The organism is Paracidovorax oryzae ATCC 19882, from assembly GCF_000687165.1.
GTDB lineage: Bacteria > Pseudomonadota > Gammaproteobacteria > Burkholderiales > Burkholderiaceae_C > Paracidovorax > Paracidovorax oryzae.
This window is the reverse complement of sequence record NZ_JMKU01000011.1, coordinates 170,376-212,027: the sequence shown is the minus strand read 5'-3', so window position 1 is coordinate 212,027 and position 41,652 is coordinate 170,376. Positions and strand designations below refer to the sequence as shown.

Below are 41,652 nucleotides of genomic sequence, written 5' to 3'. Positions count from 1 at the left end.
TCCTGGCGCAGCACCACCCCGTTCTTCGAGTACGACAGCACTCCGCCCGCGTAGCTCAGGCCCAGCACGTCACCGGCCGCCACCGCCCCCACGTTCGCCACCAGCACGCCGCGGTGGTAGAGTTCCACCGCACTGCCCGTGCCGCCCGTCACGTGGATCGCCCAGTCGATCGACGAGGCCGTGTTGTCCGCCGCCGGGTCCGTGGTCAGACCCACCATGTATCGCTGGTCCGTCTGCGCCCCCACCGTAAAGCGTACGCTCGCACCACCCGCGTAGCCCACCGTGCTGCGCACGGACGCGTCCCACTGGCTGGCCGTGCCTGTCTTGGCCGCCGTGCCGCTGGCCAGCGTCGCTCCCGAGGCCACCGCGCTGGGCCGCTCGTTCATGCGCGCCGTCAGCGTCACCGCATCGCCCGCGGCCACGCTCGTGCTGGACGCACTCAGGCCCACGGGGTTCGTCACCGCCACCGCCGTCGCCGCCGAATTCGCGGCCACGTTGTTCACGTCGCCGCTGTAGACCGCCGTGATCTGCGCCGTGCCCACCGTCGCCAGCGCGCTGGTCATGAGTTGCGCGGCCCCGTTGACCACGTTCGCCGTGCCCAGCACTTCCCGGCCATTGAAGAATGTCACCGTGCCCGTCGGCACCGCCGATGCGTTCAGCGGCACTTCCTGGCCCGCTGCGTTCCTGAACTTCAGCGCGTTGATCGAACCACCCGTGCCATGGAACGAGGTGTCCAGGTACAGCGGCTGCGTGATGCTGGCTGCCTCCTGGCGCAGCACCGCACCGTTCTTGCGGTAGCTCACCATGCCGTTCGCGTAGTCCACGCTCAGCACGTCGCCCGTCGTGTAGGTGCCGAGCGAGCCGACGTTTACACCGTTCTGGTACGCATACATCGCTCCGTCGTAGGTGATGTAGAGCGCCCAGTCCATGCTCAGGTAGTGGCTGTTCGTGGCTGGGTCCGTGTTCAGCCCCACCATGATGGCCTTGTTGGTCTGCCCGGCCTTGAAGCTCACGCTGGCTCCGCCCGTCAGCCCCACCGTGCTGCGGATGGAGGATTCCCAGTCAGCGACGGCACTGGTCTTGGTGACCGTGCCATCGGACGTCACCGCCAGTCCGTTGGCGATGGCGGTGGCCGTGCTGTTCACGCTGGCCGTGAGCACCAGCGGCGCCCCGGCCACCACCGTGCCGCTGGAGGCCTTGACCTCCACCGCCTCGGCCACCTGGATGGATGCCGCCGCCGAGGTCGCACCCGCCCGGTTCGCATCGCCCGCGTACACCGCCGTGATCGCATGGGCGCCGCTTTGCACCAGCGCCCGGGTCGTCAGGCTCGCCACTCCGTTCACAGCGCTCGCGCTGCCCAGGAAGACCGATCCGTCGAAGAAGTTCACCTGCCCCGTGCCACTGCCCACGTTCGCCGACAGCACCACCGCATTGCCCGACGCGATCTTCGGCGAGGACACCGACACGTCCACACCGGAGGAAATCGACACGGCCAGCGCAGGCGAGACGGCGCCGATGGCGTCGCCCGTGTAGACGGCCGTGATGTTCGCCGTGCCCGGATTGCGCAGCGCGCTGGTCGTCAGGACTGCCGCGCCATTGGCGATCGTGGCCGAGCCCAGAAAGACCGTGCCGTTGAAGAAGTCCACGCGTCCGGCCGGCGCTGCGCCGCCTGCGGCGGGTGCGATGGTGGCGGTGAAGGTCAGGGCGGCCCCAGCCATTCCCTGCGCTGCGGAGGCCGAGAGCGCTACGCTGGCCGGTGCGGGCAGGATGCGCAGCTCCTGGGCGGCCGACGTGGCGGCCGCGTTGCGTGCGTCACCCGCATATTGCACGGTAATGCTGTTCGTGCCCGCATCCAGCGTGCGGATGTCCAGCGACGCACGCCCCTGGGACAGCACGGCCGTGCCGAGCGCGACGCCATTCGCATAGAACGTCACGCTGCCCGTGGGCGGCATGGCGGCTTCGCTGCCGGACAGCGTGGCGGTCACCGCCACGGGCGCGCCGCGCACAGCCTGCGAAGACGACAGGGACAGGGCCATGACCGGTGCCGCGGGCGCGACCATGATGCGCACGGGTTGCGGACTGGCGATCGCGGCGTTGTTGGCGTCTCCGGAATACAGCGCCTGTACATCGAGGCTGCCGGCTTCCTGCGCAATGAACGACACAGTGGCCTTGCCATCGGCCACGGAGGCGGAGCCGAGGATCTTGCCACCGCTGACGAAGACGACCGACCCCGTGGGACGGTCGCCGGCAACGGTGGCGTTCAAGGTGACCACGCCACCCCTGGCCACATTGGATGCGGAAGCGGACAGGGCGAGCGTTCTGGCGCCGCCGCTGGGCGTCGCGATGTCCGGCCCGTTGGCCAGTGCCAGCACCGAGGCCGTGGCGGACGTGCTGCCGGCATCGGCGGTATCGCCGCTGTAGACGGCGCGGTAGCCATGGCTGCCCGCACCCACGCCTGTGACACCGAAGCTGGCCTGGCCATTGGCGAGCGCAACGCTGCCCAGGCGGGTATCGCCATCGAAGAACGTGACCGTTCCTCCCAGGGCTGCCGCAGGGTCCGCCACCGCCGCGATGCGCGCGGTGAGGGTCAGTCCGCCTCCGGTGGCGACCTGGACGTGCGAGGTCGCCAGCACCGCCGTGGTGGCGGCAGGGGGCAGGACGGTTTGCGCGAAGGTGGCTGAGCTGCTGCCGGCCACCGAGTCATCCCCCTGGTAGACGGCCGTGATCGCATGCAAACCGACGGGCAGTGCGGAGGTGTTCAGGACGGCAAGGCCCTGGCCGTCCAGCGTGGCGGTGCCCAGCAGTTCGCTGCCGCGGTAGAACGCCACCGATCCGGTCGGCTGGGCCTGTCCGCCGGGCACGGACACGCGCGCGCGGACGGCAAGCGATGTGCCTGCCGTGGAGGGCGTGGCGCTGCTGTCCAGCGCGATCTCGCTGCCGCGGCCCACCTTGACGGTTGCCGTGGAAGCCGTCACGGCCTGCGCGTTCGCCGCGTCGCCCGAGTACACAGCGGAAATCGCATGGTTCCCCAGGTCCTGCGTGCTCCAGGCCAGGGTCGCGGTGGCCCCCCCCCCGGTGGCCTGGATGACAGCGCTGCCGATCACGGTGGCGCCGTCGAAGAATGTCACGGTTCCGCCGGGAGACGTACCGGCGATGGTCGCTTTCAAGACCGATGCACGGCCAGCGGCCAGCGTGGCGGGCAGCGGGTCGAGAGTCAGTCTGGCCGCCTGGAGCACCGTGGCAGAAGCCGTCGCCGAGGTAGCAGCAGCGTGGGTGGCGTCGCCTTCGTAACGGGCGGTGAATGCATAGGTGCCCACGGCGAGGGTGCCCAGCGTCAGCCGTGCAACGCCGTTGCTGATCTGTGCCGTCCCCAGCACGGTGTTTCCACTGTAGAAGGTGACGGTACCTGCGGGCTGGCTTCCTGAGACAGCCGCTTCCAGCGTCAACGCCGATCCCGCGGGAACGCTCGCCGCGGAAGTCCGCATGGCGATGGCCGTGGCGGCCAGACCGGCGCTGTCCATGCGCACCAGCCCCGCGCCCCCCACCAGAAAGGCCGAGCCATCGCCCAGCATCGCCGTATCGATGGGCGTGGCCAGCCGGGTGACGGCCACCACGCGCGAGGCCGCGTCGTACTCCGTCTGCGTCACCGCACCGCCCGCATCCACCTGCCAGGCCAGCCGCTGCGCGCTGTCGTACAGCCGCCAGCTGCTGCGGTCGCCCGTCGACGCCAGCGCGCGGATCGCCTCCAGCTTCGGCGCTTCGGACAGCCCCGCCAGGCGGGTCGCGTACTCGATCGTCTGCGTGAGCTGGTCGTTGGCGTTGTAGCGGTATTCCCTGGCCGCCCCCGTGCCGTCCACGTCCGCCACCTTGCGGCCCGCTGCGTCGTACACCACCCACTGGCGGACGCCCGTCGCGTCCTGCGTCATCACCAGCCGCCCGGCCGTGTCGTAGGCGTAGCGCGTGATGCCCAGCGTCGTGCCCGCGCTGCTCTGCAGCACGCTCGTGAGCCGGCCCGCCGCGTCGTAGTTCGAGACCGTGCTCAGCCCGTTGGCCAGCGTCACCGTGGTGGTGGTGTCGCCGTAGCTCGTGATCGTGGTGTTCGCACTCGTGCCGTCGGACGACGGGGCGCTCGCCACGATCACCCGGCCCAGGCCGTCATAGACATATTGCGTGATGCTATCCGTGCGCGGCTGCACGGTCTTGAGCAGCTCGCCCGCCTGGCTGTAGACGTACTGCGTCACCGCCGGGTCGCTGCCCGCGCCGGACGCATCCAGCGTGCCGTAGGCGATGCTCTGCGCCAGCTGCCCGCGGAAGTCGTAGCGCAGGTCCGTGCGCTGGCCGCCGCGCAGGTCCTGCCCGGCCGCCCAGGCGGCCATCTGCGCTTCCGTGGGCACGCTGGTGGAGCCCAGGGAGGCAAGGTCGTAGGCCGCCGCCGCGTAGGCGAGCGTGGTCTCGCGCTGGCCCAGGCTGTTGTAGCGGTATTCGGTGACCCGCCCTTCGGCGCTGACCACGAAGCGCAGCTGGCCGCGCTCCTGGGCACTGTAGATGTAGCGCGTGGTGCTGTCGGGTGGGGTGCTGGGCGAAGTGCTGCCGCCGAACACGGGGGTGGTGGCCGCGTTGTTGTTGCCATCGCCTGCGCGCAGGGTCTCGGTCAGGAGCTGGTTGCGGTCGTCGTAGGTGCGCACCACGGTGTTGCCCAGCGGGTCCACCTTGAGTGTCTGGTTGCCGTGGGCGTCGTACTGCATCGCGATGCTGCGGCCCAGCGCATCGGTCATCGCCGTGACGTTGCCCTTGTCGTCGTAGCGGTAGTAGAGCTGCGAGAGCCCGGCCGGCTTCGCCTCGGTGATGCCCGCCTGCAAGCGCAGCAGCTGGCCCTTGTCGTCGTAGGCGTAGCGGCTCGCCACGTTGAGCGGGTCGGTCACCGTGGTGGTGCGCGCGGCGGTGTCGTAGGCGTAGCGCGTGGTCAGGCCCAGCGCGTCCTGCACGCTCGCCACGCGGTAGTCGCCATCGACCAGCACGTAGCCGATCGCCAGGCGCGTGCCGTCCGATTGCGCCACGGTGGCCACCCGGCGGCTGTCGCCGTCGTACGTGTAGGTGGTCTGGTACACCTTGCCGTCGGTGATGTCGTTGTCGCCCGGGGTCAGGTCCACCGTGACCGATGAGAGCCGGTTGAGCGCGTCATACGCGTAGTGCACGCGCGTGCTGGTAGTGGTGCCGTCCTTCGCCACCACGCGGACCTGCGACAGGTTGCGGCCGGCGTAGTCGTACCAGGTGGTCTCCCCGGACGCATCGACCACGTGGGACAGCAGGCCGTCGGCGCTGTACTGGTAGCGGGTGGTGTTGCCGTGCGCGTCCGAGCGCGAGAGCAGCCGGTGGTCGCCGCTGCCCTCGTAGCGCTCCTGCGCGCCGCTGTCGCCATCGGTCCAGACGTATTGCCCGGCCGCGTCGTCCCAGCGCAGGCTGTCGTAGGCGCCCGCACCGTCGGTGCCCACGTACAGTCCCTGGGCCGCATCGAAGGCGTAGTCCGATCGTGCGCCGTCGGCCGCCGTGCGCGTGAGCACGCTGCCCGCCGCATTGCGCGTGCCCGACAGGCGTAGCGGCTGGTTGTAGATGCCGATGGACCAGTTGTCCGCGTTGTCGTCGTCCAGCAGGCCCTGGCTGTTGTACGTGCGCAGCACGTCCATGCCCAGCCCCTGGCTGGCCACGAAGTCGTCGCGCCGCTGCAGCACCAGGTTGCCGTTGGCCAGGTTCACGTACGCCTGCTCGCCCCCGCGGCCCTGCGCCGCGTTGCCGAACACCCCCCGCTGCCCCAGTGTGGCGAGCGAGCCCGTGCCGAGACCCAATCCGTTTGCGCTGACGTTGGCGACCATATCTGCCCTGTATCCGTGTATTGGCTGTGGTTGTCCGCCACCGGCGCTGAGCCGTTCCCTCCCCGGGCCGAGCTGCCGATGGCGAATGCTTTCAGGCAATACATCCGGCGATTTCCGGATTTGTTGAGCAGGAGGCCCTATAACCCACTGGGATAAAGTGGCAATACCACCTCGCACTCAACAATTCGCCCACGGTGTGGATATATGGTTGGCACGGCTATGCTGTGCGACCGATTTTTTTCCTGTTCCATGCTTCCCCTGGAAGCCGCCACCATGTCCAACTCTTCCGCCCCGATGACTCCCGCGCTGGAGCGCGCCCTGGCCGCCAGCGCCGCCGGCCACGTGCAGGAGGCCGTCGCGCTCTTCCGGCAGGCGGCCCGCGAACAGCCTGATTCCGCCGTGCCGCATTTCCTGATGGGGGCCGAATACGCGACCGAGGGCCGGGTGGACGAGGCGGAGCAGTGTTTCAGCCAGGCGGTGCTGCTCGCGCCCCAATGGCCGATTCCCCGCTACCAGCTGGGACTGCTGCAGTTCAGCGCCGGGCGCGCCTCCACCGCCCTGCTCACCTGGCAACCGCTGCTGGCGCTGGGCGACGACAGCCCGCTGCCCCACTGGATACGCGGGTTCGCGGCCCTGGCCGGGGATGATTTCGCCCACGCGCGCGCGGCTTTCGAGGCCGGCCTGGAGCGCAATACCGAGCACCCGCCCATGTCCGCCGACATCCGCCTGGTGCTGGCGCGCATGGATGCGCTGGGGCAAGGGTCCGCTGCCCCTGTGCCGGACTCCGGCGACGCTGCGGCGGCCGACGAGGAAGCCACGCACGTGCTGCTGTCCAACTACCAGCAACAGGGGCCCGTGCATTGACCCGCATCGATCCGACGGTCCAGTGGAGCGCCCTGCTCCGCGCCCGGCTGGAGCAGATGGGACGGCCGCGGCCGGACGGCTCGCCCGCCTCGGCAAAGGCAGCAGAGCCGGAACGCGGAGCGCGAGAGCCGGGAGCCGGCGCCGCCTCTGCCAATTCGCGGTTGCGGGCGATCCGGCACGACGATCCGGAACGGCGGCGCAAGGCGTTCCGCATCTTCATGGAAGCCACGCTGCGGGACGAGTTCGGCCGCCTGCTGCAGGACCCGGCCGATTTCGACGGACTGGTGGAGCAGGTGACCGCGCAGATGTACGCGGACCCGGATCTGCGCAGCGCCTGCGATGCGGCCGCCGATGCCTTGCTGGAGGCATCGGCCCAGACCTAGACCAGACCTAGACCAGGCCTAGACGCGGCTCAGCGCCTGGCGCGCAGCGCGCGCATCACCACGTCCAGCATGCCGGCACCGCCGGGCGCAGCCTGGCTGCCGAGCAGGCGCTCCGCGAGGCGCGCGAAGTGGTCCGGTGAGGCTTCTCCGCGCAGGATGGCCTCGGCGAAGCGGCCGGACAGGTTGCTGCCGCCCAGCCGGGCGGCCCTTTCGATATGCTCCCGGGCAGCGGCTTCGTCCTGCCGGAGGGCGAGGACCACCGCCAGGCCCCCATGGCTTTCCCCGAAGTTGCGGTCCAGGGCCAGGGCCTGCTCGAAACTCGCCAGGGCGCCGTCGAGGTCGCGCTGCACCAGTTGCGCCCAGCCCAGGCCGTGCCAGGTTCCAATATGGCCTGGCATGGCGGACAGGGCAGCGTGGAACTGCTGCACCGCGCCCGCCGCGTCGCCGGCCAGCATCTGCGCGAAGGCCAGCGCGGAGCGCGCTCGGCCATCGCCGGGCTGCCGCTCCAGGGCGGCCTGCGCATAGGCGCCGGCCGTGGCGGCGTCCGCCTCGCCCAGCGCCAGGGACGCACGGGTGACCAGCGCCTCGGTCGTGACCGCTTCGGCCCCGGCGGCCAGGGCCCGCTCCGCCCACCGGGCGGCGTCGGCCACCTGCTCGGCATCGAGCGCCGCCAGTCCGGCGATGCCGGCCGCAGCCGGTGCCAGGGCGCCGCCCTGCTCGCGCGAGGCCGCCCAGCGCACCGCGCGCTCCATGTTGCCCGCGCGGTGCAATGCCCTCAGCCACAAGGCATCCATTGCGGTCGGCGTGGCCGCCCCCTTCCCTTCAAGGAGTGCATCCATGCGCGGAGCCAGGCGTTCCACGCATTCCGCGTACCGGCCTTCCTGGAAATCGACGAAGGCGAGGTTGTGCAGCACGGCATCGGCGAAGGCCGGCGGGGTGCCCGGCAGTGCCTGCATGCCGGCCAGGCTGCGGCGCGCGCTGTCCATGTCGCCCCGGGCCAGCGCTGCCTCCGACTCCCGCAGCAGCCAGGCCAGCGACTCCGGCCAGAGGGCGCGTGCATGGCGCAGGTGGAATTCCGCGCGGTCCCAGGCCCCGCACAGCAAGGCCGCGGAGAACGCCTCCGCCAGCAGGGATTCATTGGCGGGGTCATCGCGCAGGTAGGTTTCCAGGCGGTCCAGCCGCGCGAGCTGGGGGGATGCGTCGGGTGAAAGGCAAGAAGAAGTCATGGAATCAGTGCTCGGAAAATCCGCGAAAAAGGGACGACGCGCCAGGCCGGGAAGACCGGCTACCAGGCCACATCGCAGGGCGGCGCCTGGGCCAGCGCGTCGCGCAGGCGTGCCAGGCCCCGGCGGTGCAGTTGCGATATGCGGCTGCGCGATACGTCCAGCAGGCATGCCACCTCGTCGAAGGGCATGCCCTGCAGATAGTGGCAGCGGATCACGCGCCGCTCCTGCTCGGGCAGGCGCTGGACGAGATCGCGCAGCAGGACCTGCCAGTGCTGCTGCTCGCGCTTGCGGAAGTAGATTACCTCGGGCGACAGGTCCTGGGGCGCGCCCTCGGGCTCGCCGCTTCCGATCATTCCCGTGCCTTCGAGCAGCACGCCCAGCGCCAGGCCGATGCCGATCTCGGCCAGGCAAGCCAGCAGTTCCTGCGCGGAACGCCCTGCCCCGGCGGGGCTGGCGGGCTCCGGGGCGCCTTCCGGCGCCATGCCTGCCGATACCGCGGCGGCTTCCAGCCGGTCGCGCTCCAGGCGCTTGCGCAGGGCGGCCTGCTGGCCGGTTTCCGTGAACCGCTCGAGCCCGCTCAGGATCGCGCCGCGGATGCGGTGGGTGGCATAGGTGCGGAAGTGGGCGCCCTGTCCAGGGTCGTAGCGGTCCACGGCTTCCATGAGACCGATGCAGGCCAGCTGCTGGTAGTCGGCGAATTCCACGCCATCGTGGTAGCGCGACTTGAAGCTGACGGCCGCGAGCATGCGCGCGTACGGCAGGTAGTGCTCGATCAGCGCGGCCCTGCCCGCCCCGTCGCCCTGCTCCCGCCAGCGCAGCCACAGCGCCGCCTCGCCCTCGGGCGATAGCGGGGCAGCGGATGCGGCCTGGGAGTCGGCGCAGGACTGCATGGCCGCGGCTGCCTCAATGGAAGCTGCCGACCAGGGCCTTGAGCAGCAGGCTCCAGCCGTCGATCAGGATGAACATGAGGATCTTGACCGGCAGCGCGATCGTCGTCGGCGGCATCATCATCATGCCCAGCGCCATCAGCACGCTGGAGACGATCAGGTCGATGAGCAGGAACGGCAGGAAGACCACGAAGCCGATCTGGAAGGCGGCCCGCAGCTCCGAGAGCATGAAGGCCGGAATCAGCTGCACGTTGCTGATGTCGTCCATGGACTGCGGCGGCGGCGCCTTGGACAGCTCCACCATCAGCGCGAGGTCCTGCTCGCGGGTCTGGCGCACCATGAAATCGCGCAGCGGCGCGATGCCCTTGTTCAGGCCCTGCTCCATGCCCAGCTTGCCCGACATGAACGGCTGCAGCGCTTCGCGGTTCACCTGCTCCAGCACGGGCGACATGGTGAAGAGCGTGAGGAACAGCGCCAGGCCGATCAGCACGGTATTGGGCGGCGTCTCGTTCATGCCGATCGCATGCCGGAGCATGGACAGCACCACGATGATGCGCAGGAAGCTGGTGATGCACACGAGCAGCGCTGGCAGCACGGCCAGCACGGTGAGACCGATCACGATGCGCACGGCCTGCGAGGTGTCCGATCCGCCCAGCCATGACGCCGCCGCCGGGGCCTGCTGGGCCGCCGCGGCGCCACAGGCCCCGAGCAGCAGGGCCACGGCGCCCCCGGCGCACAGCGCGCGGCGCATGCGGCCCCGGATGCCGGCAAAGGAAGAAGCTTGCAGGCGGCTCAAGATCGCACCTCCGCCGCCGGCGGATCCGGGTGGCCGGGCTCGGCCGTCCCGGGCGCGGGCGACTCCGACAGCACGGAGATCGATTGCGGCGCGCAGCCGACCAGCAGACGGCGCCCCTGCCACTGCACCTCGTGCAGGCTGTGCTGGGGCGTGAGGCGCGTGCTCGAGACCAGTTCCACGGCCCGTCCGGAGCGCTGCTGCACGCGGGCCATCCAGCGGCCCAGCGATCCACGGGGCGCGGGCACCCGTGGCGTTCCGTTCCGCGCCCGGTGCTTGCGCCATGCGACCACGCTCAGCGCGATCAGGAAGACGAACAGCCCCATCCAGGCCAGTTCGGCCGCGGGGACCGGCGCGCCCGCCCCTTCGGGCTCCCGGCGCAGCGGGATCGATTCCGGCAATGCCATGGCGTCAGGCGGCGGAGGGCTGCAGGCTGAGGGGCGCGGGCAGTTCGGTGAGCTTCACGGCGAACCGGTCGCCCACGGCGACCAGCAACCCCCGTGCCACCACCTGCCCTTCCAGCACGAGATCCACGGCCTGGTCCACGCCGCGGTCCAGCACCAGGACCTGCTGCGCCTGGGCCGCGAGCAGATCGCCGACCGTCACGGTGGCCGATCCGACGCAGACCTGCAGCGTGGTCCGGACCTGGTGCAAGGGCTGGAAGCTGGGGAGCAGCGGCTCCGTAGCCGCGGTGGCTGCGGGTTCGGTAAGCGGTGGAAGCGCGATGGGCTGCACCTGCGGCGCGGTGCTGGACGGGGCCGGGGTGGGCACGGTGCCCGGGGTCGAGGAAGGTTGCGGCATACGGAAGGGCGGAAAAAGCGGAAAACGGTTCAGGAGGCGTCGGGATGGAGTTCGACCGCCAGACGGCCGTCGGACTGGCCGAGCCAGGCCGCGCACAGTGGCTGCGGGGTTTCGAGGCCGGAGGCCGCCAGCCGGGCAGCGGCGGGCGACGCCAGCGGGTGGTCGAGCGCGATCACGTCGCCCAAGGCCAGCGACTGCAACTGCCCGAGGCTCAGGGTGAGCGGCTGCAGGTGGATGTGCATCGCCACAGGGTGGCCGCGGAGGGCCTGGTCGAGCGGTGCCAGCGCGGAGCGCGGCGTGGCAGGCTCCTGCCCGGTGCGTGCCGCGCCGCCGGAGGACGGAGGTTCGTGCCGGCCCAGCAGGGCCTCCACGCAGTCGCCGTCCAGGCGCCAGGCCCAGGGTTTGCCGCCCCAGGGAAACAGCAAGGCCAGTGCGCCGGACCATGCGGCCGGTGCCTCGGCGGCCTCCCGGGCCTCCCGGGACTCGCGTGCCTCGGGGGCCAGCCCCTCCAGCGCGGACTGCAGGGCGGACCAGGCCTGGGCAGCGATGTCCGCGGCCATGTCCGGCCCATCGGTCGCGCTGGACGCCGCGGCATCGCCGAACAGCCACCCGCGCAGCGCCTGAGCAGCGGCGGCGCGGCCCAGCGCATCCGGGGCCATGCCGGCTTCCACGACCTGCACCGGCGCTTCCACCAATCCCCAGTCGCGGCACCATGCGCCATAGGCGCCCTGGCAGGCATCGCGCACCACCGCCTGCCGGGCGGCGCTCCAGGCGCGCAGCGGCCTGGCCTGCATGCGCGCAGCCTCCGGCGACAGCCACTCCCCGGCCTGCGGCGGCCGATCCGTCCTGGCACCCATGGCTTAGCGGCTCTTCATGGAGAAAAGCTCCTGCAGCATCTCGTTGGCGGTGGAGATGACCTGGGAGCTGGCCTGGTAGCCGCGCTGCATGATGACGAGGTCGCTGAACTCCTGCGACAGATCGACGTTCGAGATTTCGATGTAGCCGGAGCGCACTGAACCGAAGGCGCCGCCGGCCACGCCCGTGTGCCAGGCGCTGCCGTCGAGTGCTTCGAATTGGTTGTCTCCGGCGGCACCCACGGCATCGCTGGTGTCGAAGCGGCCCAGCGACAGGCGCGCGCCCTTGGCGGTCTGCCCGTTGGCATAGGTCAGGACCAGGGTTCCGGTGGCATCGAAGGATGCCGAGCTCAGCTCGGCCGGCGCGAAGCCGTCCTGCGAGGCGAACGCGAGGGTGGACAGCGTGCCCGACGCGAAGGAGGTGACGTCCGCGCTGAAGTCGAGCGTCAGCGGCACGGCGGACTGCCCCGCCGGCGTGTACGTGAACGACAGCTTGGACGTGGCCGCAGTGGGCTTGCCGTCCTGGAAGACCAGCTGGCTGGTGCCGACCAGCGTGCTGCCGTCCATCAGCTCGACCTTCCAGCTGCCCGGGGTGGTGCTGTTGGTGTTGGTCAGCTTGACGCTCAGCAGGTGCTCGCCGCCCGCAGCGTCATAGACGCGCACGCCGCTCACAGTCTGGTCGGTGCCGGAGCTCGACAGGTTGCCGGTGAACTTGGCCACCGCGGTCGCCTTGCCGGCGGAGGTCTTCAGATTGGCGATGCTGATTTCCGAAGGGGCGCCATCGGCGCCGACGCCCATCACCTTGGCGCCGGTGCCCTGGGTGACGAGCGTGCCGTCGCGGTTGAACTGGAACTGCCCCGCGCGGGTGTAGCGGATGCTGCCGTCGGCGCCCTTGAGCATGAACATGCCCTGGCCGTCGATGGCGAGGTCCAGGCCGTTGCCCGTCTGCCGCAGTTCCCCGGACTTGAAGGACATCGAGGTGCCCATGGTGCTCACGCCGTAGCCCATCTGGCCGAACTGTCGCCCGGCGTAGCCGCCGCCGGCATAGAAGGCATCCGAGAAGCGCAGCGAAGAGCTCTTGAACCCGGGGGTGTTGAGGTTGGTGGTGTTGTTGGCGATCACCCGCAGCCCGCGCGAGAAGCTGGAGAGGCCCGTCATGCCGACGTAGATGGACTCGATCATGGAAACTCCTTGGATTCCTGGGAGAAAGCGGGTGCTCAGCGCACGGCCAGGATCTGGCTCAGGCTGATGTCCTGCAGGGTGGAGCCGGCGCTGGTGCGCAGCGTGATCAGCGGCGACTCGCCCGACAGCGACAGCGACACCACGGTGCCCGTCAGCGTGCCACTGGTGGAGCTCACGTCCACGGTGCGCCCGATCAGCCCGACCGACTGCAGCGCCGCCTGGTTGCCGATCAGCGTGGCGATCTTGCTGTTGAGCTGCTGCGTCTGCTCCAGGCTCGTGAACTGGGCCATCTGGGCCATGAACTGCTGGTTGTCCATCGGCTTCATGGGGTCCTGGTAGGTGAGCTGGGTCAGCAGGATCTTCATGAAGTCCTCCTGGCCCAGCGCGTTGGCGCGCAGGCTGGGTGTCGTGCTGCTGATGCCGTTGATGCTCATGGGTTGCCCTCCTGGAAAATGGAAGAAGAAAAAACGTTGCGCGCACGCGGCGCGATGCGCTGCGCGGCGGTGGAAAACACATCGGTGAAGCGGGACGGGCCGGCGGCCTGCCGCGAGGCCGGCGCGAAGGCGTCGAACACCACGCGGCCATTGCAGACCACGCGCACCAGCCGCTGCCCCTGCTCGCGCAAGGCGCGCTCCAGCGAAGGAACGACGGCGGCGGCCTGGAAGCCGACCTGGTCCGCGGTGCCGTCCATCCCGAGCCAGAGCTGGGCGCCCGCATCGGACCATTGGGCATGCACCCGCATGCCGGTGGAACGCTGCGCTTCGGCAGGCAGGGCCCGTGCGGCACCCGGTGCGGTACGACCACTGCGCTCCGTCTGGCCTTCGCCAGGCTCCGTGGGTGCGGACGTTGAGGCAGTCGCCAGAGCCAACAGCGACGGAACCTCCAAAGAACGCATGCCGTCCGGCCGCCAGGCAGGCCCCCCCGCGCGCTCCACGATGGCTGAAGCCTCGTCCACGGCGCCGCTGCCGATGGCCGCCGTGGCCTGGTCAACCGCAGCGATACCCGCGGATGCCGCAGCGCCGCGGCCCGCGAACGCACTGGCCAGGGGCATCGGCGCGGATGCGCCGGCCGGGGCCGGATGCGGCCATGCGTCACCGCCGGCCCCCGTGGCAGGCACCGCACGCATGCCGTCGCTCCCGCCCCGGTCCGGCACGCCCGCGGCACCGTCGCCGGAATGCATCGGTCCGGCGACACCACCTGCAGCCGCGGAAGGGCTGGTGGATGCGGTGCCTGGTGCGCCCGCCCCGGGGCGCGACGCAGCCGCCCTGGCGGGCGAGACCGGCACGCCACCCTGGTCCGCCGAGGGCGCCGGCATCGGCCGGTACGCGGCGGGCAGCCCACCTCCCGCGCGCACGGCAGATGGCATCGCGGTGGGCAGGCCCTGGGCCGGCCGGGCCGCCGCGCCGGAGGGCTGCAGCACGGCCGCCGGGTTGAAAGGCTGGAACCATCCGGCCAGCTGGGCACGCTCCATCTCGCGCAGCCACGCCTGGCGCAGGGACGGCGAAAGCCCCGGTGGTTCGCGACCTTCAGCCGCATCCCGCGCACTGCGGGCGCCCGGCCCCGCCAGCAGGCCCGCCATGGCCGTGTCGATGCCGCTCATTCCATCACCTCCGGCGCGTGGGCGGACGATGCGGCGCGCAGCGCCATCCGCCCGATCCAGTCGCGGTCCGCTTCCGCGGCCGCCAGGCGTACCGCTTCCAGCGCGTAATCGCGCACGGCATCCGCACGGTGCTCCTGCAGTCCGTCGATCGTGCGCTGCTGCGCGATGCACTCGGCCTTCAGCGCCACCCGCCGTGCGTGCAGCGCTTCGAGTTCGCGAGCATGGTCCGCGATGCGGCGACGCGCATCCGCCAGATAGGCGAGCCCGCGCTGGTGCAGGCGGGGGTCCAGCCGCGCCTGCGTCCATTGCTGCATCTGCTGCGCCTGGGCATCGAACTGTGCCTGCAGCGCGCGGCCCTGCTCCACCGCCGTGGCAATGTCCTGCAGCAACCGGGCCAGCCGGGCTTCCAGGCGCTCGAGCTGCCACTCCTGCTTGCGCAGGTAGGGCTCCAGCGGATAGGTGAAGCCGCGCAGGTCCACGGAGGCCGGCGCGGGGGCCGCGGTCCGCGTCATCGCTGGCCTCCCCTGGCCGCGGCGCCCAGCGAGTAGCTGAACTTGTGCGGCATGTTCTGCGCGGCCGCTGCGGGCGCTTTCGCCGGGGGCGCGGAAGGCGCGGGAGCGGCAGCGGGATGGGCAGCCGGCGGCCGGTCGGGCCACAGCAGCGCGCGCAGGGCCCGCAGGCCCTCGGCACGGGGCACGCCGCCTTCCTGCTGGCACAGCCAGGCCTGCAGCCCGGGAGCGAGCGCCAGGGCCTGGTCCAGCGCGGGATTCGCGCCCTTTTCGTAGGCGCCGATGTCCACCAGCTGGCGGTTGCGGTGCAGCAGCGCCAGATGGCGCATTGCGTCGGAGACGAGCTCCCGCTCCTCCGCGGTGGTCAGGTCCGGCAGCAGCCGGCTCGCGCTGCGCAGCACATCGATGGCGGGGTAGCGCCCTTCATGCGCGATGTCGCGCGACAGCACGACGTGCCCATCCAGGATGGAGCGCAGGCTGTCGGCGATGGGTTCGTTCATGTCGTCGCCCTCGACAAGGACGGTGAGCAGCGCCGTGATGGCCCCGCCCGAAGGGGCTGTCCCGCAGCGTTCGCACAGTTGGGGCAGTTCCGCGAACACGGACGGCGTATAGCCGCGGGCAGTGGGCGGTTCGCCGGCCGCCAGTCCCACCTCGCGCCGGGCCATGGCCAGGCGGGTGACCGAATCCATGGTGAGCAGCACCTGCTGCCCCGCGTCGCGGAAGTACTCCGCGATGGTCACGGCGGCATGCGCCGCACGGATCCGCGCCAGCGCAGGCTGGTCGGAGGTCGCGACGACGACGACCGAGCGCTTCAGCCCTTCGCCCAGCTGCTTGTCGATGAATTCCTTCACCTCCCGGCCGCGCTCGCCGATGAGCGCGATCACGTTGACATCGGCACTGACATGCCGGGCGATCATGCCCAGCAACGTGCTCTTGCCCACGCCGCTGCCCGCGAAGATGCCCACGCGCTGCCCCTGGCCCAGCGTCAGCAGCCCATCGAGGGAACGCACGCCCGTCTGCAGCACCCGGTGGATGCGGGGGCGCTGCAGGGGATTGAGCGGCCTGGCATGCAAGGGGCGCATCACCGGCGCGACCGGGTCGGGCAGGCCGTCGAGCGCGTGCCCGAAACCATCGATCACGCGGCCCAGCAGGCCCGGGCCCACGCCGAAATCCGAACGGCGGCCGAGCGCGACCACTTCCGCCCCCGCGGCCACGCCCTGCAGGCTGCCATAGGGCATCAGCGTGAGGCGGTCGCCGCTCAGGCCGACCACCTCGGCCAGCACGCCGCCCCCGGAATGCCGGTCATCCGCGGCGCCGGAACGCGGGTGGATACGGCACAACTCGCCCACGGTCGCATCCGGTCCCTGGGATTCGATGGCCAGCCCCTGCATATGGCGCACCCAGCCGATGCGCCGCGTCAATTCGGCATCGCGCACGGCATCCCGATAGGACGCCAATCCGGCCAGCGGGGTGGGCAACCGGGCGTTCATGCTGCTTCCCCGCCTACGGAACCACCGGCGCCGGCGGCCTGCTGCCGTCGTCCGGCCCGCGCCTCGGCCAGGCGTGCCGCCAGGGCCTGCAACTGCCGCTCCAGCCGGGCGTCCAGCGCGCCTTCTGCCGAGCGCAGCAGGCAGCCGCCCATGCGGACCTCCGGGTCGGCCACCCAGCGCACACGCTCGCGACCGGCGTCGAATCCCCGCGACGCCAGCACTTCCAGCGTGGCGGCGTCCTCCTTGAGGATCGCCGCATCGTCGGGGTGCAGGTGCACGCTCAGCGGATGCCGCCCATGCCACGCCTCCAGAGACCGGGCCAGCATTTCCCGCGCGCCGTCGCGGGTGACGGCACGGTCTCCGGCGATGCGGCAGACGGCTTCGAAGATGACGTCCAGCATGTCGTCTTCCGCTCCCTGGAGGAAGCGCGTCCATTCCTGCGCGAGCTGTCCGGCCAGCTGCTCCAGGCGTTCGGTGCGCCTCGCAACCTCCTGCGCGGCGGACTGGCGCTGCTGAGCCTCGCCGTGCTTCTGTGCCTGCTCCGAGGCGCGCACCTGCTCCATCGCCTCGCGCACCTGTTCGGCCACCACATCGCGTGCCAGCACCTCTGCCCGCGCCTGGATGTCTTCGTCCACCATGCGTCGGCCCTCGGCCAGGCCTTGCGCGTGCCCTGCGCGCCGGCCCTCTTCCTTCCATTGGGCCTGCATGCGGGCAAGGTCCTGGGCCGGGATTTCGGCGGCGGGAGCGGCGTCCGGGGCGCCGGCGGAAGGCATAGCTGCACGGTCCGGACCTGCAGCCAGCCCATGGGACGCGGTACGGCTCGGAACGGATACGGCCGCTTCGGCCAGGGCCGCCGGCGGCAGCATGGCCGCGGGCACAGCCACCGCCTGCCCGGCTCCCGCGCCACGGGGCCTGCCCACGGCAACGGCCTGCCCGCGCCACGCGGCGGAGCGCAGGATCTTCACGTCGTCGCTCATGCCGCGCCCTCCTTGCGACGCCAGGGCCAACGCCAGCTGCCGAACCGGCGGGGCGCCCGGTTTCCGACAGCCCGGCCATCGCCCTGCCCGGCACCGGCCGCCGTCACCGCAGGCGCCTCGCAGCAGCGCCGCATGCCGCCCAGCATGGCGGATGCCAGGGCCGGTGCGGCGGAGGGCCCGCTGGAAACGGTGCCGAGCAGGTCCATCACGCGCCGGCGCTGGAGGGCGGGCAACTGCTCAAGCAGCGCGGCGCGCCAGGGCCAGGGACGCAGGCACAGGGCCTGCGCCACCATCAGGGGAGGCTGGGCGCGCCAGGCACGCGCGAGCAGCGCGATGCCGGGGGCGCCGAGCGCCATCAGCGGGTCGGCCTCCGGCCGGGAGGATGCTGCCTCACCGGGTGGCAGCGTCCCGGCGGCGATCGAGTCGGGCGCGGCTGCCCCCAGTTCGTCCAGCCCGGACGGATCGGGCGGGATCCCGAGCGCCTGCAGCTCAGAGAGCAATACCTGCAGCGCATCGCGCTGCGAAGGTTCCATGCGTTCCAGCACCCAGGCACGGTCCGCGGGCGCCATGGCATGCAGCACCAGCGCGGCGCGGCGCGCCTGCGCCGCCGGGGACGAGGGCGCGGACGGCTCCGCCAGCCCCGGGAAATGCAGGTTCATGCGCCGTGCCCTCCTGCAGCCCCGGGTGCCGGCGCGGTGTCGCCCGCACGCATCCAGGCCTGCACCTTGCGCAGGGCCGCCTCGCGCTCGGCCTCGCTCAGACGACGGCCTGGCGCGCTGGAAGCCGGAGCGCGGCGGCGCGTGGCAACCAGCCCCGCGCCCGCCAACAGCAACAGCAGCCCGGTGCCGGCAGCGGCCCACCACAACTCCAGGCCGGCGCGGGAAACGGCTGCGCCCTGCCCCGCTGCATCGGCCTGCCCGGCGGCCTCCGTCTCGATGTCCTGCAGCGCACCGGGCGCCTGGCCGGAAGCTTCGGGCGCGCCGGCACCCGCGGCGACTCCGCCGTCCGCGGCCGCGGACGGCACCAGTGCCTGCAGGGACTGCACCACGACCAGGTCACCCCGGTCCGGGTTCGCGCCCACCGCGGCCGCCAGCAGCCGGCGCAGCTTGTCTTCCTGTGCGGCGTCCAGCGCCTGGCGGACCACTGCCACCACCTGGATACGGCGAACAGCGCCCGCCTGGCTCACCACCTGCTCCACCCGGCGGCCGACCTGGTAGTCCACCTCCCGCTGGGTGCTCGCCCCCGCGCCGCTCCCGGCGCGCGCGGCATCGAGCGGCGCCTGGCCGCCGTCGCGCACGGATTCGCGCTCCTTCACGATCACGCCCCGGCTGTCGGCCGTGCGCGAGGGGGCGGGAATCACATCTTCCGTGGTGATGCGCACCTGGTCCATGTTCAGCGTGACATCCACGCTGGCCATGGCCTGGCCCGGGCCGAACGCGCGGTCCAGCACCGCCGCGGCCTTGCGGGCCAACTGCGCCTCGGTGTCCTTCTTGAGTTCCAGGCGGCCGGATCCACCCGCCATGCCCGCGGCGGCATCTGCGCCCTCATCGGCAGGGCGGCTGAGCGCCACGCCCTGCCGGTCCACCACCGTCACGTCCTGGGCGGTCATGCCCGGCGTCGCGGCGGCGACCAGCCGCTGTATGCCGCTGACCTGTTCGGGGCGCAGCACCCGGCCCTCGCGCAGCGTCACCGTGATCGCGGCCTTCGGGCGGGCGTGGGCCTGCTTGAACAGCCCCTGCTCCGGCAGGGCCAGGTGCACACGCACGTCGCGGATCTCGGACAGCGACAGGATGGTGCGCGTGAGCTCGCCCTGCAGCGCGCGCTGGTAGTTGATCTTCTGGGCGAACTCGGTCATCCCGAAGTCGGTGTTGTTGAACAGTTCGAACCCCACCGCTCCATGCAGCGGCATGTCCTGGCCCATCAGCTTGATGCGCGTGGAATGCACCTGCGGCCGGTCCACCAGGATCGATCCATTCGCCTCGTCGAAGCGGTAGGGGATCTTGAGCTTGTCCAGCTCGGCGCTCATGGCCGCCGCATCCTGTGGCTTCAGGTCCGAGAAAAGGACCTGGTAGTCGGGCCGCATCAGCCACCATGCCAGGGCGGCGGTCAGCAGGACGATGGCGATGGCGCCGGCCACCAGACCGGCGCGCGCGGAGCGGCCCAGGCCCTCCCAGAAAGCGTTCATGGTGCGGAGTTCCCGATGCGTTGCTCGATGTGGCGGGTTGCGGATCGCAGGTTCACAGCTGCATCCTCATCACGTCCTGGTAGGCCTCCAGGAGCCGTCCACGCACCTGCATCATGAGCTGGAAGGACAGCCGGCTCTCCTCCAGCCGGATCATCACCTGGTGCAGGTTCTGCGCGTCGCCTGCGGCCAGGCGCTGCAGGTCCGTCTGGCTCGTCAGCAACTGTTCGTTGACGCGTCCCAGTCCCTGGGCGACCATGTCCGAAAAGCCTGCACCCGGCACCGCAGCCGCGCCTGCAGAAGCGGCGGGCCCGACGGCTGCGAAGGCGGGTTGCGGCTCGGCGATGGCCGGCAGCGCGGATGCCGCGATGGCGGCGATGGCATCGGCGCTCATGCGTTGCCCCCGATCTCCAGGGCCTTCAGGGCCATGTTGCGCGACGTGTTCATCGCCGCCACGTTGGCCTCGTAGGAACGCATGGCCCCCATGAGCGTCACCATCTCGGTGGCGGGGTCCACCCCGGCATAGGCCACGAACCCGCGGCCGTCGGCCATCGGATGGCCGGGTTCGTACACCATGCGCGGGGGCTGGAGCGTGGGCTCCACCGAGGCCGTCGGCACGGCGGCCAGGCCCTGGGCGACCGTGTCGCCGAAGGAAGCGCGGGACACCACCCGCAGCGGCTGGTAGGTCCTGCCTTCCGGGCCGGCCACGGTGTTGGCGTTGGCGAGGTTGAGCGACGCGACCTCGACGCGCGTGCGCTCCAGCGTCATGCCGCTGGCGCTGATGGCAAAAGCTTGTGAATAGTCCATGGGCGGGTACTGGGGAGAAATCGGTCCGGGAAAAAAATCAGCGCTTGCCGTCTGAGACGGCGGAAGACAGGATGGCCATGTGGCGCGACAGCCCCTTGAGCAGGGCCTGGTAATGGACGGCGTTCTGCGCCATGCGCGCGACTTCCGTGTCCAGCTGCACGCGCGCAGGCAGGCCGTCCGGCCCTACCATGGGGCGCATGCGAACGCCCTCTTCCGCAATCGGGGCCAGCTGGGCCGCGTCCAGCCGGCGCCCCTCGGCGAGCTGCCCGCGCGCGGCCTCCATCTGAGCGGCGAAATCCACGTCCACCGGGACATATCCTTCGGTGGACGCATTCGCGATGTTGCGGGCGATGGCCTGGTGCCGCAGGGATGCGGCGTCCAGCGCCAGGGACAGGCTGGCCTGCGTGATCGCTTCGATGCCTTCGGTCATGGTTCGCTCTTTTCAGGATTACTGGATAAGGAGTTCGGCGTGCAGCGCCCCCGCGGCCTTCACGGCGCGCAGGATGGAAATGATGTCGCGCGTCGGCGTCTTCAGCCGCGCCAGCGTCTGCACCAGGTCGGCGACGGTCGTGCTGCCGGTGACGAAGCCGGGGCCGTTGCGCTCGTCCACGTCCACGCGGGTGTTGGTCACCAGGGCCGTGCGCACGCCGTCACCCGCCTCGCCGATGAAGTAGGGCTGAGACGCCGTGGTCTCGTTGCGCACGGACAGCTTCAGGTCGCCGTGCGATATCGCCACCTTCGAGATGCGCACGTCGCCGCCGGACACCACGGTGCCCGTGCGCTCGTTGACGACCACCTTGGCCCGGCGGTCCGGCTCCACCGTGATCGCCTCCAGCGCGGCGACGAACGCCACGAGCTGCCGCTGCTGCGCCTCCGGCACCTGCAGGTCGATGCCGGACGCATCGCGCGCCAGCGCCATGCCGGCGCCATAGCGGCGGTTGAAGGCTTCCGCCACGCGGTTGGCCGTGGTGTAGTCGGGCTCGTTCAGCACGAAGGTCATCCGGTGGTCCTCGGACACCATCTGCGCGGTCACGCCCACCTCCACCGTCGCGCCGCCGGGGATGGAGCCGACGGTCGGGTGGTTCTTCTGCACCACGTTGCCGTTGGCGTCGTAGCGGTAGCCCCCCACGGACAGCGGCCCCTGGGCCAGCGCATAGACGCGGCCGTTGGCGGCCTTGAGGGCCGTGAGCACGAGGCTGCCGCCGACCAGGCTGCGCGCGTCGCCGACGGAGTTCACCGTGACATCCAGCGTGTCGCCCTCGCGCGAGAACGGCGACAGCGCCGCGCTGACCATCACCACCGCCACGTTGCGGCTCTGGATCTGCTCGGGTGCGATGTTGAGGTTGAACTGTGACATCGCATTCGACAGCGCCTGCCGCGTGCCGCGATTGGACGGCGAATCGCCCGTGCCGGCCAGGCCGGTCACGATGCCGGTACCGACCAGCGCGTTCTCGCGCCACCCTTGCAGCTTGCCCAGGTCCTTCACGCGCACGGGCTCCCCATGGGCCATGCCCGCGCCGCACAGCGCCAGTGCCGAGAGCCAGCCTGCGAGCACCCTGCCCGCCCACGCCTGTATCCGTTGCCCCATCTCAGAACCCCATCATGTCGAGCAGGTTGCGCCACCAGGGACGCCGGTTGCGCTCGGCGATATCCCCCTCGCCCACGTAGCTGATGCGGGCATCGGCCAGGCGGGTGGACAGCACCACGTTGCCGTCGGAAATATCGAACGGCCGCACCCGGCCTTCGAGCGTGACCTTCTGCGGCTCCTGGTTGACGGTGAGCAGTTGCTCGCCCGCCACCCGCAGGTCGCCGTTGGGCAGGACCTCCTGCACGGAAACCGTCAACGTCGCCAGCACGCGGTTGGTGCGCTGCGTCCGGCCGCCGCCGTCGAAGGTACCGTTCACCCCGATGCCCGTCTGCCCCACCGTACCGCTGCGGTGCGACAGTTCTGCCGACAGGCCGTTGCCGCGCCGCGTGCCGGTGTCGGCGCTGGTGGTAGCACTGGAGTTCTCGAAAACCTGCACCGTCAGCGCGTCGCCGACCCGGAACGCCCGGTTGTCGGCCGTGAGCGGGCGATAGGTCTGCTCCTGGTAGAGGCTCTCGGCGCGCGCCGCGCCCGCAGCCACGAGGGCCGCCCAGCACAACGCCGCAGCGATGCGCGCTCCCATGCGGCCGCGCGGCCGCAGTGTGATCGGCGCCGTCATGGCTGCAGCTCCAGCTGGCCGGGTCCGACCACGCGGGCCAGCAGCGCTTCGCCGGCATGCGGCGGACGCACCTTCACGACCTGGCCGACCTGGCCGTCCTGCAGCGACTCCGCGCGGCTCTCCAGCGCCAGATCGCCCGCGCGCGCCGTCAGCCGCACCCATTGGCCCCGGGCCACGGCGGGCGCCGGGCCGATCCGGTCCTCGGTGACCACGTCGCCGCCCGACAAGCGCCTGCGGGCCTGCACCGCTACCTGCCCACCGCCCTGCACGGGCCATGCGGCCGGCGCAGCGGACGACGGAAGGCGGGCCATATCCACTTCGCGCACGACGACTCCGTCCGCGGGGATGTCGCTGCCGGCGGCCAGCGCCTGCCGCGCCACGGGCGCCATCGCGAACAGGGCCACCTCGAAGCGCACGGGGATGGCGCGCACGTGCCGCTCGCCCGAGAAGACATCCACCCACACCATCATCCGTGCCGCCAGCGGCACCTGCGCGAGGGGCCGGACGCGCAGGACCGCATCGGCCGCCGGCACTTCCAGCGCTGCGGGCAGCGAGACCGGCTGCAGTTCCACGCGGGGCTGCACCAACCCCCTCTGCCGGGCGATGCCCTCCAGATGCGCGGCCAGGGCCGTCCGGGCCTGCGCGGCCACGGCATCGCCCGCCACCTCGCGAACGGCCATCCGCACGGAAGTCGCCTCGGCGCCTTCCCACTCGATCTGCTCGTCCCGCAGCCCGGTGCGGCTGCGCAGCCACATCCGCAGCCGGCCGCCATCCAGCGCCACCGGCTCGCCCAGGCGGGGAGCCTGCCCCAGCGGCACGGCCATCGCCCGCCGCAGCGTCTCCAGGTCGGGGCTGCTCAGCAGCGCCACATCGCCCAGCCGCACGTCCGGCCGCTGCACCTGCACCTGCGGGCGCAGCGCCACGCGCAGCAGCGGCGCCCCCGCATCGCCCCCGGGCACCGCCTGCGCGGCACCGCACCAGGCCGCTGCGGCGAGCGCGACGGCGCCTCCCGCAGCCATGCCCCGGGCCGCCAGGGGCCTGCGTGCACGTCGCGCGCTCATCGGCGCAGCCCGTTCACCAGCCCGAGGATCTCATCGGCGGCCTGCACGATCTTGGCATTGGCCTCGTAGGTGCGCTGCGCCACCATGAGGTTGACCATCTCATCGACCATCTTCACGTTGGATCCCTCCAGGTAGCCCTGGGCGATCCGGCCGGCACCTTCGTCGCCCGACCGCACCGGTATCGCTTCGCCCGACGCGCTGCTGCTGCGGTAGATGCCGTCGCCCTGCGCCAGCATCCCCTGGGGGCTGGTGAAGCGCACGAGCTCGATACGACCCAGGTCCAGCGCGTTGGGCTGGTTGGCCACGCGCGCCTGCACACGGCCGTCGGGCTGCACCAGCAGGGCCTGGACATCGTCCGGAATCTGGATCGCCTGCTTCAGCGGCAGCCCGGCCAGCGTGGCGAGCTGGCCATCCTTGTTGACCTTCCAGGTGCCCCCGCGGGTATAGGCCGAGGTACCGTCCGGCATCAGCACCTCGAAGAATCCATCCCCCTGCACCGTGATGTCGAAGGGTGCGTCGGTCTTCTTGGCATCACCCGTGTCGAACAGGCGGGACACGCTGGCGATGCCCACGCCCGTGCCCAGGCGCGGCGCGGGCTGCAGCAGGCCGGCGTCCGTGGCGTCAGCCAGCGCGGCCGTGCGCGCGGGGTCGCGGGCCACCAGGTCGGAGAAGCTCACGCGCGCCCGCTTGTAGCCGGTCGTGTTCACGTTCGCCAGGTTGTTGGCGATCGTCTCGACATTGAGCTGCTGCGCCTGCATTCCGGTGGCGCCGATATACAAAGCATCGAACATGGAAAAAAGAATCCTGGAAGTGATGGAGCGGCCCTGCCCGGGCCGGCGATGGAGGCGGCGAGTCCGCGCGTCAGGACAGCTCCCCGAGCTTGCGGATGGCCTGGCCGGTCATCTCGTCGTAGCCGAGCGCGACCTTCTGCATGGATTCGAAGTGCCGCATGGTCTGCACCAGCTGCACCATCTCCTGCATGGAGCTGACGTTGGAGTTCTCGAGGTAGCCCTGCCGCACCTGGACATCCGCCTCCGGCACCAGGGCGACCGCCCCTTCGGCGCGCATCAGCCCGTTGCCGGTGTGCGCCATGCGGGCGGAGCCTTCGGGCTGCACGATCTTCAGCTGGGCCAGCGGCAGCGCAGAACCCGCGCCGGAGCCTTCCGGTGCCAGCAGGTTGCCCGCGGCGTCGATGCGCGGCGCGGCGCTGCCGGGATAGATCTCGCCGCCGCGGCCCATGACGGGATGGCCCATCGCGGTGACCAGCCGGCCCTGGCCGTCCAGGCGGAAATCGCCCTGGCGGGTATAGGCCGGGCCCTCCGGCGTGCTGACTTCGAAGAATCCCGGCCCTGCCAGCGCCACGTCCAGGCCCTGGCCCGTGGACCGGAGGCTGCCGGGGCGCGAATCCGTGCGGATCAGCAGGCCGGGCGCCGGAGCGATCGACGGCGCTCCTGTTCCCGCCGCCGTCGCCGTGCGCTCCATGGCCCCCACCACCGAGGCGAAGGCCAGCGGGCGTGCCGCGGCCACTTCGCGCTGGTAGCCCGGCGTCAGCGCGTTGGCGAGGTTCGTGCCGATCCGGTCGAGCCGCTGCATGTCCGACTGCATGGACTGCAGAGCGAGGGCGAGTACTTCCTGCATGGTGTCAAAAATATCCGGTGCGAAAAACGGTGGAGTGGCGCGCTACAGCGCCACCACGGCGTAGGACTTGAGTTCGATGGCATGGGGCACCTCCGCCATCGACAGCACCCGCAGGTGCGGCATCATGCGTTCGGACAGCGCCCGCACATGCCGGCGCAGTTCCGGCGCGCAGAGCAGCACGGGCAGCAGGTTGCTTTTCATCATGCGTTCGGCCTGCTGCATCAGCTTGACCATGATCTGCTCGGCCAGCCGCGGCTCCAGCACGAAGCCGGGCGCGGGGGCGGCAGCACCCTCTTGCGCGCTCACGCCGGCCTGGGCCGCCTGGATGTTCTGCAGCAGCTGGCTCTCGATGGCCGGGTCGAGCGTGATCACGTGCAGTGCGTTCGCTTCGCCCACCAGGCCCTGGCAGATGGCATGGCCCAGGCGCAGGCGGACCATCTCCGTGAGGTAGGCGGCGTCCTTGGACTGCCGGCCGGCGTCGGCCAGGGTCTCCAGGATGGCGTCGATGTGCCGGATCGACACCTTCTCGCGCAGCAGGTTCTGCAGCACCTTCTGCACGTCGCTCACCGACAGCACGGTGGGAATGAGCTCCTCCACCAGGCTGGGCTGCTGCTGGCGCACCCGCTGCAGCAGGCGGTCGGCCTCGGCGCGGGTGAGCAGCGTTGCGGACTCGCGCCGCAGCACTTCCGTCAGGTGCGTCATGAACACCGTGGGCGCATCCACCAGCGTGTACTTGCCCGTCACGGCGGCGGCGCGCTGCTGCTCGTCGATCCACAGCGCCGGCAGGCCATAGGTCGGGTCGCGCGTGGGCTCGCCGGGCACGCCGTCCATCTTGCCCGCCGGGTGGATGGCCAGCACCTTGTCGGTCCGGACCTCGCCGCGCCCGCACACCACGCCGTCCAGGTGGATCTCATAGCGGTCCGCCCCCAGCCGCACGGCATCCTTGAAGCGCACGCGCGGCAGCACGAGGCCCAGGTCCTGCGCATGCTGCTTGCGGAACGACACTATGCGGTCCATGAGCACGCTGCCCGGCTGGTTCACCATGGCGGCCCACTGGCTGCCCACATGGACCTCGATGGGCTCCACCTGCAGGGAGGCGTAGGGGTCGTCGTCGGTCTTGGCCGTGTCCGCCGGGCCATCCGCATCCTGTGCATCGCCCGCCGCCGCCGCGCCGTCCGCAGGCTGGCGCGCGGCGCCGCGATAGACCACCCAGGCGACGGCGGCCACGCCCGCGATGAGCACCAGCGTCGGCAGCGCCGGGATGCCCGGCAGGAACAGCAGGCCCGTGAGCGCCGCTCCCACGAGCAGCAGCGTCTTGGGAAAGGAGGTGATCTGCCGCAGCACTTCCTGGCTCAGGTTGCCGTCGGACGCGGAGCGGGTCACGATGATGCCCGTGCCCACGGCGATGATCAGCGCCGGCACCTGGGTGACGATGCCATCGCCGATGGTCAGCAGAGAATAGGTGCGCAGCGCCTGGTCCCAGGGCAGCTTGTGCTGCATCACGCCGATCACCAGCCCGCCCACGATGTTGATCAGCAGGATCACGATGCCTGCGATCGCGTCGCCCTTCACGAACTTGCTGGCGCCGTCCATCGCGCCGTAGAACGCAGCTTCCTTCTCGATGTTCTTGCGCCGGCGCTGTGCCTCGGCCTGGTCGATGAAGCCCATGTTCAGGTCGGCATCGATGCTCATCTGCTGGCCGGGCATGCTGTCCAGCGTGAAGCGCGCCGCCACCTCGGAAATGCGTTGCGCGCCGTTCGTGACCACGACGTACTGCACGACGATCAGGATCAGGAAGACGATCAGCCCGATCACGTAGTTGCCGCCGACCACGTAGGAGCCGACCGCGCCGATCACCCGCCCCGCGTCGCCGTCGGAGAGGATGAGCCGCGTCGCGGCCACGTTGAGCGAAAGCCGGAACAGCGTGGCGATGAGCAGCAGCGACGGGAAGGTGGAGAACTCCACCGGCCGGGCCATGTAGAACGTCAGCAGCAGGATCAGGAACGCGAAGCTGAAGTTCGTCAGGATGAGGAAGTCCAGCAGCGGACTCGGGATGGGGGCGAACAGCACCACCAGCACGCCCAGCACCAGCAGCACCATGGCGATGTCGCTGTGCCGTCCGAAGAAACGCTCCAGTGCCTTCATGCCACGCCTCCCGCGGCCATGCCCGCGCGGCGCTCCCGCATGGCGAACACCCACACGATGATGCGGGCCACGTCGGCGAACAGCTGCGGCGGCACGTAGTGCTCCACGTCCAGCTCCTTGAACAGGCGCCGGGCCAGGGCCGGGCTGCGCACCACCGGAATGCCATGGCGGGCCGCGATCTCGCGCATGGCGGCCGCGAGGTGCCCGGCCCCCTTGGCGACCACCTGCGGGGAATCCATCTCGCCATGCACGTACCGCAGCGCGATGGCCAGGTGCGTGGGGTTGGTGAGCACGACATCCGCATTGCGCGTCTGGCGCAGTGACTGGCTGCGCTTGCGCGCCTCGCGGCGCAAATCGCGCATGCGGGCCCGCACGCGCGGGTCGCCTTCGCGCTGCTTGTGCTCGTCCTTGATCTCGCGCCGGCTCATGCGCATCTTCTTGGCGAATTCACGCCGGGTGAACATCCAGTCCAGCGCCGCGATGATGGCCAGCAGCAGCGCCATGCGGAAACCCAGCGAGCCCAGGTCCGCGACGAGCAGGTGCAGGTAGCTGGTCGGCGACTGGCTCGCCAGGCTGTAGAACTGCGTCGAAAGATCCTCGAGCGCGTAATAGGCCATGCCCGACAGCAGCAGCAGCTTGGCGCTGGCCCGCGCGGCATCGAAGAGCGAGCGCATCGACAGCACGCGCTTGAACCCGTTGGCGGGGTTCAGCCGGCTGAAATCCGCCGTGACCGGGTCGAAAGAGAAGATGGGACCGGTCTGCAGCACATTGCCCAGCACCGCAGCGAGCACCACCGCGGCCAGGAAGGGCGCCAGCCACAGCAGCGTGTCGCGCAGCAGGCGCGAGACCAGCGGCCACAGGCCCGCCCCGCCCGGATCGGCGAACGCGCCATGCAGCAACACCATGCGGTCGAGCCGGAACTGCGCCAGCGCCATGTCGGCGCCCTGCGAGCTGAGGTAAGCCACGGCCACCGCCAGTACCACGGCCGACACGACGTCCGCGCTCTTGGAAGCCTGCCCCTTCTCCCGGGCTTTCTGCAGCTTGTAGGGGGTGGCCGCTTCGTTGCGGTCGAGATCCTGCTCCGCCATTCCCGTCCCCCTACCGGCTTCCGGGCAGTGGCGCGTGCGCGGCCGCCTGCAGGAACATCGCCTCCCACATGGCGTAGATACTGGCGTACACGCGCTGCATCGCGCCGCCCATCCCGGCGAACCACAGGGACAGCACCGCCAGGCCCACCACGATCTTCACGGGAATGCCGAGCACGAGCATGTTGATCTGCGGCAGGTTGCGCGAGATCAGGCCCAGCGCGAACTCCACCAGCAGGATGCAGAACACCACCGGCGCGGCCAGCGCGAACCCCAGCAAGAACAGCCCGCTGGCCTGCCGGAACACCGGTGCCGCCATGTCCGCGGGCTGCCAGCCCCCGCCGGGTGGAAACACATCGAAGCTATAGGCCAGCGCGCGCAACAGCAGATGGTGGCCGTCCGCTGCCATGAAACCGATCACGGCCACGTAGTTGAATGCCGACACCAGCAGCGGCGCCGCGCGGTTGCCGACGGGATCGAATACCTGGGCGATGCCGAACCCGATCTGTACATCCAGCAGGTTGCCCGCCAGCGAGAAGGCGGCAAATGCCAGCAGTACTCCGAGCGCCATCGTGGCGCCCAGCGCCAGCTCGGCCATGGCCATTTGCAGCAAGTTACCCATGCCGGCCGGCGGCGGCGGCGCGGACGGGGCCAGCGCCTGGGCCAGCACCCAGGACAGCGCCATCACCACCAGCAGGCGCACCCGGTTGGGCACCGGCATCGCATAGAGCACGGGCGTCATGGCCAGCACCACCGCGACACGCAGCGACGGCAGGAAAAACGGCCCCCAGAGGCCGAAGGCACCGGTACTGCCCAGAGCCTGGGCAGGCAGGGAAAGCAGGGAACTCATGCCGGAGCCTCAGAACATCGCGGGAATGTTCGTCCAGAGCTGGGTCGCGAACTGACCCAGCTTGCGGAGCATCCAGGGGCCGAAGAGCACCATGACGCCACCCGCGACGAGCAGCTTGGGCACGAACGTCAGCGACATTTCCTGCACCTGCGTCACCACCTGCAGGATGCTGATGAGCAGGCCCACGAGCAGCGTCAGCCCGAGGATGGGAAGGCAGACGAGCAGGCCGGTCCAGAACAGGTCGGCCATCATCCGGAGTGCGAGATCGCCCGTCATGGTGCGACGGGCCGCTCAATGCAATATCTCGGCACTCGGAATCCCCTCACATAAAGTTACATATTATTGAAAATTATACAAAAGGAGTGTATTTCCTACACTGTCACTTGCGCGTCGTAGCGCAAATCAAACGCGCACTTGACGAGGGGTCGAGTAGTCCTTTACCTACAGTCCGACACGAACTCGCACCCACATGCCGTATTGCCGTGGATGGAGACGATGGACGGGCAAGGCAACCGGATTCCTCCAGTAGCGGTGCGGGACCGGAAATAAAGGCCGGCCGTCGCCATGGCGGACCCTGCTTCCCGCCGAAAGGACTCTCCCATGACCACCAACTTCCAGGACCTGCAGGCGAAGGCCATCGCCTGGTGCAAGGATTTCGAGCAGTACAAGGACGAGTGCGTCGTCCTGGCGCAGCGCCTGCGCGTGGAGTTCATCGCCCACCTGGGCGGGCGCTCCGGCGACGTGGAGTTCCACGCGCTGGACGAGCGGCTGGAGCGCATCGCCGACGAGCGTACCTCCCTCTGGCCGCGCCTGCAGGTGGGCGATGACGGCTTTTTCTATTTCGGCCTGACGCTGTTCTTCCGCGCCGACGGGCACTGCCTGGACGAGCACATCCGCGTCGGCATCCAGAAATCGCGCACGCACTGGCGCGTGCGCTGGAACCAGAAGGAGTCGGTGTATTCCACCACCGGCTCCAACAGCGCGTTCTTCGACAAGATCACGGCCATCACGCTGGAGAAGTTCTCCACGCCGTTCCGGCGCATGAAGGGCCAGTTGGGCTTCGTGCCCATGCTGCAGAGCGATCACCACATCGTGGCATCGGCGCCGCCCAGCCCCGCGACCGGTACGGGGGCCAGCGCGCCATCGGACAGCGGCGAGAGCTGATCCCGGGCGCGCCCGCATGCCGGGCCAGCGGCGGTGTTGCACATGGCATGCGATCGCCTGCCGCCACCGGCGCCGCGGCCGGCGCGCGTCCTACAGCCCCGGTGCCGCGGCAGGGCTAACGTGGTCCGCACCCGCGGGCGCCGGCATGTCGCCGCCGCTTCGCCCAGGAGAGTCCGCCATGGCCGAGAAGACAACCCGAACCTCCCGCTCCCGCACAGCCCCCGCTCCTGCCGCGCCCTCGCGGGCCGCCAGGGCCGACAAGGCGCCCGGAGGGCAGGCCCCCACGTCCACCCGTGCGCTGTGGAAGGGCGCGATCAGCTTCGGCTTGGTCCATGTGCCCGTGGGCCTGTATTCCGCCACGCGGGACAGCGGCATCGACTTCGACTGGCTCGACAAGCGCAGCATGGATCCGGTCGGCTACAAGCGCATCAACAAGAAGACGGGCAAGGAAATCACGGCGGAGAACATCGTCAAGGGCGTGGAGTACGAAGACGGCCGCTACGTGGTGCTCACGCCCGAAGAGATCGCGCAGGCCTATCCCAAGACCACCCAGACCATCGAGATCGAGGCATTCCTGGATGCCGACGAGATACCGTTCGTCTATCTGGAACGGCCCTACTACACGGCACCGCTACCCCGCGGCGAAAAGGTGTATGCCTTGCTGCGCGAGGCGCTCAAGGCGAGCCACCGCGCGGGCGTGGGCAAGGTGGTGATCCAGACCAAGCAGCACCTGGCGGTGCTCATTCCCTGCGGTCGGGCGCTGGTGCTCAACCTGCTGCGCTGGGGCGGCGAGATACGCTCCTTCCAGGAACTGAACCTGCCCCCGGCCGGTGGCAAGGCCGTCGGGCTCAAGGATGCAGAGATGCGCATGGCGCGGCAGCTGATCGACGACATGACACAGGGCTGGGATGCGGACCAGTTCCGCAACTCGTTCTCCGAAGAGATCATGAAGCTGGTGGAAGCACGCGCCCAGGCCGGTGACATCGCCGAGGTCGAGCCGCTGGAGGCACCGTCGGAGGCAGGCGGCGCGGACGTGGTGGACCTCACGGCCCTGCTGCGCCGCAGCCTCGAAGGCGGGCGGCGCAAGGCCGCCACCGGTGCGGATGGAAAGAAGGAGCAAGGAGAGGACGAGGTGGAAGATGGCGCGAAGGGGCGTAAAACCTCGAGCGTGCGGCACCTGCCCAACGCGTCGGCCAAGACTGCCAAGACACGCGCCACGTCGGCCGGCGGCGCGAAGGGCAAGGCCAAGGCCTCCGCGAAGCGCGCGACCGCCAGATCCTCCGCGAAAGGCGCCCCGGCGGGCCGCAAGGCAGCCTGAGCCCGTACGCCATGGCACGACGCTCCACCACCTCCGGCACTGCGCAGGACGCACCGCAAAAAGCGCTGCAGAAAACGCCGCCCAGGGCGGCGCCGGACGCCCTCGCGGACTATGCCCGCAAGCGGGATTTCCGCAGCACCCCCGAGCCCGGAGCGGAGCCGGGCGATGCCCTGCCGCGCGGCGCGCTGCGCTTCGTGGTGCAGAAGCACTGGGCGAGCCGCCTGCATTACGACTTCCGGCTGGAAATCGACGGCACCATGAAGAGCTGGGCGGTGCCCAAGGGCCCGAGCTTCGACCCCAGGGACAAGCGCATGGCCGTGCAGGTGGAGGACCACCCGGTCGCCTACAACCGCTTCGAAGGCCAGATCCCTGCGCGGCAGTACGGAGCGGGCCGCGTCATCATCTGGGACAAGGGCTACTGGTTGCCGCTGGAAGACCCCGCCCGGGCCTGGCGCGCGGGCAAGCTCAAGTTCGAATTGCACGGCCACAAGCTCCAGGGCCGGTGGACGCTGGTGCGCATGCACGGCCGGGGCAACGAGCGCCAGCCGCCGTGGCTGCTCATCAAGGAGCGCGACGGGCTGGAACGCGACGCCGTCGAGTACAGCGTGGTGGACGCGATGCCGGACAGCGTGAAGTCGCTGCCCGTGCCCGTGCCCACGCCCGCACACGGCAGGCAGGCGCCCGGCCCCGCCCCATCCGGCACCCGCCGGACGGCCACCCGCGGCAAGGCTGCGGCGTCCGCGCCGTCCTCGGGGACGGCCGCAGGCCGGACTGTCCGGGCCGGTGTCTCCTCGCGGCCGAAGAAGGCAGCCCTGCCCGCGGCGCTGGCGCCACAACTGGCCACGCTGGTGGACGGCCCGCCCACCGACCTGGCCGAATGGATGTTCGAGCTCAAGTTCGACGGCTACCGCATCCTCGCGCGCATCGAAGGCGGCGAGGCGCGCCTCATCACCCGCAACGGCAACGACTGGACCCACCGCATGCCCGGGCTGGCGCGCGCCGTGCGCGCCCTGCCGGTGGAGTCCGGCTGGATCGACGGCGAGATCGTGGTGCCCGACCGGCATGGCATTCCGGACTTCCAGGCGCTGCAGAACGCCTTCGAGAGCGGACGCCGGCCCGGACGCAGCGCGGCGGGCACCGCGGACGGCGGCGCGGTGGACCGCAGCGGCCTGGTCTTCTACGTGTTCGACCTGCCCTTCCTCAATGGCCACGACCTGCGGGGCCTGCCGCTGGCAGAGCGCAGGGAGGCACTGCGCACGCTCGTGGCCGAGGCCGGCAGCGACACGGTGCGCTTCAGCTACGCGTTCGAGGCATCGCCCGGCGAGTTGATCGCCTCCGCCTGCCGGCTCGGCTTCGAGGGCGTCATCGGCAAGCGCGTGTCGGCCGCCTACGCGTCCGGCAGGTCGGCCGACTGGATCAAGCTCAAGTGTGGACAGCGGCAGGAGTTCGTGATCGGCGGCTATACGGACCCGCAGGGCACGCGCACCGGCCTCGGCTCGCTGCTGCTCGGCGTGCACGGCGACGATGGGCAACTGCACTATGCGGGCAACGTGGGCTCCGGCTTCAGCGAGCGCACCCTGGCGACGCTGCACGCACGGCTGCGCTCGCTGGCTGCCGATCGCAGCCCCTTCGCCGAAGGCACGCAAGTGGGCCGCAAGGCCCACTGGGTGCAACCGCAACTGCTCGCGGAGGTGGCCTTCGCGGGCTGGACGCAGACGCGCCATGTCCGACAGGCGGTCTTTCGCGGCCTGCGCGAGGACAAGCCTCCGCGCGAGATCGTGCGCGAGACACCCGCACCGGCCGCCGCGGTGGCGGCCCCGCCCTCCACCCCGCCAGCGGCCCCACGCCGAGCTTCGTCCGACGCCACGCCCTCCAGGGCCCGCACCAGCATGACCTCCCGCCGAACCGCATCCGCTCCTTCCTCTGCCGCCCCGCCCTCCTCGCTGCGCGTGACCCACGGCGACCGGGTGATCGATGCCGCGAGCGGGACCACCAAGCTGGACCTGGTGCGCTACTACGCGCTGGTCGCACCGCTGATGATGGAACACCTGCGCCAGCGCCCCGTCTCGGTCGTGCGGGCTCCGGAAGGCGTGGGCGGGGAGCTCTTCTTCCAGAAGCACCCGGAGCACGGATCGGTGGATGGCGTGCGCACGCTGGACCCGGCGCTGGACCCCGGCCATTCGCCCCTGGCCGAGATCGCGGGGCCCGAAGGCCTGCCAGCCTGGGCCCAGATGAACACCATCGAGTTCCACAGCTGGAACGCCCGCAGCGACCGCATCGACCGGCCCGACCGGATGGCCTTCGACCTCGACCCCGGCGAAGGCGTGCCCTGGGACAAGGTGCAGGAGGCCGCCACGCTGATGCGCGTGATGCTCACGGAACTGGGCCTGCCGGGCTTTCTCAAGACCAGCGGAGGCAAGGGGCTGCACGTGGTCGTGCCCATCAAGCGCCTGCACGGCTGGGACACGGTGAAGGGCTTTTCGCAGGCAGTGGTGCAGCACATGGCGCGCACCATCCCGCAGCTGTTCGTGGCCAAGAGCGGGCCGCGCAACCGCGTGGGGAAAATCTTCGTGGATTACCTGCGCAACGGCTTCGGCGCCACCACGGTGAGCGCGTGGTCCGCACGCGCCCGGCCCGGCCTGGGCATTTCCGTGCCGTTGCGCTGGGATGAGCTGGGCGCGCTGTCGAGCAGCACCGAATGGACCGTGTCCACCGTGGAAGACCGGCTCCGCGCAGGCAACGCCCCCTGGGAGGGCTACGACAAGGCGGCGGTCTCCATCACGCAGGCCATGAAGATGCTCGGGTACGAGGCCCCGCGCGGCGGGCGGTGATCGCCGTCCCGTCCTCAGGCGGCGTGGTGGTGCAGGTCGTGGGGCTCGGTGGAGGCGACCTGGCGGCCGTTCATCCCCAGTCTGGCGAGCAGTTGCACGTCGGCCTCCACGTCGGGGTTGCCGGTCACCAGCAGCTTGTCGCCGTAGAAGATCGAATTGGCCCCGGCCAGGAAGCACAGCGCCTGCACGGCATCGCCCATCTGCTGGCGGCCCGCCGAGAGGCGCACGCGCGCACGCGGCATGGTGATGCGCGCCACCGCGATCACCCGCACGAAATCCAGCGGATCGACCGGGTCGCTGTCGGCCAGCGGCGTGCCGGGCACGCGCACCAGGCTGTTGATGGGCACGGATTCCGGGTACGGGTCCAGGTTGGCGAGCTGGGCGATCAAGCCCGCGCGGTGCACCGGCGCCTCCCCCATGCCGATGATGCCCCCGCAGCAGACGCTGATGCCGGCCTCGCGCACATGGCGCAGGGTGTCGAGCCGGTCCTGGTAGGCGCGGGTGCTCACCACGTCGGTGTAGTACTCGGGCGCGGTGTCCAGGTTGTGGTTGTAGTAGTCCAGGCCCGCACCCTTGAGCGCCTGGGCCTGGTGCGGCTCCAGCATGCCCAGGGTGGCGCAGGTCTGCATTCCCAGCCCCTTCACGGCGGCGATCAGCTCGCCCACCTTCTCGATGTCGCGGTCCTTGGGCGCGCGCCAGGCGGCGCCCATGCAAAAGCGCGTGGCGCCGGCGTCACGTGCGGCGCGGGCGGCGGTGGTCACCTCGTCCACGCTCATGAGCTTCTGCGCCTTCACGCCCGTGTCGAACTCGGCGGACTGCGGGCAATAGCCGCAGTTCTCGGGGCAGCCGCCGGTCTTCACCGACAGCAGCGTGGCCAGTTCCACGTCGCCCGCGGGCCAGTGCTCGCGGTGCACGGACTGGGCGCGCCAGAGCAGGTCCATGAACGGCAGGTCCAGCAGTTCCTGCACGGCCTGCACGCTCCACGTGCCCGCCGCGGCAGCGGGAGCGCGTGCGGGGCGGTGCAATTGCACGGGAATGGCGGGGGCTTCGGGGCGGGTATCGGAAAGAGTGGCAGTCATGGCAGTGGGTACGACACAAGGTGCACGCTGGGCGTTTCGGCTGGATTCTGGAAGAGAACGGGGCCGCGTGCCAAGCCTTTGCCACCAAAAACCCGTCCATTCTGCGGGTGGAAGAACGGCTGTTATTTTCAACGGACTTTGGCAGCAGGATGCCGCCAGAAACCGGCCTTTTGACGGGACTTGGAAAACCGCTGTTCGGCAACCTTGCCATCGGTGCCGATCACGCTGCCATCTGTCGCCAACCGCCAGGCCAGGGCGCACAGCGGTTGCCGGAAATCACCACAATTGGCGCCACACGGGGCGCCGCTTTCAGGCCCCCAACAAGCCGCGGAGCCTGCGCACGGCGCTGTCCACCGTCGTCAGCACCGGCAGGCCCGTGGCCCGCTCGCAGGCATCGCGTGCGCGGGCCATGCTGAACTGGGCCAGGGCGATGCGGGTGCATCCACGTTCCGCCAGCGCGCGGGCCTGGCGGGCGATGAGCGCATCGTGGGCGGGGCCGTCCCCGGCATTCAGCGCGTCGAGCGCGCCTTCGGCAAGCGCCGTCTCGAGCACGGTACCGGGCGGGAACTCCGCCGGCATGGAGCGCAGCGTGGGCGCGAAGGTGGCGATCAGCCCCAGCGGCCCCGCGCCCTGCATGGCCTCGCCGATCATGGCCTCGTTGGGTCGCAGCACGGGCATGGGTGCATGCGTGCGCGCCACCGCGTCGATGCAGGGGCCGAAGGCCGAGCAGGTGAACAGAATGCCCTCGGCCCCTGTGTCCACCGCGTAGCGCGCCAGGCGCGCGAACCGCTCGTGCATGGCGCCGTCGAGCCCCCCTCCCCCGGCCGCGAGATCGGCAGAAAGGCTGTCGTCCAGCAGGTTCATGCGCACGGCCTGCGGCCAGTCGCGTTCGAAGGCGCCGTTGATGGGGGCCACTGAATGGGCCAGGGCGTGGATCAGGGCGATGCGGGGCATGGGAAACTCAGAGTCCTTTGTCGGAGGGGTGGGCGAAGGCGTCCCGGGTCTCGGCATTGAGCGGATAGCCGATGTTCACGCCCCGCGGCGGAATGGGCGACATGAACCACTTCCGGTAGAGCCGCTCCATCTCGCCGGATTGCATCATGCCAGTCACCACGCGGTCCACCAGGGCCTTGAAGGCCGGATCGTCCTTGCGGAACATGAGCGACTGGTTCTCCGTGCGCAGCGGCTCGCCGGTGATGAGGAAATCCTTCGGGTTGCGCGACGTGGCGACCAGCCCGGCCAGCAGGATGTCGTCGAGGATGAAGGCCTGCGCGCGCCCGCTCTCGAGCAGCAGGAACGAATCGGCATGGTCCTTGCCGGCCATCTGCTGGATGTCGAGGTTGCGGCCCTTGTCGGCCTCTCGCAGCAGTCGCAGCGACGTGGTGCCGCTGGTGGCCACCACCGTCTTGCCCTGCAGGTCCGCGACGCTGCGGATGCCCGAATCGGCGCGCACCAGCATGCGCACGTTGTATCGGAAGATGTCCGGCGAGAACGCCACGAGCTTCTGCCGCTCCACCAGGTTGGTGGTGGAGCCGCACTCGATGTCGACGGTGCCGCCCGCCACCAGGGGAATTCGGTTCTGCGAAGTGACGAGCTGGTAGCGGATGTCCAGCTTCGGCAGCTGGAGCTCGGTTTTGATCGCATCCACGATCTTCATGCAGATGTCGATGCTGTAGCCCACGGGCGAGCCCGTGCCGGCGTTGTACGAAAAGCCGAAGGACGACTCGCGGTGGCCCAGCGTGATGGCGCCGGTGTCCTTGATCTTGCGGAGGGTGGAGGCGGCCTCCTGCGCAGGGGCCTGGGCAGCGAGCGCGCATGCGGCGGCGAGCGCCAGCATGGCGCGACGGGAACGGGACATGGGAGGACTCCTTGCGGAAACGATGGAAACGGTGGGCCATCAGGCGGCGGAGGTGGCGGCGTCCACCGCGTCGGCCAGGCGGCCGGCGATGTCCTGCAGTTCCGCGCGCGAGGCGATGAAGGGCGGCGCCAGCAGCACGTGGTCGCCCATGCGCCCGTCCACCGTGCCGCCCATGGGGTAGCACAGGAGCCCGCGGGCCATCGCCTCTTTCTTGGTGCCGGCGTGCACCTTGCGCGCCGGATCGAACGGCGTCTTGCTGCCCCGGTCCTGCACCAGCTCGACGCCCCAGAAGAAACCGCGCCCGCGGATGTCGCCCACGTGGGCGTGGCTGCCGAGCGCCTGCCGCAGCGCCTCCCCGAAGAACACGCCGTCGTCCCGCACCTTGGCGAGCAGGCCGTCGCGCTGGATCACGCGCTGCACGGCCAGCGCCGCCGCGCAGGCCACCGGATGGCCCAGGTAGGTATGGCCGTGCTGGAAGTAGCCGCTCCCGGCCGACATCGCCTCGACGATGCGCTTTTGCGCCAGCACCGCACCCACCGGCTGGTAGCCACCGCCCAGGCCCTTGGCCACGGTGACGAGGTCGGGTACCACGCCCTCCTGCTCGCAGGCATGGAGCGTGCCGGTGCGTCCCATGCCGCACATGACCTCGTCGAGGATCAGCAGCACACCATGGCGGTCGCACACCGCACGCACCGCGCGCAGGTAGCCGGGCACGGGCGTGAGCACGCCGGCCGTGGCGCCGCCGACCGTCTCGGCCACGAAGGCGATCACGCGGTCCGCCCCCTGCGCGAGGATGGCGGCCTCCAGCTCGTCCGCCAGGCGCTGGCCGTACTGCTCCGGCGTTTCCTGCGCGCGCTGCTCGCGGTAGGGGTAGCAGGCCGACACGTGGGTGGCAGGCGCCAGCAGGGGCGCGAAAGGCTCCCGCCGCCAGGCATTGCCGCCCACGGCCAGCGCGCCCAGCGTGTTGCCATGGTAGCTCTGGCGCCGCGCGATGAAATGCGTGCGCTGCGGCTGGCCGATCTCCACGAAATACTGGCGCGCCATCTTGAGCGCCGCCTCCACGGCTTCCGATCCGCCGCTGACCAGGTACACGTGTTCCATGCCGGCCGGCGCCCCGGCCACCAGCACGTCCGCCAGTTCCTCGGCCACCGCGGTGGTGAAGAAGCTGGTATGGGCGTAGGCGAGCCGGTCGATCTGCGCGTGCATGGCGGCGATCACGTCCGGATGCCCGTGGCCCAGCGAGGACACGGCGGCACCGCCGGAGGCATCGAGGTAGCGACGGCCTTCGGCGTCCACGATGGTCAGGCCCTGCGCGGCAACGGCGACGGGTGGCGTTTGATGCAGGTGTCGGTGGAATACATGTGTCATCTTCAATGTTCACGGATCAAATGTTCCATGCATTGTGATTTGGAACATTCGTTTCGTCAAACATGATTTTCAGAACATGTGGAGCACCTGCCGTTTCGGTACAGTCGCCGCATCCGCCCCGCCCTCGCCCCACGCCTCCGTCCATGCCCCCGTCCATCCAGGAACACATCCGCCAGCGCTATCCCGAACTCAGCCCCGCGCTGCAGGACATCGCGCGCTACCTGCTCGACCATCCGGCCGAGGTGGTGACCTCGTCCATGCGCCATGTCGGCGTGCAGTCCGGCGCCACGCCGCCCACGCTGGTGCGCTTCGCGCAGCAGGTGGGATTCGACGGCTGGCCGGCCCTCAAGGCCGCCTTCGCGGCCGACCTGGGGCTGGGCGGCGATGCCTACGGCGCGCGGGCGCAGCACCTCGTGGCCCGGGCCGGCGAACCCGGCGGGCTGACGGAGGAAATGTTCGGGGTGCAGCGGCGCAACCTGGAGGCCACCCAGGCCCAGAGCGGCGCGCGGCTGGACAAGGCCTGCGCGCTGATCGAGAAGGCGAAGGCCGTGCACGTGGCCGGCTTCCGGGCCAGCTACCCCATCGCCTTCAGCCTGGTGTACCAGTACCGCCTGTTCCGCCCGGACGTGCACCTGCTCGACGGCCAGGGCGGCATGCTGGAAATGCAGCAGCGCGCCATGGGCAAGGGCGACGTGCTGGTGGTGGCGAGCTTCTCGCCTTATTCCCACGAGGCGCTGCAGGTGGCGGAAGCCGCGCGCGACGCGGGTGCGCGCATCGTGGCGCTGACCGACAGCCTCGCCTCCCCGCTCTCGCTGCTGGCGCAGCAGACGCTGCTTTTCAGCATCCACAGCCCCTCGTTCTTCCCCTCGGTGGCCGCAGGCCTCGCGCTGGCCGAGGCCCTGGTGGAGCTGCTCGCCAGCCGCGCGGGCGCCCCGGCGGCACGGGCCATCGGCCACGCGGAGCAGCACCTGCACACCAGCGGCGCCTACGTGCGCCCGCCGCGCGGCCGGCCCGCCACCTGACCGGCACCACGTCCGCCAAGCGCGCAACGCAACGCAGCGCCAGCAACTGCCGCCCTGCATGGCGGCACAGGCGCGGTCGTCAGCCCAGCGCGGCGATCACGTCCGGCGGCGCCTGCACCAGTTCGATCAGCACGCCTTCGCCCGCGATGGGGAACTCCCCGTTGCCCCGGGGATGCAGGAACGTGATGTCGTGGCCCGCCGCTCCCTTGCGGATGCCGCCCGGCGCGAAGCGCACGCCCCGCGCCGTGAGCCATTCCACGGCACGCGGCAGGTCGTCGATCCACAGGCCCACGTGGTTCAGCGGCGTGGCGTGCACGGCGGGCTTGCGCTCGATGTCGAGCGGCTGCATCAGGTCCACCTCCACGGCATGGGCGCCCTGCCCCATCGAGAGGATGTCCTCGTCCACGTTCTCGCGCTCGCTGCGGAACGTCCCGGTCTGCTGCAGGCCCAGCATGTCCACCCAGAGCGTCTTCAGCCGCTGCTTGTCGGTGCCGCCGATGGCGATCTGCTGGATGCCGAGGACCTTGAAGGGGCGGGTGTCGGAAGTCATGAAGAAGCTCCTGGGAAAAAGCCGGCCCTGGCGGGGCCGTGGTGGGTTCAGATCTCGCGTAGCGCCCAGCTGCTGAGCATGGCGAAATATTCGCGCAGCCAGGCGTTGTAGCGCGTGGTGATCGGCGTCGGGGCGCCGACCGGCACCACGCCGGCCAACCCCTGGCGGCGCGCGATGCGCGTGGCGCGCATGAGATGGAAGTCGCTCGTGACGATGGCCGTGGGCGCCGCCGAGGCCACCCCGCGCGCCTGCAGCAGGGGGCGGCTGAGCGCGATATTCAGTTCCGTGCTGGTGCTTTCGCGCTCCTGCACGATCCGTCCGGGCGCGATGCCGTGGCGCTCGCGCAGGTAGCGGGCCATGATCGCGGCCTCGCTCTCGGTCTCGCCCAGGTCGATGCCGCCGCACACGGCGACGAGCGCCTGCGGCTGCCGGCGCGCCAGCTCGGCGGCCGTGTCCAGACGGGCGGCCAGCGTGGGCCGCGGCTGACCGTCCAGCGTGCCGGCGCCCAGCACCACGATCGCCTGCACGGGCGGCACCTCGGCCGGCGGCACGCCGTAGTCCCGCAACCAAACCCAGAACCACGCTACCGACAGCATCCACAGGCCGACCGCGCACCAGGCCATGCGCCACGCCAGCATGCGGCCCCGGTGCCCGCGGCGCCAGCGGGCCGCCTGTCCCCAGCGCAGCGCCAGCACCAGCAGCACGGCACCGCAGACCGCCGGCAGCGCCACGCCCAGGTTGAACTGGCGCAGCGCCATGAGCCAAAGGCCATCGGCCAGCAGCACCGCGCCAGCCAGGGCCAGCGGCAGGCGCGCCCCGGGCAGGCGCCACCCCGGCCCCGCGGCGGCGGACGTCGCCGTCCTCACCGGAACTCGAGGATGACGTCGTCCACGGCGAGCGACGCGCCCCGGGTGGCCACCACCTTGCCCACCACGCCATCCTGCGCGGCGAACAGGATGTTCTCCATCTTCATGGCCTCGATCACCGCCAGCTTCTCGCCGGCCTGCACCTTCTGGCCCTCCTGCACGGCCACGTCCACCAGCAGGCCGGGCAT

40 protein-coding genes (1 of these 40 cut by a window edge) are annotated in these 41,652 nt (G+C 70.7%); 6 read left to right on the top strand and 34 right to left on the bottom strand.

Annotated elements, in window-relative coordinates:
- Positions 1 to 5,870 (bottom strand): Ig-like domain repeat protein (locus T336_RS25080; RefSeq protein WP_035225771.1); only part of this gene is annotated, 5,870 nt, incomplete at its 3' end.
- A gap of 273 nt (positions 5,871 to 6,143) precedes the next feature.
- Here T336_RS25080 and T336_RS0111590 point away from each other — a divergent pair.
- Both T336_RS0111590 and T336_RS26640 read left to right on the top strand, forming a co-directional pair.
- Complete coding sequence (locus T336_RS0111590) at positions 6,144 to 6,734, top strand: tetratricopeptide repeat protein (RefSeq protein WP_026432664.1); 591 nt, start codon at positions 6,144 to 6,146, stop codon at positions 6,732 to 6,734.
- Positions 6,731 to 7,117: a hypothetical protein gene (locus T336_RS26640; RefSeq protein WP_156957841.1), complete on the top strand. Its 387-nt coding sequence runs from the start codon at positions 6,731 to 6,733 to the stop codon at positions 7,115 to 7,117. The genes T336_RS0111590 and T336_RS26640 overlap by 4 nt, the downstream gene beginning before the upstream one ends.
- A gap of 29 nt (positions 7,118 to 7,146) precedes the next feature.
- Here T336_RS26640 and T336_RS0111580 read toward each other — a convergent pair whose 3' ends face one another.
- The 26 genes from T336_RS0111580 to T336_RS0111455 all read right to left on the bottom strand — a co-directional run bounded on the left by T336_RS0111580 (position 7,147) and on the right by T336_RS0111455 (position 29,684).
- Positions 7,147 to 8,343: a tetratricopeptide repeat protein gene (locus T336_RS0111580; protein ID WP_026432663.1), complete on the bottom strand. Its 1,197-nt coding sequence runs from the start codon at positions 8,341 to 8,343 to the stop codon at positions 7,147 to 7,149.
- 59 nt (positions 8,344 to 8,402) lie between these two features.
- Positions 8,403 to 9,233: a sigma-70 family RNA polymerase sigma factor gene (locus T336_RS0111575; protein WP_035225768.1), complete on the bottom strand. Its 831-nt coding sequence runs from the start codon at positions 9,231 to 9,233 to the stop codon at positions 8,403 to 8,405.
- A gap of 13 nt (positions 9,234 to 9,246) precedes the next feature.
- Entirely contained in the window at positions 9,247 to 9,981 is a 735-nt protein-coding gene (gene fliP / locus T336_RS0111570) for a flagellar type III secretion system pore protein FliP (RefSeq protein ID WP_084151410.1), read from the bottom strand.
- Between the two features lie 41 nt (positions 9,982 to 10,022).
- Complete coding sequence (locus tag T336_RS0111565; protein ID WP_026432660.1) at positions 10,023 to 10,430, bottom strand: flagellar biosynthetic protein FliO; 408 nt, start codon at positions 10,428 to 10,430, stop codon at positions 10,023 to 10,025.
- 4 nt (positions 10,431 to 10,434) lie between these two features.
- Positions 10,435 to 10,824 (bottom strand): FliM/FliN family flagellar motor switch protein, encoded by a 390-nt coding sequence (locus tag T336_RS25745; protein WP_051647127.1) that lies wholly within the window; start codon positions 10,822 to 10,824, stop codon positions 10,435 to 10,437.
- A gap of 29 nt (positions 10,825 to 10,853) precedes the next feature.
- Positions 10,854 to 11,681 (bottom strand): FliM/FliN family flagellar motor switch protein, encoded by an 828-nt coding sequence (locus T336_RS0111555; RefSeq protein WP_026432658.1) that lies wholly within the window; start codon positions 11,679 to 11,681, stop codon positions 10,854 to 10,856.
- A gap of 3 nt (positions 11,682 to 11,684) precedes the next feature.
- Positions 11,685 to 12,860 (bottom strand): flagellar hook protein FlgE, encoded by a 1,176-nt coding sequence (locus T336_RS0111550; RefSeq protein WP_026432657.1) that lies wholly within the window; start codon positions 12,858 to 12,860, stop codon positions 11,685 to 11,687.
- Positions 12,861 to 12,895: 35 nt separating this feature from the next.
- Complete coding sequence (locus T336_RS0111545) at positions 12,896 to 13,294, bottom strand: flagellar hook assembly protein FlgD (RefSeq protein ID WP_026432656.1); 399 nt, start codon at positions 13,292 to 13,294, stop codon at positions 12,896 to 12,898.
- Entirely contained in the window at positions 13,291 to 14,460 is a 1,170-nt protein-coding gene (locus T336_RS0111540; RefSeq protein WP_026432655.1) for a hypothetical protein, read from the bottom strand. The genes T336_RS0111545 and T336_RS0111540 overlap by 4 nt, the downstream gene beginning before the upstream one ends.
- The gene (locus tag T336_RS0111535) at positions 14,457 to 14,972 is read right to left on the bottom strand and encodes a hypothetical protein (protein ID WP_026432654.1); all 516 of its coding nucleotides are present in this window, start codon (positions 14,970 to 14,972) and stop codon (positions 14,457 to 14,459) included. The genes T336_RS0111540 and T336_RS0111535 overlap by 4 nt, the downstream gene beginning before the upstream one ends.
- Entirely contained in the window at positions 14,969 to 16,459 is a 1,491-nt protein-coding gene (locus T336_RS25065; RefSeq protein WP_084151409.1) for a FliI/YscN family ATPase, read from the bottom strand. The genes T336_RS0111535 and T336_RS25065 overlap by 4 nt, the downstream gene beginning before the upstream one ends.
- On the bottom strand, positions 16,456 to 17,436 hold the full coding sequence (locus T336_RS0111525; protein WP_026432653.1) for a FliH/SctL family protein: 981 nt from the start codon (positions 17,434 to 17,436) through the stop codon (positions 16,456 to 16,458). The genes T336_RS25065 and T336_RS0111525 overlap by 4 nt, the downstream gene beginning before the upstream one ends.
- Complete coding sequence (locus tag T336_RS0111520) at positions 17,433 to 18,095, bottom strand: hypothetical protein (protein ID WP_026432652.1); 663 nt, start codon at positions 18,093 to 18,095, stop codon at positions 17,433 to 17,435. The genes T336_RS0111525 and T336_RS0111520 overlap by 4 nt, the downstream gene beginning before the upstream one ends.
- On the bottom strand, positions 18,092 to 19,621 hold the full coding sequence (fliF, locus tag T336_RS0111515) for a flagellar basal-body MS-ring/collar protein FliF (protein ID WP_026432651.1): 1,530 nt from the start codon (positions 19,619 to 19,621) through the stop codon (positions 18,092 to 18,094). Before fliF ends, T336_RS0111520 begins: the two co-directional genes overlap by 4 nt.
- Positions 19,622 to 19,673: 52 nt before the next feature.
- The gene (fliE, locus tag T336_RS0111510) at positions 19,674 to 20,012 is read right to left on the bottom strand and encodes a flagellar hook-basal body complex protein FliE (protein WP_026432650.1); all 339 of its coding nucleotides are present in this window, start codon (positions 20,010 to 20,012) and stop codon (positions 19,674 to 19,676) included.
- On the bottom strand, positions 20,009 to 20,425 hold the full coding sequence (gene flgC / locus T336_RS0111505; protein ID WP_026432649.1) for a flagellar basal body rod protein FlgC: 417 nt from the start codon (positions 20,423 to 20,425) through the stop codon (positions 20,009 to 20,011). The genes fliE and flgC overlap by 4 nt, the downstream gene beginning before the upstream one ends.
- A 37-nt stretch (positions 20,426 to 20,462) precedes the next feature.
- A complete protein-coding gene (locus tag T336_RS0111500) occupies positions 20,463 to 20,855 on the bottom strand; it encodes a flagellar basal body rod protein FlgB (RefSeq protein ID WP_026432648.1) in 393 nt (130 codons plus the stop codon).
- An 18-nt stretch (positions 20,856 to 20,873) separates the two neighbouring features.
- Entirely contained in the window at positions 20,874 to 22,013 is a 1,140-nt protein-coding gene (locus T336_RS0111495) for a flagellar basal body P-ring protein FlgI (protein ID WP_035225763.1), read from the bottom strand.
- A gap of 1 nt (position 22,014) precedes the next feature.
- Positions 22,015 to 22,629, bottom strand: coding sequence for a flagellar basal body L-ring protein FlgH (locus tag T336_RS0111490; RefSeq protein WP_244883920.1), 615 nt, complete (start codon positions 22,627 to 22,629; stop codon positions 22,015 to 22,017).
- Positions 22,626 to 23,690 carry a flagellar basal body P-ring formation chaperone FlgA gene (flgA, locus tag T336_RS25060; protein WP_156957840.1) on the bottom strand — a complete coding sequence of 355 codons (1,065 nt, stop codon included), beginning with the start codon at positions 23,688 to 23,690 and terminating at the stop codon, positions 22,626 to 22,628. The genes T336_RS0111490 and flgA overlap by 4 nt, the downstream gene beginning before the upstream one ends.
- Entirely contained in the window at positions 23,687 to 24,481 is a 795-nt protein-coding gene (gene flgG / locus T336_RS0111480; protein ID WP_026432645.1) for a flagellar basal-body rod protein FlgG, read from the bottom strand. The genes flgA and flgG overlap by 4 nt, the downstream gene beginning before the upstream one ends.
- A 70-nt stretch (positions 24,482 to 24,551) precedes the next feature.
- Positions 24,552 to 25,328, bottom strand: a complete 777-nt coding sequence (locus T336_RS0111475) for a flagellar hook-basal body protein (RefSeq protein WP_026432644.1) — start codon at positions 25,326 to 25,328, stop codon at positions 24,552 to 24,554.
- 42 nt (positions 25,329 to 25,370) lie between these two features.
- Positions 25,371 to 27,473 carry a flagellar biosynthesis protein FlhA gene (gene flhA / locus T336_RS0111470; protein ID WP_026432643.1) on the bottom strand — a complete coding sequence of 701 codons (2,103 nt, stop codon included), beginning with the start codon at positions 27,471 to 27,473 and terminating at the stop codon, positions 25,371 to 25,373.
- The gene (locus tag T336_RS0111465) at positions 27,470 to 28,561 is read right to left on the bottom strand and encodes an EscU/YscU/HrcU family type III secretion system export apparatus switch protein (protein ID WP_026432642.1); all 1,092 of its coding nucleotides are present in this window, start codon (positions 28,559 to 28,561) and stop codon (positions 27,470 to 27,472) included. Before T336_RS0111465 ends, flhA begins: the two co-directional genes overlap by 4 nt.
- A 10-nt stretch (positions 28,562 to 28,571) precedes the next feature.
- Positions 28,572 to 29,408: a flagellar biosynthetic protein FliR gene (gene fliR / locus T336_RS25055; RefSeq protein ID WP_084151408.1), complete on the bottom strand. Its 837-nt coding sequence runs from the start codon at positions 29,406 to 29,408 to the stop codon at positions 28,572 to 28,574.
- A gap of 9 nt (positions 29,409 to 29,417) precedes the next feature.
- Complete coding sequence (locus tag T336_RS0111455; protein WP_026432641.1) at positions 29,418 to 29,684, bottom strand: flagellar biosynthetic protein FliQ; 267 nt, start codon at positions 29,682 to 29,684, stop codon at positions 29,418 to 29,420.
- A gap of 324 nt (positions 29,685 to 30,008) precedes the next feature.
- Here T336_RS0111455 and T336_RS0111450 point away from each other — a divergent pair, with 324 nt between their 5' ends.
- The 3 genes from T336_RS0111450 to ligD all read left to right on the top strand — a co-directional run bounded on the left by T336_RS0111450 (position 30,009) and on the right by ligD (position 34,721).
- Positions 30,009 to 30,572 (top strand): hypothetical protein, encoded by a 564-nt coding sequence (locus T336_RS0111450; protein WP_026432640.1) that lies wholly within the window; start codon positions 30,009 to 30,011, stop codon positions 30,570 to 30,572.
- 178 nt (positions 30,573 to 30,750) lie between these two features.
- Positions 30,751 to 31,890, top strand: coding sequence for a non-homologous end joining protein Ku (gene ku / locus T336_RS0111445; RefSeq protein WP_026432639.1), 1,140 nt, complete (start codon positions 30,751 to 30,753; stop codon positions 31,888 to 31,890).
- Between the two features lie 11 nt (positions 31,891 to 31,901).
- Positions 31,902 to 34,721 carry a DNA ligase D gene (gene ligD, locus T336_RS0111440; RefSeq protein ID WP_026432638.1) on the top strand — a complete coding sequence of 940 codons (2,820 nt, stop codon included), beginning with the start codon at positions 31,902 to 31,904 and terminating at the stop codon, positions 34,719 to 34,721.
- A gap of 14 nt (positions 34,722 to 34,735) precedes the next feature.
- On the opposite strand, the gene bioB is transcribed toward ligD, so the two are convergent.
- From bioB to T336_RS0111420, 4 genes are all read right to left on the bottom strand, one after another.
- Complete coding sequence (bioB, locus tag T336_RS25050; protein ID WP_035225760.1) at positions 34,736 to 35,800, bottom strand: biotin synthase BioB; 1,065 nt, start codon at positions 35,798 to 35,800, stop codon at positions 34,736 to 34,738.
- Positions 35,801 to 36,109: 309 nt separating this feature from the next.
- Entirely contained in the window at positions 36,110 to 36,754 is a 645-nt protein-coding gene (locus T336_RS0111430; RefSeq protein WP_019703276.1) for an aspartate/glutamate racemase family protein, read from the bottom strand.
- Between the two features lie 7 nt (positions 36,755 to 36,761).
- Complete coding sequence (locus T336_RS0111425; RefSeq protein ID WP_026432637.1) at positions 36,762 to 37,658, bottom strand: amino acid ABC transporter substrate-binding protein; 897 nt, start codon at positions 37,656 to 37,658, stop codon at positions 36,762 to 36,764.
- 39 nt (positions 37,659 to 37,697) lie between these two features.
- Positions 37,698 to 39,026 carry an aspartate aminotransferase family protein gene (locus T336_RS0111420; RefSeq protein WP_026432636.1) on the bottom strand — a complete coding sequence of 443 codons (1,329 nt, stop codon included), beginning with the start codon at positions 39,024 to 39,026 and terminating at the stop codon, positions 37,698 to 37,700.
- A 143-nt stretch (positions 39,027 to 39,169) separates the two neighbouring features.
- On the opposite strand from T336_RS0111420, the gene T336_RS0111415 reads away from it, so the two are divergent.
- Entirely contained in the window at positions 39,170 to 40,048 is an 879-nt protein-coding gene (locus T336_RS0111415; protein ID WP_026432635.1) for a MurR/RpiR family transcriptional regulator, read from the top strand.
- Between the two features lie 79 nt (positions 40,049 to 40,127).
- Here the strand turns inward: T336_RS0111415 and T336_RS0111410 are convergent, their stop codons facing one another.
- The 3 genes in view from T336_RS0111410 to T336_RS0111400 are tightly spaced (at most 47 nt apart) and all read right to left on the bottom strand, a layout consistent with a single transcriptional unit that may run on beyond the window.
- The gene (locus T336_RS0111410) at positions 40,128 to 40,598 is read right to left on the bottom strand and encodes a VOC family protein (protein ID WP_026432634.1); all 471 of its coding nucleotides are present in this window, start codon (positions 40,596 to 40,598) and stop codon (positions 40,128 to 40,130) included.
- A 47-nt stretch (positions 40,599 to 40,645) separates the two neighbouring features.
- Entirely contained in the window at positions 40,646 to 41,464 is an 819-nt protein-coding gene (locus T336_RS0111405) for a YdcF family protein (protein WP_026432633.1), read from the bottom strand.
- Positions 41,461 to 41,652, bottom strand: the end of a protein-coding gene (locus T336_RS0111400; RefSeq protein WP_026432632.1) for an acetyl-CoA carboxylase biotin carboxylase subunit. The gene runs 1,857 nt beyond the window's last position; the window shows 192 of its 2,049 coding nt (coding positions 1,858-2,049); the start codon falls outside the window, past its right edge; it ends in the stop codon at positions 41,461 to 41,463. The genes T336_RS0111405 and T336_RS0111400 overlap by 4 nt, the downstream gene beginning before the upstream one ends.

Coding starts and splice junctions, on each gene's coding strand:
- fliE (WP_026432650.1), bottom strand. CDS start 20,012: ATGAGCGCCGATGCCATCGCCGCCATCGCGGCATCCGCGCTGCCGGCC.
- T336_RS0111465 (WP_026432642.1), bottom strand. CDS start 28,561: ATGGCGGAGCAGGATCTCGACCGCAACGAAGCGGCCACCCCCTACAAG.
- T336_RS0111550 (WP_026432657.1), bottom strand. CDS start 12,860: ATGATCGAGTCCATCTACGTCGGCATGACGGGCCTCTCCAGCTTCTCG.
- T336_RS0111495 (WP_035225763.1), bottom strand. CDS start 22,013: ATGGGGCAACGGATACAGGCGTGGGCGGGCAGGGTGCTCGCAGGCTGG.
- ku (WP_026432639.1), top strand. CDS start 30,751: ATGGCCGAGAAGACAACCCGAACCTCCCGCTCCCGCACAGCCCCCGCT.
- T336_RS25745 (WP_051647127.1), bottom strand. CDS start 10,824: ATGCCGCAACCTTCCTCGACCCCGGGCACCGTGCCCACCCCGGCCCCG.
- T336_RS0111455 (WP_026432641.1), bottom strand. CDS start 29,684: ATGACGGGCGATCTCGCACTCCGGATGATGGCCGACCTGTTCTGGACC.
- T336_RS0111410 (WP_026432634.1), bottom strand. CDS start 40,598: ATGACTTCCGACACCCGCCCCTTCAAGGTCCTCGGCATCCAGCAGATC.
- T336_RS0111565 (WP_026432660.1), bottom strand. CDS start 10,430: ATGGCATTGCCGGAATCGATCCCGCTGCGCCGGGAGCCCGAAGGGGCG.
- T336_RS0111425 (WP_026432637.1), bottom strand. CDS start 37,658: ATGTCCCGTTCCCGTCGCGCCATGCTGGCGCTCGCCGCCGCATGCGCG.
- bioB (WP_035225760.1), bottom strand. CDS start 35,800: ATGACTGCCACTCTTTCCGATACCCGCCCCGAAGCCCCCGCCATTCCC.
- T336_RS0111490 (WP_244883920.1), bottom strand. CDS start 22,629: ATGACGGCGCCGATCACACTGCGGCCGCGCGGCCGCATGGGAGCGCGC.
- T336_RS0111415 (WP_026432635.1), top strand. CDS start 39,170: ATGCCCCCGTCCATCCAGGAACACATCCGCCAGCGCTATCCCGAACTC.
- T336_RS0111475 (WP_026432644.1), bottom strand. CDS start 25,328: ATGCAGGAAGTACTCGCCCTCGCTCTGCAGTCCATGCAGTCGGACATG.
- T336_RS0111580 (WP_026432663.1), bottom strand. CDS start 8,343: ATGACTTCTTCTTGCCTTTCACCCGACGCATCCCCCCAGCTCGCGCGG.
- T336_RS0111430 (WP_019703276.1), bottom strand. CDS start 36,754: ATGCCCCGCATCGCCCTGATCCACGCCCTGGCCCATTCAGTGGCCCCC.
- fliP (WP_084151410.1), bottom strand. CDS start 9,981: ATGCGCCGCGCGCTGTGCGCCGGGGGCGCCGTGGCCCTGCTGCTCGGG.
- T336_RS0111450 (WP_026432640.1), top strand. CDS start 30,009: ATGACCACCAACTTCCAGGACCTGCAGGCGAAGGCCATCGCCTGGTGC.
- T336_RS0111555 (WP_026432658.1), bottom strand. CDS start 11,681: ATGGGTGCCAGGACGGATCGGCCGCCGCAGGCCGGGGAGTGGCTGTCG.
- T336_RS0111590 (WP_026432664.1), top strand. CDS start 6,144: ATGTCCAACTCTTCCGCCCCGATGACTCCCGCGCTGGAGCGCGCCCTG.
- flgA (WP_156957840.1), bottom strand. CDS start 23,690: ATGAGCGCGCGACGTGCACGCAGGCCCCTGGCGGCCCGGGGCATGGCT.
- T336_RS0111540 (WP_026432655.1), bottom strand. CDS start 14,460: ATGAGCGGCATCGACACGGCCATGGCGGGCCTGCTGGCGGGGCCGGGC.
- flhA (WP_026432643.1), bottom strand. CDS start 27,473: ATGAAGGCACTGGAGCGTTTCTTCGGACGGCACAGCGACATCGCCATG.
- T336_RS0111575 (WP_035225768.1), bottom strand. CDS start 9,233: ATGCAGTCCTGCGCCGACTCCCAGGCCGCATCCGCTGCCCCGCTATCG.
- fliF (WP_026432651.1), bottom strand. CDS start 19,621: ATGAACGCTTTCTGGGAGGGCCTGGGCCGCTCCGCGCGCGCCGGTCTG.
- T336_RS0111535 (WP_026432654.1), bottom strand. CDS start 14,972: ATGACGCGGACCGCGGCCCCCGCGCCGGCCTCCGTGGACCTGCGCGGC.
- T336_RS0111420 (WP_026432636.1), bottom strand. CDS start 39,026: ATGACACATGTATTCCACCGACACCTGCATCAAACGCCACCCGTCGCC.
- ligD (WP_026432638.1), top strand. CDS start 31,902: ATGGCACGACGCTCCACCACCTCCGGCACTGCGCAGGACGCACCGCAA.
- T336_RS0111500 (WP_026432648.1), bottom strand. CDS start 20,855: ATGACCGAAGGCATCGAAGCGATCACGCAGGCCAGCCTGTCCCTGGCG.
- flgC (WP_026432649.1), bottom strand. CDS start 20,425: ATGGACTATTCACAAGCTTTTGCCATCAGCGCCAGCGGCATGACGCTG.
- T336_RS25065 (WP_084151409.1), bottom strand. CDS start 16,459: ATGAACGCCCGGTTGCCCACCCCGCTGGCCGGATTGGCGTCCTATCGG.
- T336_RS0111545 (WP_026432656.1), bottom strand. CDS start 13,294: ATGAGCATCAACGGCATCAGCAGCACGACACCCAGCCTGCGCGCCAAC.
- flgG (WP_026432645.1), bottom strand. CDS start 24,481: ATGTTCGATGCTTTGTATATCGGCGCCACCGGAATGCAGGCGCAGCAG.
- fliR (WP_084151408.1), bottom strand. CDS start 29,408: ATGAGTTCCCTGCTTTCCCTGCCTGCCCAGGCTCTGGGCAGTACCGGT.
- T336_RS0111520 (WP_026432652.1), bottom strand. CDS start 18,095: ATGAACCTGCATTTCCCGGGGCTGGCGGAGCCGTCCGCGCCCTCGTCC.
- T336_RS0111525 (WP_026432653.1), bottom strand. CDS start 17,436: ATGAGCGACGACGTGAAGATCCTGCGCTCCGCCGCGTGGCGCGGGCAG.